This window comes from Petrimonas sp., assembly GCF_963921705.1.
Lineage (GTDB): Bacteria > Bacteroidota > Bacteroidia > Bacteroidales > Dysgonomonadaceae > Petrimonas > Petrimonas sulfuriphila.
Genome location: NZ_OY997410.1, coordinates 1,730,147 through 1,787,817 on the forward strand (window position 1 = coordinate 1,730,147; position 57,671 = coordinate 1,787,817).

General features: G+C 44.7%; 42 protein-coding genes, 1 tRNA gene and 1 other RNA gene (1 of these 44 cut by a window edge). 24 read left to right on the top strand and 20 right to left on the bottom strand.

All coding sequences use genetic code 11. From position 1 onward, the window contains the following. Positions 1-98: 98 nt before the first annotated feature. Positions 99-1,070: a hypothetical protein gene (locus tag AACM02_RS07160; protein ID WP_339116505.1), complete on the top strand. Its 972-nt coding sequence runs from the start codon at positions 99-101 to the stop codon at positions 1,068-1,070. On the opposite strand, the gene AACM02_RS07165 is transcribed toward AACM02_RS07160, so the two are convergent. Then, positions 1,035-2,273, bottom strand: a complete 1,239-nt coding sequence (locus tag AACM02_RS07165) for an AraC family transcriptional regulator (protein ID WP_339116506.1) — start codon at positions 2,271-2,273, stop codon at positions 1,035-1,037. The genes AACM02_RS07160 and AACM02_RS07165 overlap by 36 nt on opposite strands. Before the next feature lie 679 nt (positions 2,274-2,952). On the opposite strand from AACM02_RS07165, the gene AACM02_RS07170 reads away from it, so the two are divergent. From AACM02_RS07170 to AACM02_RS07205, 8 genes are all read left to right on the top strand, one after another. Then, positions 2,953-3,531, top strand: coding sequence for a DUF3575 domain-containing protein (locus tag AACM02_RS07170; RefSeq protein ID WP_339116507.1), 579 nt, complete (start codon positions 2,953-2,955; stop codon positions 3,529-3,531). Positions 3,532-3,547: 16 nt separating this feature from the next. Next, positions 3,548-5,014 (top strand): OmpA family protein, encoded by a 1,467-nt coding sequence (locus AACM02_RS07175; protein WP_339116508.1) that lies wholly within the window; start codon positions 3,548-3,550, stop codon positions 5,012-5,014. A 102-nt stretch (positions 5,015-5,116) separates the two neighbouring features. Beyond that, positions 5,117-6,268: a fimbrial protein gene (locus AACM02_RS07180; RefSeq protein WP_339116509.1), complete on the top strand. Its 1,152-nt coding sequence runs from the start codon at positions 5,117-5,119 to the stop codon at positions 6,266-6,268. A gap of 123 nt (positions 6,269-6,391) precedes the next feature. Beyond that, positions 6,392-7,318, top strand: coding sequence for a FimB/Mfa2 family fimbrial subunit (locus AACM02_RS07185; protein WP_339116510.1), 927 nt, complete (start codon positions 6,392-6,394; stop codon positions 7,316-7,318). A gap of 10 nt (positions 7,319-7,328) precedes the next feature. Further along, positions 7,329-8,711 (top strand): fimbrial protein, encoded by a 1,383-nt coding sequence (locus tag AACM02_RS07190; protein ID WP_339116511.1) that lies wholly within the window; start codon positions 7,329-7,331, stop codon positions 8,709-8,711. A 16-nt stretch (positions 8,712-8,727) separates the two neighbouring features. Beyond that, entirely contained in the window at positions 8,728-10,725 is a 1,998-nt protein-coding gene (locus tag AACM02_RS07195) for a fimbrial protein (protein ID WP_339116512.1), read from the top strand. A gap of 21 nt (positions 10,726-10,746) precedes the next feature. After that, positions 10,747-13,134, top strand: a complete 2,388-nt coding sequence (locus tag AACM02_RS07200) for a hypothetical protein (RefSeq protein ID WP_339116513.1) — start codon at positions 10,747-10,749, stop codon at positions 13,132-13,134. A gap of 293 nt (positions 13,135-13,427) precedes the next feature. Next, positions 13,428-13,928, top strand: a complete 501-nt coding sequence (locus AACM02_RS07205; protein ID WP_339116514.1) for an AraC family transcriptional regulator — start codon at positions 13,428-13,430, stop codon at positions 13,926-13,928. Positions 13,929-14,422: 494 nt separating this feature from the next. Here AACM02_RS07205 and AACM02_RS07210 read toward each other — a convergent pair whose 3' ends face one another. The 3 genes from AACM02_RS07210 to ffh form a co-directional block, all read right to left on the bottom strand. Continuing rightward, a complete protein-coding gene (locus tag AACM02_RS07210; RefSeq protein WP_339116515.1) occupies positions 14,423-17,284 on the bottom strand; it encodes a helix-turn-helix domain-containing protein in 2,862 nt (953 codons plus the stop codon). 200 nt (positions 17,285-17,484) lie between these two features. Next, a complete protein-coding gene (gene folD / locus AACM02_RS07215) occupies positions 17,485-18,363 on the bottom strand; it encodes a bifunctional methylenetetrahydrofolate dehydrogenase/methenyltetrahydrofolate cyclohydrolase FolD (RefSeq protein ID WP_339116516.1) in 879 nt (292 codons plus the stop codon). A 21-nt stretch (positions 18,364-18,384) separates the two neighbouring features. Further along, positions 18,385-19,710 (bottom strand): signal recognition particle protein, encoded by a 1,326-nt coding sequence (ffh, locus tag AACM02_RS07220; protein WP_339117443.1) that lies wholly within the window; start codon positions 19,708-19,710, stop codon positions 18,385-18,387. Positions 19,711-19,865: 155 nt separating this feature from the next. Here ffh and AACM02_RS07225 point away from each other — a divergent pair, with 155 nt between their 5' ends. From AACM02_RS07225 to AACM02_RS07240, 4 genes are all read left to right on the top strand, one after another. Next, positions 19,866-21,146, top strand: coding sequence for a fimbrillin family protein (locus tag AACM02_RS07225; RefSeq protein ID WP_339116517.1), 1,281 nt, complete (start codon positions 19,866-19,868; stop codon positions 21,144-21,146). 423 nt (positions 21,147-21,569) lie between these two features. Beyond that, positions 21,570-22,685: an efflux RND transporter periplasmic adaptor subunit gene (locus AACM02_RS07230; RefSeq protein ID WP_339116518.1), complete on the top strand. Its 1,116-nt coding sequence runs from the start codon at positions 21,570-21,572 to the stop codon at positions 22,683-22,685. A gap of 4 nt (positions 22,686-22,689) precedes the next feature. Next, on the top strand, positions 22,690-25,743 hold the full coding sequence (locus AACM02_RS07235; protein ID WP_339116519.1) for an efflux RND transporter permease subunit: 3,054 nt from the start codon (positions 22,690-22,692) through the stop codon (positions 25,741-25,743). Beyond that, positions 25,736-27,070, top strand: a complete 1,335-nt coding sequence (locus tag AACM02_RS07240; protein WP_339116520.1) for a TolC family protein — start codon at positions 25,736-25,738, stop codon at positions 27,068-27,070. The genes AACM02_RS07235 and AACM02_RS07240 overlap by 8 nt, the downstream gene beginning before the upstream one ends. Here the strand turns inward: AACM02_RS07240 and gltA are convergent. Next, on the bottom strand, positions 27,059-28,525 hold the full coding sequence (gene gltA / locus AACM02_RS07245) for an NADPH-dependent glutamate synthase (protein ID WP_214062080.1): 1,467 nt from the start codon (positions 28,523-28,525) through the stop codon (positions 27,059-27,061). The genes AACM02_RS07240 and gltA overlap by 12 nt on opposite strands. Positions 28,526-28,569: 44 nt before the next feature. Beyond that, positions 28,570-29,352, bottom strand: a complete 783-nt coding sequence (locus tag AACM02_RS07250; RefSeq protein ID WP_339116521.1) for a sulfide/dihydroorotate dehydrogenase-like FAD/NAD-binding protein — start codon at positions 29,350-29,352, stop codon at positions 28,570-28,572. A gap of 273 nt (positions 29,353-29,625) precedes the next feature. Here AACM02_RS07250 and ssrA point away from each other — a divergent pair. Then, positions 29,626-30,028, top strand: a transfer-messenger RNA (tmRNA) gene (ssrA, locus tag AACM02_RS07255). A gap of 27 nt (positions 30,029-30,055) precedes the next feature. Here the strand turns inward: ssrA and AACM02_RS07260 are convergent. The 8 genes from AACM02_RS07260 to AACM02_RS07295 all read right to left on the bottom strand — a co-directional run bounded on the left by AACM02_RS07260 (position 30,056) and on the right by AACM02_RS07295 (position 41,455). Continuing rightward, the gene (locus AACM02_RS07260; RefSeq protein WP_339116522.1) at positions 30,056-31,282 is read right to left on the bottom strand and encodes a TlpA disulfide reductase family protein; all 1,227 of its coding nucleotides are present in this window, start codon (positions 31,280-31,282) and stop codon (positions 30,056-30,058) included. Between the two features lie 11 nt (positions 31,283-31,293). After that, positions 31,294-32,898 carry a SusD/RagB family nutrient-binding outer membrane lipoprotein gene (locus AACM02_RS07265; protein ID WP_339116523.1) on the bottom strand — a complete coding sequence of 535 codons (1,605 nt, stop codon included), beginning with the start codon at positions 32,896-32,898 and terminating at the stop codon, positions 31,294-31,296. Between the two features lie 26 nt (positions 32,899-32,924). Next, positions 32,925-36,134 carry a SusC/RagA family TonB-linked outer membrane protein gene (locus AACM02_RS07270; RefSeq protein WP_339116524.1) on the bottom strand — a complete coding sequence of 1,070 codons (3,210 nt, stop codon included), beginning with the start codon at positions 36,132-36,134 and terminating at the stop codon, positions 32,925-32,927. Between the two features lie 595 nt (positions 36,135-36,729). Further along, positions 36,730-36,801, bottom strand: a tRNA-Arg gene (locus tag AACM02_RS07275). Positions 36,802-36,806: 5 nt separating this feature from the next. Continuing rightward, positions 36,807-37,421: a DUF3256 family protein gene (locus AACM02_RS07280; RefSeq protein ID WP_214063030.1), complete on the bottom strand. Its 615-nt coding sequence runs from the start codon at positions 37,419-37,421 to the stop codon at positions 36,807-36,809. A gap of 6 nt (positions 37,422-37,427) precedes the next feature. After that, positions 37,428-39,227, bottom strand: a complete 1,800-nt coding sequence (locus AACM02_RS07285; RefSeq protein ID WP_339116525.1) for an alpha-L-fucosidase — start codon at positions 39,225-39,227, stop codon at positions 37,428-37,430. 114 nt (positions 39,228-39,341) lie between these two features. Beyond that, positions 39,342-39,569 (bottom strand): hypothetical protein, encoded by a 228-nt coding sequence (locus AACM02_RS07290; RefSeq protein WP_339116526.1) that lies wholly within the window; start codon positions 39,567-39,569, stop codon positions 39,342-39,344. A gap of 239 nt (positions 39,570-39,808) precedes the next feature. Beyond that, positions 39,809-41,455 (bottom strand): AMP-binding protein, encoded by a 1,647-nt coding sequence (locus tag AACM02_RS07295; protein ID WP_339116527.1) that lies wholly within the window; start codon positions 41,453-41,455, stop codon positions 39,809-39,811. Positions 41,456-41,711: 256 nt separating this feature from the next. Here AACM02_RS07295 and AACM02_RS07300 point away from each other — a divergent pair, with 256 nt between their 5' ends. The 4 genes from AACM02_RS07300 to AACM02_RS07315 all read left to right on the top strand — a co-directional run bounded on the left by AACM02_RS07300 (position 41,712) and on the right by AACM02_RS07315 (position 46,619). Next, positions 41,712-43,154 (top strand): transposase, encoded by a 1,443-nt coding sequence (locus AACM02_RS07300; protein WP_339115938.1) that lies wholly within the window; start codon positions 41,712-41,714, stop codon positions 43,152-43,154. 197 nt (positions 43,155-43,351) lie between these two features. Next, on the top strand, positions 43,352-44,671 hold the full coding sequence (gene mtaB, locus AACM02_RS07305) for a tRNA (N(6)-L-threonylcarbamoyladenosine(37)-C(2))-methylthiotransferase MtaB (protein WP_332456771.1): 1,320 nt from the start codon (positions 43,352-43,354) through the stop codon (positions 44,669-44,671). 11 nt (positions 44,672-44,682) lie between these two features. Next, complete coding sequence (locus AACM02_RS07310) at positions 44,683-45,585, top strand: lysophospholipid acyltransferase family protein (protein WP_214062204.1); 903 nt, start codon at positions 44,683-44,685, stop codon at positions 45,583-45,585. Next, on the top strand, positions 45,582-46,619 hold the full coding sequence (locus tag AACM02_RS07315; RefSeq protein ID WP_332456770.1) for a glycosyltransferase family 2 protein: 1,038 nt from the start codon (positions 45,582-45,584) through the stop codon (positions 46,617-46,619). The genes AACM02_RS07310 and AACM02_RS07315 overlap by 4 nt, the downstream gene beginning before the upstream one ends. On the opposite strand, the gene AACM02_RS07320 is transcribed toward AACM02_RS07315, so the two are convergent. After that, the gene (locus tag AACM02_RS07320; RefSeq protein WP_339116528.1) at positions 46,606-47,310 is read right to left on the bottom strand and encodes a porin family protein; all 705 of its coding nucleotides are present in this window, start codon (positions 47,308-47,310) and stop codon (positions 46,606-46,608) included. The two genes, AACM02_RS07315 and AACM02_RS07320, sit on opposite strands and share 14 nt — an antisense overlap. Before the next feature lie 289 nt (positions 47,311-47,599). Between AACM02_RS07320 and AACM02_RS07325 the strand changes: the two genes are divergently transcribed. After that, the gene (locus AACM02_RS07325; RefSeq protein WP_214062206.1) at positions 47,600-47,767 is read left to right on the top strand and encodes a DUF362 domain-containing protein; all 168 of its coding nucleotides are present in this window, start codon (positions 47,600-47,602) and stop codon (positions 47,765-47,767) included. Between the two features lie 129 nt (positions 47,768-47,896). Here the strand turns inward: AACM02_RS07325 and gap are convergent, their stop codons facing one another. The 4 genes from gap to AACM02_RS07345 all read right to left on the bottom strand — a co-directional run bounded on the left by gap (position 47,897) and on the right by AACM02_RS07345 (position 50,849). After that, positions 47,897-48,901: a type I glyceraldehyde-3-phosphate dehydrogenase gene (gene gap / locus AACM02_RS07330; RefSeq protein WP_214062207.1), complete on the bottom strand. Its 1,005-nt coding sequence runs from the start codon at positions 48,899-48,901 to the stop codon at positions 47,897-47,899. Positions 48,902-49,097: 196 nt separating this feature from the next. Then, positions 49,098-49,574 (bottom strand): putative sulfate exporter family transporter, encoded by a 477-nt coding sequence (locus AACM02_RS07335; RefSeq protein WP_339116529.1) that lies wholly within the window; start codon positions 49,572-49,574, stop codon positions 49,098-49,100. Further along, on the bottom strand, positions 49,553-49,879 hold the full coding sequence (locus AACM02_RS07340; RefSeq protein WP_339116530.1) for a putative sulfate exporter family transporter: 327 nt from the start codon (positions 49,877-49,879) through the stop codon (positions 49,553-49,555). The genes AACM02_RS07335 and AACM02_RS07340 overlap by 22 nt, the downstream gene beginning before the upstream one ends. Before the next feature lie 73 nt (positions 49,880-49,952). Next, entirely contained in the window at positions 49,953-50,849 is an 897-nt protein-coding gene (locus AACM02_RS07345) for a LysR substrate-binding domain-containing protein (RefSeq protein WP_332456767.1), read from the bottom strand. Positions 50,850-51,086: 237 nt separating this feature from the next. Between AACM02_RS07345 and ettA the strand changes: the two genes are divergently transcribed. The 5 genes from ettA to AACM02_RS07370 all read left to right on the top strand — a co-directional run bounded on the left by ettA (position 51,087) and on the right by AACM02_RS07370 (position 57,309). Then, the gene (ettA, locus tag AACM02_RS07350) at positions 51,087-52,766 is read left to right on the top strand and encodes an energy-dependent translational throttle protein EttA (protein ID WP_339116531.1); all 1,680 of its coding nucleotides are present in this window, start codon (positions 51,087-51,089) and stop codon (positions 52,764-52,766) included. 14 nt (positions 52,767-52,780) lie between these two features. Beyond that, on the top strand, positions 52,781-54,376 hold the full coding sequence (locus tag AACM02_RS07355; protein WP_339116532.1) for a DUF5686 family protein: 1,596 nt from the start codon (positions 52,781-52,783) through the stop codon (positions 54,374-54,376). 28 nt (positions 54,377-54,404) lie between these two features. Next, positions 54,405-56,087, top strand: coding sequence for a tetratricopeptide repeat protein (locus AACM02_RS07360; RefSeq protein ID WP_339116533.1), 1,683 nt, complete (start codon positions 54,405-54,407; stop codon positions 56,085-56,087). Positions 56,088-56,263: 176 nt separating this feature from the next. Next, entirely contained in the window at positions 56,264-56,662 is a 399-nt protein-coding gene (locus tag AACM02_RS07365) for a DUF3244 domain-containing protein (RefSeq protein WP_332456763.1), read from the top strand. A 413-nt stretch (positions 56,663-57,075) separates the two neighbouring features. Beyond that, on the top strand, positions 57,076-57,309 hold the full coding sequence (locus AACM02_RS07370) for a hypothetical protein (protein ID WP_339116534.1): 234 nt from the start codon (positions 57,076-57,078) through the stop codon (positions 57,307-57,309). A 59-nt stretch (positions 57,310-57,368) separates the two neighbouring features. On the opposite strand, the gene AACM02_RS07375 is transcribed toward AACM02_RS07370, so the two are convergent. Continuing rightward, positions 57,369-57,671 carry the final stretch of a transposase gene (locus tag AACM02_RS07375; protein WP_339115938.1) on the bottom strand. It continues 1,140 nt past the right edge of the window, so only the last 303 of its 1,443 coding nucleotides appear in the window; its start codon lies off the right edge, out of view — the gene reads right to left on this strand; its stop codon occupies positions 57,369-57,371.

The window sequence follows — 57,671 nt, forward strand, 5'->3', positions numbered from 1 at the left end:
CCGTTTAGTTATAACCAAAAATGAGGAACCTGTTTATTTTTGACAACGGAAGAAATCTTTTTCTTTTTTAATGTTTAATCATTTTAAAATTATTATTTATGAGAAAAATTGTTTTGTTTTTCGCATTCATTGCCGCGTCGGCAATGGCCATCACTTACTCTTCCTGTTCCAATGACTTGAATCTTGCTGAGGAAGAAGGTATTGTTGCCGTTACTGCCGGTACCCGAGCAGTAGAAGTTCCCGCTTGCGTAGATCCCTGTCGTGATGTACAAGAAGTTCGCCTCATGGCTGGACAACATTACGAAGCCGGGAAAGTATATGTAGTTAACAACAAAGAAAAATTGTATGTTGCTTACGAAACTACCGGGGAATGGAAAATGAAAGCAATTCATCTTTTTGTGGGCGCTTGCGACAAGTTACCGGTGAACAAACAAGGCAATCTTGTTCCGGGACGATTCCCCTATAAAGTTGAATTTAACGGATTGCAAACCTTCTATTATGTTGAAATTCCGCTGGACACACTGCCCGAAGGCTGTATATGTGTTGCCGCTCATGCCGAAGTGGTTAAAGTGGTTGACGGCGAAATAGTTCAAAGTGAAACAGCCTTTGGAGAAGGCGGAAAAGTGGGTAAAAACTGGTTTATGAAATTTGAATATTGCATAGCCGTTTGTGAAGATGAACCGCCGGTAGAGGTGTGTTATCAGGACGAAACAGCTTGGGCTGCAGGTTCCCGTTACGTAGCACAAGGTAACTGGGCTACCTATACTCCTTATGTAGCCAATACTCCCGTTAATGTTTTTGCCGGTCAAAACTACTTGGTTGGAACCGTAACTTTTTCCGAAGTGGTGGATGGTAAAGTAACCATCACTCTTGCCGCGCTTAACGGAGCCCGGTTGCAGAGTGTTGCAGAGTCGGTAAAAATTCAGGGATATGAAACGGCTCCCAGCGGTAACCCGGCCCCCGGCCTGTTTACTACGTATAAAGGCAACGAGACAACCGTAATAGTTGATGCATATGCATATTACGGAATTCACTTAGACGTGCAGCGTGTTGTGGATTGTATGGAGTGATGAGGTATGTATTAAAACATTACATCTATGCTGTTTATAAATACCTGGAGAAATACCTTTTTTATTTTTAAACACCCGGTAGAAGGAACTTTCACTTGAAAATCCCGACATTTCCGCAATTTCCGCGATCGAAAGTGAACTAGCTTGTTCCGGCGAACAAAGCAATTCTTCGGCATAATTGACCCGGTAACTGTTCACCAAATCACAAAAGTTGGTATTGAGTTCTTCATTGACTACCTTTGAGACGTAAGTACGGTTGGTTTTTAACAACAAAGAAACGTCGGAAATCTTTAGTTCTGGATTTTTAAAAATCTCTATTTTCTCCAACAAATAGATCAAACGGTCCCGCAATGACTTCTGGTTGTCCATACCGGGAATATAATAATGAGCAACGGTTTTTTTACCCGTAAAGACCTTGCTTGATTCATACTCTTTTACATTTTGAGAAAAATGTTCAATGGTAAATCGTTGCATGTAGCTCACATAAGCGCTGAAAAAAATACAGACAGAATAAATAGCAAAAGATATATAAATAAGCCGGGGACGTGCAATAAAGTAGCTATTTCCAATACTGTTCGCCACCACCGAAACCAGTGATGCTAGGAGTAATGCAACAACAGCCCATTTTAGGGGAGTTAAATCTTTTCCTCCGAGGTTCGAGTAAAACGTCTTTACTTTTTTGTTGTACTTATTGATAAGCCTGAAACCAAAATAAACCGATAAAATGACCTGAACTGAAAACAGGACTTTAAAGAGGTATTCACGCAAAATCTGCAAACGAACTAACCGGGAGTAAGGCTCGTATCCACTTTTTTGATACATAATACCCTGTATAAATGATTCCATTTCTGCCGGTGTCATCAACAGGTAGATCACTGCGCTGTATATGGCCAGCAGAAAGGATGGTAAAGCAAGCCAGGACCACTTATACTGTATCGCCGGATCCGTCGTCAATATCCTTATGTAATAGTAGTACAGTGGAAAGATAAGCAATGAAGTAAACACCCATATGCTGTCTAGCACGGTATATAATTCATATTTATAATTGAAAAAAGCGGCATGAGCAATAAAGTTGACCAGTATAAAGATCAGTAGTAGGATAAAAAACTTTTTCGACCTGTTTTTTTGCTTATCAACGAGCAGTAAAAATATCCAAAACACACATACAGCTGCGGGCAGGATAGAAAAGATAGGGTATAACATGGCAACAAATTTAGGACAAAATTAAAAAAAGAATCTATCTGCTGCAAATTTCATCTCCTTTTATTCTTTTATTTTTTACCGTATGAGAATTTTTTTGACGATTTGGGAATATTTTATGAAATAGGAAAAAAAGATTGTCTTCAAAAAAAGCTGTCAATTATGAAGAAAAAACATCAAGAATCTAATATATAAGCAGTTATGTTTTAACGGTCATTTTCGCTGATTTTCTCGAATGTGTCCTTTTTATTAAATATTTTGACTTTTTTTCGTTATCGGATTTGTATAAAAAGTTCCTTTTTAACCTTGTCATTATCAGAAGTATGATTTTTTCATCATGCTCGTTTAGTCCAAATTTAACTTCCTGGAGTGTCTCAAAAGTGCAAAAAAAAGTCGTTTTAGTTATAACTTTTTCTTTTGGGCTATCCTAATTTTGCATCAACAAAAAAATGAATTCTCAATAAAAAACCCTATTAAAAATTATTTAGACCTTTCCCGCCTTTATTCATAAAGGTAAAAAAATAAGGTGACTAAAAGGGTTCATTTATGAGAAAAAAATGTGGAAAAGATACACTATTTTATAAAATAGGAGATTTATCAGTTATTTATGAGTCCGAAAAATACAACTTTGTGTCTGTTTTTTGCAGTTTCACACATTTACAAACCCAATATTACAAATAAAATGCTCAAGCATAATAAATTAATTCTGATTATAGTATTGATACTGGGAACGTATCAATTACATGCCCAGACAGTCGGAGTCAAAACCAATTTCGCTCATTGGGCGGCAGCAGGTACACCAAATGTTGGTTTAGAATTTGCCCTTAATCGTAAGTACACACTCGAAGTAGGAGGAGGATTCAACCCTTTTGTATTTAACGACAACAAAAAAGCAAAACACTGGATTGTTCAGCCTGAGCTGAGGTATTGGCTTTGCGAAAGTTTCAACGGCCATTTTTTTGGATTGCATGCATTGGCAGGCGAATACAACATCGGCGGAATAGATATTCCAGTAGGTCGTTTATCCAATTTAAACGAATTCCGCTACGAAGGTTTTGCTTACGGAGCTGGCATCAGTTACGGGCATCAGTGGTTAATCTCACCCAGGTGGAATTTTGAGCTCAGCATCGGCGCAGGCTATGCTTACCTGACGTACGACAAGTTTACCTGTGTGAAGTGCGGAAGCAAAATATCCAGCGATACCCAAAACTATTTGGGTGTAACTAAAGCGGCAATATCCCTTATTTATCTTATAAAATAAAAAAATGGAAGTACGTATGAAACGGAAAAGTATATACAGATTGCTTGTTACGATGACTGCCTTGTTCGTAAGCCATGAGGTAGTAACGGCTCAAGTCAACTACACGGATCAGATAGTTATTGAAAACCAGGCTATATCTAAGAAAGGGGGCGTAACAAGCGTGACCATGGATATGAACCTCGACAACTTGAGGCTCAACAAAAATGATATGCTGATTATCACACCTGTAATAGTCTCCAATCAAAATGAAGTAGAATTAGAATCTATAGCCGTGAAAGGGACACTACGGAATAAAGTGCTCCAAAGGCCGTTTGAGTGGAATGGGAAAACACACCTTTCCATGCCGGTGGAAAAACAATTGGTGCGCCGGAACGGTACGGCCCAGTCGATGCATTATACCGCCACTCTGCCATATTCGGACTGGCAACGAAATGCACGGTTGCTACTGAGAACGGAAGTAGTGGGTTGTGCCGATTGCTCGGACATGCAACCCGATAAATTGGTTTCGCAGAGGATACTGGCCGACAAGTTCATTCCCGACTTCCGCATGTCCTATATCGTACCCGAAGTGGAAGAAGTAAAAGTGCGAAGCGAAATATTCAGCGCACACCTCAACTACATCGTGGGACGTTACGATTTACTGCCGGACTTCCAGAACAATGCTGAGCAACTGGCCAGAGTAGACAGTGTAGTTCATGCACTGAAAGCCGATTCTGATCTCTCAATTACTAATTTCACTATCTCCGGCTATGCTTCCCCTGAAGACACGTACGAGCGCAATATGCTCCTCTCTCAACGCCGTGCTGAAACGTTTGCCCGTTATATGGAGAAGAAATACGGCTATGCACGGGACCGGTTTAACGTACAGTGGTTCGGCGAAGACTGGGAAGGATTACGGAAAGCTGTTGAAGGTTCCTCTTTGACCGATAAAGAAGCTGTCCTTAACATTATCGACAACGTAGGTATAAACGAGGGCCGCGAAAAACGACTCATGGAGTTGAACGGCGGTTTAACTTACAGGCTCATGCTCAGGGAGTATTTTCCACCGCTTCGCCGCAACGATTATGAGGTGACGTTCGTTTCACGTACGTTTAACGTTGAGGAAGCCAAAGAACTTATTAAAACAAAACCTAAAGTATTAAGTCTCAATGAGATGTATCTGGTGGCCAATACCTATCCAGCAGATAGCCCGCAATACAGGGAAGTATTTGATATTGCCTGTCGAACTTTTCCCGATGCCGAAGTTGCCTGCTTAAACGCTGCTGTAGGTGAGTTACGTGCAAACAGGCCCGACGCAGCCTTGGCCTATCTGGAGCAGTATAACGAGAGCCCTGCAGCAATGAATCTAATGGGGGTAGCATATGCCCAAAAAAGAGATACTGCCCGAGCCAAACAATACTTCAACAGAGCTATTCAGGCAGGCAATGCCGATGCAGAGTACAACGCAAAACAACTCCAACAATATATAGAAGATAACTTGTAGAGAGCTTGAAGATGAGAGTCTTAAGAATAAACATTAAAAGTAAACAAACGTATTAAACAGATTAAATTAAACTAAATTATTCACTTTTTAAATTATCAACTTATGAAAATTGGAAAATTATTTTTAGCGGGTGTAATCACCTTAGGATTAGGGCTTACAGCTTGCAACAATGACACTCCCGAAGTGCAGCAGGAAAAAGGTGGCATATTAACCGTGTCGGTTACACCCATCAGTGAACCGGGAGCAGGAACTCGTATAGCCGGCAATATTAACGATGCGGCTTTGGCAACGGCCGAAAGCGCAGTAAATGGGTATGAAGTATGGGTATTTAATACCAATGGAAACTTGGAAAAATATCACCAACAAGCGGATGCAAATTCTGCTCAAATTCTCGGCTTGACAGTTGGCGCTAAAGAAGTAGTGGTGGTGGCTAACGGAAACTTGGGAACTCAGCCCACTAAAGCTGCCCTGTTGGCAAAAACCAACACACTTTCTCAAAACATTGACGGCGGTATGCTAATGACTGCGGAACCGGCACAAATCACATTAACCGAGTGTAAGGCAGACCATAGCGATTGCAACACCTTGGCCGCTGAAGTAAAAAGAGTAAATGCCCGCGTAGCGGTTGTTGGTGTATCGACATCTTTTGCTGCGGAAGCTCCTTACAAAAGATTTGAGTTGGCTGAAGTAGCCATGTTCAACGTTCGCCAAACCTCCAATATTTTCGGTGCATCGCTGCTGAACGCTACTTCCAAATTTTTGTTCGGAAGCGCGTATCCAAGTCCCGAGAATTCTTACGTAGCAGCTCCCGAAGGAATTAAAGATGCTACTTTGCTTGAAATCTTGGATCCCGTGCTGAACGTTAAAGGCACTCCGCTTGATGCCGCCAATTCCAAGTACTTCTATGTACACGAAAACGACTCGACAGCCAAGAAAGAAACATTCGTTGTGCTGAAAGGTAAATTGTACGATGCTGCTGAAGGTGGTAATGTTTACCTACTCCCCGGTGTACATACCGATTCTGATGGGTTCACCTATTACAAAGTGTACGTTAATAAAACGATGGATGGGTACACTTATACCGGCGATGAAGTTGCTCACGACGGTACCGTTATCCGCAACACCCAGTACAACATCACGATTGACCTCACCAAAGCCGGTAACCCGACGATTGACGAACCTGCAGAAGCTTGTCTGAAAGTAACCGTTTCTGTTGTACCTTGGGTAGTGGTTAACCAAAACGTAAGTTGGTAAGAATCTAGCCTAAACCTCCATTTTCTCTTCACAAACAGAATGGGATGGGTCATGATTTAAAATTACCGCGGCGGGGAGTGATACCCTTCCGCGGAACAAGAAGAAACTATAAAACAACAAAAGATGAATAGCACGAACAAATACAGCTTTATACTTGTAGCAGTATTGCTGACAGTAATGCTGAGCAGTTGCCTGAAAGAAGACTTGTCGGTATGTCCACGCCCGTTCCAGATAACTGTTAAGGTAGTGGATGCCGACGGAAATGACATCACTGAATCGGGAGATGTTGAGCAAGTGATTATGTTTGTGTTCGATGAGGAGGAAAAGATATTCAAGAGCTTCTATCTCTCCGCCAGCGAGGTGAAACAGCGTAAGGCATTGCAGATTGTGATGGATTATCCCGGCCACTCTTTACTCAAGTTTGTCGCTTGGGGCAACCTGGATGAAAACGTCGACTATTCGAATATAAGCGACGTAAAAGAACTGAAAGACCTCTACGTGAGGCTGAGATCAGCGGATTCCGAACAAACAGATCAACGCATGGCGTATTCGCCCAGTGATCTTTTCTACGGAACCATCAGCGTACCGGTAGAGTATGGAGGAACAACATCCGGCACATCGCATGTGTTGGAAATCACCCGAAAAACCGCAGGAGTAACCATTACCTCCCTAAACTTGAAGCAATGGAACGGCAATGGGGAAGGCTCCTACTCCTATTCAGTGCGCGAATCGCTCGATACCTATGACATGAACGGCAACCTGACAGGAACTCGTTCTTTTTACTCGCCGCCGGCAACATTTAACAAAAACGGCAATTTCGTAGCACCCATTTTCTATATTTTTCCTGCGGCATTTGGAAAATCGATAGTGGTGGACATTCTTTATAACGGGGAGGTGATCTTCACGGCCGACAGGGACAGCATGGGAAAACCGTTCAATGCGGAGGTAGGCCGGACACTGAACATCCTTATCGATTTCAAGGCAACATTAAGCATCAATGTCAATGTCACTCCTTGGAATCAGGTCTTCCAGTACGTAGAATATCTATAAATTCGAGACAATGAAAAAAACAGCATATCCATTCAGCTTAAAGGCAATTGTCGCTATAACAGTACTTATGGCCTTATTGACATCATGCCTCTCCGACGACCTGACGGTAGACGAAGAACCGGGTATTATAGTCGTGTCACTTGATGGAGTGACAACTCGTGCAGCTGGCGATCCCCTCTTTACCGGCGATCAAGCTATCGATAAGGTGCGTGTCTTTGTATTCGCAGGTGAATACGTTGAGAAAAACAAGTTTTATGCATCCGGAAACAGTGATTTTGTTAATCCTTTCGTGTTGGAAGTAGCCACGGGCAACAAAGAGGTTTACGTGGTGGCCAATGAGAGTAGTGCACTGACTCCTCTGCTGGAATCCATCACCACTAAAACCGGACTGATGGAAATACTTGGCGATCAGATCAGCGCACCGCTGACACTTCCACTTTTGATGACTGGAAAATCTGTGGGTGTGTCGGTTGCCAACATAGAGGATCCCTTAAGAAACAATACTTCCGTCACCCTTACACGGGTAGCGGCAAAAATAAGCCTGACCTTGAAGAAAGATACGGATGCCGAAGTGAAAATTACCAGGGTGAGCCTGTTGAACAATACAGAAAAAACTGCCATCTGGGCAGGAGGTGCAAGCATCTCTGATCAGACCTACTGGAATTGGACGCATGCCTTGCCCACTGCCATCGATTTGAGTACTACTGCTACTGCCATCAGTGGATACGAGAACATTTACGTATACGAGAACCTTACAGGCGGTGTTAAGTCACTCGCCACGCAACTGGAAGTGGAAGCCTTGTACAATAACGTACCCACAAAATACCGGGTTTATCTCAACGAGAACGTTTCTTCCGTGATTAACGCGGGCGACCCCTCCTCGTCGGTCACCACCCCCGGTGACCACCTCTACTCCCTGAAAAGAAATCATGCGTACCAACTCGTCGGTACTGTTAAAAATATCGGCGAATTCGATGGGCTGACAATTCTCTCCCGTGTGCTTCCCTGGAATTATTTACCGTCAAGTTTATTGTTTGATAGGACGTTCACACTATTCCCCAAACCGACATCCAATAATTTCACGTATAGTGTAAACGAGAATGGGAAAATCAGCTTTACGTTTAAACTGACCAACCCGATCGACGCCACATGGGTAGCGAATCTCACCAATCCCACTGATTTTGAATTCGAAGGACTATACCAGGGAGGTAGAAACGACGAGGTGACCCTAACCGTCAAGGCAACAAACTTTCCGGGTGCAGAAGAACGCACGACAGAGTTCTATATTAATGTGCTGTACGGTGGAAACTCATCGGAGATACCGCTGCTCAGCGGTAGTCCTTTGGTAGGCCCCGGTAACAGGGTATTAATCAAACAATCCGCAAACCCGTAAAAATGGAGAATGAATTATGAAGAAAAGAATATACCCTTTTGTTTCACTGATTGCGGTTATGCTGATTATGGCGACCGCCTGCACATCTGAGGTGACAGAAAAATTTCCCGCCGAAGACGGCCACCTTACACTTAGTTTGTCGATGGGTGATATTTCTACCCGTGCCCTAACTACGGAAGAGAGCGATAACGACGGGAGTTATAACGAGAAGAAAATCGACAGACTCGACATCTTTTTTTATCAGGGAACTACCCTTAAATGGCGCGTGAACAACCTTTCGTATGACGCCGGAACACAGAAGACAACCATTCCGGTCGTAGCAACTAAACGGGCTTTGTTCGAGAACAACACCACAACTACCTACGACGTCTATGTAGTGGCGAACAATACTGCCGACCTAAGTTCTATCACTGAAGAAGAGAATAACTTGCAAACGTTGAAGGACCTGGTTTTCCAGACAGCAAGTTTCGTGTCCGATGGGGGAGCTGTTGCTCAATCCTCTTTCGTCATGGATGGAATGATTTCACAAATAGTGAACCTGAACACTCCCGACTTGGGGATGGTCCACCTGAAAAGGGCAGCTTCAAAGATACGGCTCCAGCTAATCGAAGTGAACGTTCCGGGATATGTTCAGGAAGGAACGGCACTGGCGAGACTGGTGCACTTCACCGACCGGTCGGTATTGATGGATGACGGCACAACATTTGTTCCGGGCAGTGCTGAGTGGAAAGATACCGGATACAAGGAATTAACAAAAACTCTTTCTGGCAACATCAACACCACAGCAGCTCCTTTCTACACCTATGCCAACGACTGGAGCTCCGATTTCACCAAGGAAACCTATCTCGAACTCCTTATTCCGTTAAAGGAAAATACAGGCAATGATATAGGCTATTACAAGTATCGTGTCCCCGTGACTCCGTATGGACTGACCGGTGATGATCAGCAATACATGAACAAGGTTCAGCGCAATTTCCTGTATGATATTGGTGTGACAGTAAAGATATTGGGAAGCAGGGATGAACCTCCGGTGGATATTCAGGGCAACTATACCATCAAGGATTGGAGCACCCAGGAAATACTGGTAACCATCACGGGTTCACACTACCTGGTAGTGTCAGAACGCAACGTGGTGATGCCAAATATGAGTTCATACACCCTCAACTTTAACTCATCTGTAGCCAACGTCATGCTCGTGCCCAATTCGTTAAAAGCAACTTACACCTATGTACCGGCCGGGGCATCGTCACCGGTCACAGAAAACGTTACTGGAGGCCAAGTGCCATCGGTACAGGTACAGTCAGGTGTGGCTTCCGGTACGATCATCATCACCAGCGACATTCCGGAAAATTACATTCCGAAAGATATCGAATTTCAAGTTACCAACGGACAGCTGACGGAAACGGTAAAAATACGACAGTTACCGGCAACCTATTTTTCAGTTACAAAAGGAGTCCGTTCCTATATGCCCGTTGAAGGTACCCGCTATTCATTACCGTCCGGCAATAATAATCCGTATATGTATGCCATTACAACATTGGCTCCTAAAGGCGATATCATATGGGGTTTTCCACCTGTTGACAGCCAAGGACAAACCATCAACAGTGAAGAGGTTTCAAAAATGGTCTCTCCTAAATTTGAAATGGCATCACAGTTTGGAGCGAGCGTTCGAAAATCTTATTCCGATGCGCAAACTCAATGTAGAGGGTATAGCGAAACTTCAGAAGATGGCACTACAAAAACAGGCTGGCGCCTTCCCACAGCAGCTGAGATTTATTATATCGATGTTCTTCAGCAAACAGCTCCTACCAAATATGTGATGAGAGGCCCCTATTACTGGAGCAACTGGAGCCAGTATCCGACAAAAAATGCCTATGGGCAATCGGGTTACTATGGTGCTTACCGGATGCGGGAAAACCTGCCTTTTGTTAGAACAGACGATACTTACAACTGGGATTCAGGGGCCACTTACAGCAGCGCTCATGTACGTTGTATCCGTGATATTAAAGATTAATTAAACTATAGACCAAAAGATATGAAAAAGATAATATACAGTCTATTCGGTTTGTTGATAGCTCTCTCAGGCTGCGTGGATGAGGGTGTATGGAAATCCGAACAGCAATTGAATGAAGGAATCGATGTTACAGTGTCTTTCTCGGCCTCTATCCCGGATTTTAAAACAGTAAATACCAGAGCAACCGGCGGTGTAAACGATATGTACCTGTTGGTCTTTGACGAGAACGGCAGTTTTATCGTGAGAAAGAAAGCCACTCTCACCAATCAATCGGAGACAGGCGGAACTTTTACGGCTTCCCTACCGTCGAGCAGCAAACGGCGCATTGTACATTTCATTTCAAACCTCGGAGAAGAAGCGTTCAACGATTCTCCTGGGGTGAACGAAGCTACAGTGGTCGCGCTACTGAGCACGACAAGCACTACATTCTGGTCACGGGTTGAGTTGAACAGCGGAATATCCGCTACAAGTTTCAACGGGATAACAGTACAGCTACTTCGCAACCAGGCCAAAATAAGTGTGATCAACGAAGCTTCCAATTTCACCTATAACGGCTTTGTTATTCACAACGCACCCCAACAGGGAACCATAGCTCCCTATAGCGCAGCTACGGGATTTCTTGAAGGAACAGTTAGCGAACCATCGGGGGTGACGTTACTTCCTGCCTTGTTATCCGGGATCTCAACAGGAGAAAAGTACTTGTTTGAACGTAAAAATGCATCGGCATCCAGTATCACCACGGTAATTGTACGGGGTACGTACGAAGGAGAATCCTACTACTATAAGATCGATTTGATTGATAACAATAAAAACCGTTATAACATCGAAAGAAACTACCATTATGTAGTAAAAATTCAATCGGTCACAAGGGCAGGATTCAGCAGTTTTAACGATGCTCTGGCAGGTGCCTCGCACAACAACACAGCCCTTGATCCGGTGATCGAGAAATATCCCATGATCTCCGACGGGAACAGCAAGCTGGAGGTGGAAAAAACGTTGGTAATCCTCACTCAACCCAACCAGACCTTTCAAGTATGGGCAAAGTATTTTCCCGATATCAGCAGCGATGAAGTGAATAATACGGGAGTAACGGTCTCCTTACAAACCGGAAACTCCGCGATTAATGCCGCTTCCCTTAACTTCAATCCAACAACAGGGATTATTTCCGGGGTAAGTCTTGGAGCATTTCCCCAAGAACCGGGAGTAGCCCTGATCAGGGTATCGAAAGGCGAATTGGCACGTACCATCCGCGTGGTGTTCAGGACTCCTTTCCAGTTTGATCCGATAACGATCAATAACGCGAATCCCGGAACAGTCGGGAATGCTCAAAGCAGCAATGTCGCCTTACGTTTTACCATTCCTGATGACTTTCCTGAAGACCTTTTTCCACTCCCGATACAAATTCATGCGAAAGGGCTCTATCCGGCGGCAAGCGGATTGGAAATGGTTGTGGAAGGTGACCGTCAGATCCATTACATCTACCGGGCAGAGCAGAAAGGAGAACAAACGATCCACTTCAAGACCAATCTATCGGGGAATGCAGAAGGTGTTATATTAAAAGCCGATTATTTTACTGATGGAATGGTAGGATATAATTCAATATACAGGACGGGGAACCTAACCTACGGCAGCTCTTCCAAACCTGTACCTTACGCGCTGCGAAACAACCTGTCCGCGACTTCCGGCACCCTCTACATGCCTGCGAATGAAGATGGCAAATATATTTGGGCGATTAGTTCAACATCGGCAGGCCAATCTCAAACGGTGAGTTTTGACATAACGGAAGGCTTCACACGTAGTAGGTACAGTAGCACATTCACTCCCAACAACTCAACCAATATCCATCTGAATAGTGTGACGATATTAGGGTTTCTAGGCTCAATCACCTATGGTGAAAATGGTTCTGTTCTCCCGGGAACACCCATGCATTCCGGTGTAGGAATAGTTGCGTCAACGGGAAGTATTCAGGTAAATTCAACGGGCTCATTCATTTATACACCGCCGGCTTCTTACAACAACAATACTTCCGTGACATTCACTTACGAAAAACAGGTAAACGGCAACTACAAAGAAAAATATAGCGTCACTACCACTATTGGTAATTTAAGAAATAACAGAACCATTCCGATGGTATTGACAGACTTAATATTTGAAGGAACGATAAAACACTATTGGAGTAGTAGTTGGCTCGATGTCCCTTCCGATGGCACTGTAAGCATCAGTTCAGGCCCCGGTAGTATTGAAATGACATCAACAGGGAATTACCGTTATACGGTAACCGCATCGACAAATAATTCACAATCAGTCACATTTAGATATAATCGAAAATCTTATTTTTCTTCCACCAATTATGAGCAAATAAAAACTATAGCTGAATTGAAAACGGTCAGTAGTTTACAATTACAATAAGCAAATTGTTCTTCTCTATCACTTATTGAAAGTGAACAAGGTGTAGTTTCCCGAAAATAAGATGTACTGAGAAACAACAACTACAAAAGTGAATTATGAAAGAGATAGTAATACATGTTGGACGCAACAAAAAAACAAGGAATCACTATGGGGCTCATATCTAAATAAATATTGTTCGATCAAGAGTCTTTAATAGGAAAATCTACTGCTCAAATCGTTTGTTTGGAATATTCGGGGAAAAAAAATTTTTTCTCCGAATATCCGACGATCAGAGGTACAAATTATACTAACGTATGAATAAATTAAATAATTACTTTTCACCAGACAGTAATAAAATAATTGATACTAAAGAGATTGCTGCCGATTATTATAACGGTGTCGCGCAATGTGTGCTTCATTTCAGCAACGGTAAGTACAAAGTTATCACAAACGAAAACCCGAATGATCTGCTTGCAGTGAACGTGGTAAGCTACAATAAGACCGAACAGGGATTTGTGGAGCTGGTATTGAAACACTACAAGGAGGCCACGTCACTTGACGACCTGGCAATCCGGTGTGATTACAAATCTACCAAAACATTCACGCGCCATTTCAAGCAAAAATTCAACACCACTCCCAAACAATGGCAGTTGTCAATCCGAAAGAATGAAGTCATCGATTACTTGGAGAATACCGATTACCCGTTAAAAAAAATTGCATCCCTTTTGGGTTTTTCCAATGTATCACACCTGCGCGATTTCTGTCTCAAAAAAATCGGCTTGCCGCCCGAGAAAATAAGAAAACTTGATAAATGAAAAGAGCGAACTGTCCCACACTACAGTTCGCTCTCTGTTTAAATTTCGGCTAAAAACTGTTTCCTCTAATTCAACTACGGGGAAATACTGTCTTTATAAATATCTCAAAATATTAGACCAAAAGTTAGTTAAAAATATAGTTTCGAGTCATGTAGCATAGTTGTAGATTCAATAAGTTCTTTGTTAAATTTATTTTTCAATTTTCTGTTGGGTTTAAACCAGACCAGTCAATAAATCGAACGAGTGGTCAAGAAACTGTATATAAAGTGTTTATATGGTTTTTTTTCTTTCCTGTGCTAGCTTAAAAGAGTTAAAGTATGCATTGAGGTTAAACAATAGCTTTGCAATATTCCTTGCCTCAGATCGCATTGATCTGGTGTAACTTTTAGCGTCTTCGAAGCGTTCCATTTAAGAATAGTTACGGTATTAGTATTTCAATCTTTTTCTTCAGAAAAATAGAAAACCGGTATTCTTTTAAGGATTATGAATGAAATTTAATTTGATAGGTGGGGCATCCGCTGATATTTGGAAGGGGTGATTCCAAATTCCTTTTTAAACGTTCTCGAGAAATAGGCAAAATCATTGAACCCACAGTCCATCGCAATTTCTCCGATAGGTTTCTGGGAAGTGGTCAGCAGTTTCTTGGCACGGTTCAGCCGTACCTTCAGGATGTAATTAGTGGCATTCAATCCCGATATGGATTTGATTTTCCGATTAAGCTGAGAAGGACTCACACACATTTCTGAGGCCAGTCCCTGTGGAAAATAATCGATATTTTTCATCTCCCGGTAAATAACATCGGTAACCTTTTGCAAAAATTCGAAATTGGAATCGTTTGTCAGTTCAGGTGAGGCGTTTTGACTGTCTAAAACAACCTGGCCGTATTTTTCCCTTAATTCTTTCCTGCTTTTTAAGAGTTGGTTGATTTTCGCTTTCAGCTCTTCCTCAATGAACGGTTTAGTCATATAGGCATCTGCTCCCGCTTTAGTTAATTGAATTCTGTCTTCATCAGAAGCTTTGGCTGTAAGCACGATTATAGGAATGTGGCTGGTCATAACAGAATTTTTGGTGTGGGAGCAGAGTTTATTGCCATCTACTAGGGGCATCATTAAATCGGAAATGATGAGGTCGGGAATTTTTTCTTCCGCGAAATCCATCGCTTGCTGGCCGTCGTGCGCCACTACTATATTGAATTCATCGCGAAGGACGGTAGTCAGGTAAAAGATCATGTCGCGATTATCTTCTGCAATCAGAATCAACGGCTTGCTGGAGTCCTCCTTCTCTTCTTCTAACTCCAAGGGGTCGTATTCGAAACGACGTGGCAGAGGTACCGTTTCTTCTGCTAACGGGTTCCCCGATGCACGGTGATGGTTGATAATAGGAATCTCTACCGTGAAAACGGTCTCTTTAAAGGGGACGCTGCGCACATGTATTTCCCCATCCAGGCTTTCCACAACCTGTTTCGTGAAGGCAAGCCCGATTCCTACCCCCATTTGCTCCCGCAGGTCGGATTCTCCCTGATAGAAAGTTTTAAATATGTGCGGAAGATCTTTGGCAGTTATTCCTTCACCGTTATCCGCCACTTCAATAATGCATTTTTTTTGCTTTTTGTCTTCCCTCACCATCAGGAGTATCTTGTTCCCCGCACTGCAATGTTTGATGGCGTTTGTCAGCAGGTTGTTGACAATCACCCTGATTTGTTCGCGGGAGTAATCCATGATAATTTCATCCGTGCTGCTGTGGAAGAGGTAGGTTATTTTTTTTGTTTCGGCAAAATCCACAAAACAGCTGTGTAAATACCTTAAATGACTCACGATGTTCCCATTCACCCAATGAATACTGTTCCGGGTTTGAATTTTAGAAACAGTAAGTATCTCGTTAACAAGAAACAAGAGATTCTCGGATTGCCTTCCAATTATATCCAGGTCTATCAGGTTGTGGGCCGATTTGCTTTCTCCTATCGTTTTCTTCAGTTTCTCGGCCAGCCCGATAATGATGCTTATGGGCGTTTTAAATTCATGGGTAATGTTCGTGTAAAAGTCGGACTTCAATTTTGTTATTTCCACCAACGATTTCTCTTTCTGTTTTTTCATCGTTGTGTAGCGGTTGTGAATCAAAAAAATGATAATCAACAGTATAATTATTACGATAAAGGCGACAATGAGAATTCTTTGCTGGTTCGTTTTGGCATCAAACACCGTTTTAAGGCCTGTGAGTTGTTTTTTGCTCTCCGCTTTTTCATAATCGGCAAAAGCATTGAACAGAATGGTTTGTGTTTCGTTTCGGTTAATCAGGTTGTCGAAACTGTGCGATACAACATGGTATTGTTGGGCAAGTGCCGGCCTGTTTTGTAAATAATAGAGTTCCGATAAATCGGAGTAAGCATTCTTCAGGTAAAAGGGCAGGTTTAACTGTTTGGCAATTTCCAGTCCTTCCACAAGGTACTTTTCAGCTTCGCCGTATTGGGAAAGCTTTTTATATGTATTTCCTAGAGTAAAACATACCTCCATCCAGTTTAATTTGTCACTTGTTTCTTTCAATGTGTTGTATGCATTGTTCAAAAAAATGAGCGCTTCCTGATAACTGCCCTGCTCTGCACTTAGGTTTCCAAAACAGAAAAATGTTAACCCAAGTCCTGTTCTGGAATTTATCTCGATAAATAAATCGGCCGACTTATTGAAATAAACCCTGGCCGAATCATACATCTTTTTATCCTTGTATGCAATGCCTATTCCCATTAAGTTGTCGGCCAGCAGTTCCGTGTGGTTTGCCCTTTCGGCAAATTGATACGATTGTCTGAAGGAGTTCAGGGCTTCGTCAGGATATTCCAGCATGGAATATATCCAGCTAATTCCGTTAAGTGACAGGGCCTTTTCCCTGAGGACTATGGAGTCCGAATTTTGCAGGTTGTCGGCCATTTTTCGCGCACGAAAAGAATACCGTATGGCATTATCCATCTGATAGGCTTTCCTGTAATCGATAGACAGTACATTCAGTGCCTTAAGTATTTGAAGTGAATCGGCAAGTTCTTCCGATAGTTTAAGGTACTCCCCGTGGTTTTTGATAGCGCTTGTAAAATGAAAATTTTTAAGGTGAAGATCTCCCAAGCTTCGATAGAGCACTAATTGATTAATCTTGTCGTTTGAGAACAGGCTCTGCTCCAATGTAGTCTGGAGGCTGTTGGAGTCGTTTCTTATTTTTTTGATGGACAGGTTGATTTTGCTAATGGAATCCTGAAGTGAAAGTCGATTGACATCGAAATTATTTTTCGAATCCGACCCCTGGGTGCAGGAGCATGCAATCGCCAAAAGGACGATAAGGCATAAGCTGAGGTATGAGGGACGAATAATTGACATAATATCACCTAGTTATAGAAACTGAGAGTATGTACAGTTAACCGAGAGACGCTGATTCTTAAACAACCCGATGACGATCAGACTGTGATTTTGCCGTTTCAATTCTTGTCGACCTGCAAATGTAGCTTAAATATTTAATAAATTGTCCTTTTTTTGTTATTTTTTTTGAATTTGATGAAAATAAATGAAATTTAAACGAATCAGGCTATCGTTTTCTTCCCGGCCAGGAGGGTGTTTTTTAACAGGGAAACAATGGTCATCGGTCCGACTCCTCCCGGAACCGGTGTGATGTAACTGCATTTGGGAGCCACCTCATCGAAAGCAACATCGCCGGTAAGTTTGAATCCCGATTTGGTTTTGTCACTCGGAACACGGGTTGTACCCACATCAATAACCACAGCACCTTCTTTTACCATATCGGCTTTTAAAAATTCGGGGACACCCAGCGCCGCGACAACAATGTCCGCCTGGAGACATATTTCTTTGATGTTTTTTGTGCGGCTATGGCATACGGTTACCGTACAGTCGCCGGGATATCCTTTTTGCATCATTAATAATGCGGCCGGTTTGCCCACGATATTGCTACGGCCTAAAATAACGCAATGCTTTCCGCGGGTCTCAATCTCGTACCGCTTAAGGAGCTCTACGATTCCCGAAGGGGTAGCCGAGAGAAAACAGGGAAGTCCGATGGCCATTCGCCCTACGTTTACCGGATGAAATCCATCCACATCCTTGCGGTAATCGATAGCTTCCGTGATCCTGCCTTCCGAAATGTGGCCGGGTAACGGCAGTTGAACAATGAATCCATCCACATCGGCATCGTTGTTGAGCCTATCTACGCAAGCGAGCAGCTCTTCTTCGGTGACGTCATCCTCGTAACGGATCAGGGTCGACCGAAACCCCACCTCTTCGCATGCCCTGACTTTGTTGGCCACATAGGTTTCGCTGCCTCCGTCGTGTCCGACAAGCACCGCTGCCAAATGGGGTGTTTTGCCGCCTTCAGCCTTGATTCGCACCACCTCTTCGGCAATCTCCTTTTTAATTTGTGCCGCTACGGCTTTTCCGTCAATTAATTGCATATCTTCTGTGTCCCGTGACTTTTATCTTCTTCTCATGTTCCTCATCATCGCCTTTCCGCCGCCTGACGTCATGGCACGCATCATCTTCCGGGTCTGGTCGAACTGCTTGATCAGGTTGTTCACTTCCTGAACGTTGGTCCCGCTTCCCTTGGCAATGCGCGCCCTGCGGCTTCCGTTCAGAATCTCGGGGTTGGTCCTTTCTTTGGGAGTCATGGAGCGGATGATGGCTTCGATGTTTTTAAAAGCGTCATCATCGATATCCAGGTCCTTAATCTGTTTTCCCACACCCGGGATCATCGAAGCCAGGTCTTTCAGGTTGCCCATCTTTTTGATCTGTTGGATCTGGGCGATAAAGTCGTTGAAGTCAAACTGATTTTTGGCGATCTTCTTTTGCAATCGGCGGGCTTCTTCTTCGTCGTACTGCTCCTGGGCTTTTTCTACCAGCGAAACAATATCGCCCATGCCGAGAATCCGGTCGGCCATACGTTCCGGATGGAAAACATCAATAGCATCCAGTTTTTCTCCCGTTCCTACAAATTTGACGGGTTTGTTTACCACCGAACGGATGGATAAGGCTGCACCTCCGCGAGTGTCTCCGTCGAGCTTGGTAAGGACAACCCCGTTGAAATTCAACCGGTCGTTGAATTCTTTCGCCGTGTTCACGGCATCCTGACCGGTCATGGCATCCACTACGAACAGGATCTCCTGCGGATTTACCGCATTTTTGATGGCGGTAATTTCCGTCATCATTGCCTCATCAATAGCCAACCGGCCGGCGGTATCTATGATCACCAGGTCTTTTCCGTGTTGCTTGGCGTACTGAACGGCATTCTGAGCAATCTTAACCGGATTTTTATTCTCTTCTTCGGAATAAACCGGCACACCGATTTGTTCTCCCAGTATCTTCAACTGTTCAATAGCGGCCGGACGATACACGTCGCCGGCAACCAGCAACGGGTTTTTTCCCCGTTTCGATTTCAACAGGTTGGCCAGTTTCCCCGAGAAAGTGGTCTTTCCGGAACCTTGCAGGCCCGACATCAAAATGATAGCCGGACTGCCCTTGATGTTGATGTCCGTCGCGGTTTCACCCATTAAAAGGGTCAATTCGTCGTGGACGATCTTCACCATTAATTGATGCGGCTTTACAGCGGTAAGCACGTCCTGGCCAAGGGCCTTTTGGCGGACGTTTTCGGTAAATTCCTTGGCGGTCTTGTAGTTTACGTCGGCATCGAGCAGGGCACGGCGAACATCTTTCAACGTTTCGGCAACGTTAATTTCGGTGATTTTCCCTTCACCTTTCAGTATCTTAAACGACCTTTCCAGTCTGTCACTTAAATTTTCGAACATAGCCATTTATCCTGTTTTTTTTATTGGGATACAAAGATAAGCAAAAAAAGTAAAATTTTTTTCTGTTCCCTGAATCAAAAGAAATTGCGGTCATTTTTTGGAAATAACACTTTCTCTTATTATCTTGTCGCTTTAACACTTAAGTATTTAGAATTATGAAAACAAATCATCTGCTCTTATTTCTTATGCTTCCGTTTTTACTTGCCTGTGAAGGCGAAAGAATCGATTTTTCAATCATAAACAGAAGCATCAGGGTGAATGCCTGCATTGACGGCGTGAGGACACGGGTTTCTAACGATACCTGGACTGAAGGGGATGCTATCGGGATTTATATGGTTACGGCCGGAAATGGGCTTACCGAAGGATCCGTTCGAGCAAAAAATGCGAAATACGTAACGGAGGGCGACGGAACTTTCAACCCTATTGCCGTTTCACACGATGTGAAGTTTCCAATTGACGGGACAAACGTGGATTTTATTGCCTATTACCCCCACGGAACTGTTAGCGCGGCTTTTGAATATGCAGTCGATGTGACTGATCAGACTGACCCGTCTGCGATTGACTTGTTGTATGCAGACAATGCCACAGATTTAAATAAGAACTCTCCATCCGTCGATCTCTCTTTCACTCATCAGTTATCGAAGCTGGTCGTTTATCTTAAAACCATCGACGGATCGGCTTTGATGAACACTGCAGTAACGATAAAAGGAACCAATACCCAGGGAGTGTTCTCCCTGGCGGACAAGTCTCAAACAGCTTCAGCAAAAGGAGATATTGCGATGAAAATGAGTGACGGTGGAGCGTTTGCCGAAGCCATTGTTTTACCTGCTGAAAGCCTCGCGGATGCAACCCTTGAAATCATAAACGGAGAATACGGTTACCTGTACGACCTGAACAGTTCGTCCACCATCACCTCGTTCGATCCGGGGTATAAATATACCTATACGATCGAGTTAGATACACGTTCTCCGCTTAGTGTGAAAGCTGTCATCGCTGATTGGATGGATGTGCCCGGGATAACGGTAACGGTACCAAAAGATTTTAAGGTCTATCAGCCCGTAGGGGAGGGAACCCCCGAAAATCCGTACACCGTTGAAGATGCCCGGAATGTATCTCCGGCAAGCGGGGTTTGGGTAAAAGGATTTATCGTAGGATATTATGCAGGCACTGCGGTCGGTTCTTTTACCAACGACCTGACCGATAGCACCAAGATCAAAATAACCTCCCTCGCTTTAGCCGAATCACCCGGTGAAACGATCGGTGCAAAGACATTTCCTGTATCCCTTCCTTTGGGAGAAATCAGAGATAACTTGAATCTGAAAACAAATCCGGGAAATCTGGGCAAAGAGGTAAAAATAAAAGGAAAAATTGGTACTTATTACGGTGCGATGGGTATACCCGATGCTACTGCTTATGTGTTTATTGTTGATCATTAGTATACAGCTAAATATGAGAACTGTACATGTTTTGTGGAACGCCTATGCTATGAAACAGGCATGATCGGATATGCTGTCCGATGAAACTTAAATTGTTTCGGTTTTCAAAACAAAAACAGGTTTTGGGCTGTTTTATCGGGTAAAAAAATATCTGTATGGGCAAGACTGCTTGCAAAGAAAAAGATTTTGAAGAAGCCAAAGAGCCGAAATACGTTTGTAAGAAATGTGGAGCAAAGGTTAAGAAGGAAAAACAAGCCTGTAAACCCAGGAAAATTTAGCGGGCTCTCGAGTTTGATTTATTGATTTTCGTCGATGGATTTGTCCGGTCTGTCGATTTTGAATTTTAAAAAAGACTAAAAAGAACGGTTGTATTCCTTTGTTGTGGCTTTTAATCGCTAAATTTGGCCAAATTTGGACTAAATAATGAATAAAAACACCAAAATCACACTGTTTACAGTTATTGGTTTGCTGATCTTGGGAATGGCTTTTTTCCCGAAAATTAAATCGATGTTTTCCTCCGGTAATCCACAAAAAGAAAGTCAGAGACCACCCAGAGGTGGCGGAGGAGGAGCAGGAAGACAGCAGTTGAGCGTGACTGCTGCGATTTTGCGACCGCAGCTTCTGCGCAGCGACCTTTATATTGCCCGGGGTGTTTTATTACCCGAGGAAGAGGTTGATCTCACTTTTGAAACCTCCGGCAAAATTACCCATATCTATTTTCGGGAAGGATCTTTTGTTGCTCAGGGAGCGCTGCTCGCCAAGGTCAACGACGCACCTTTACAAGCTGAATTAAGAAAACTTCAGACACAGCTTCCTTTGGCGCAGGATCGGGTTTTCAGACAGGGAACCCTGTTGGAAAAAGATGCGATCAGCCAGGAGACCTACCAGACGGTCACCACCGAACTGGAAAAACTAAAAGCCGATATCGACCTGATAGAATCAAGGATTGCACAGACCGAACTGCGAGCGCCGTTCAGCGGAGTCATCGGTTTGCGCCAGGTTAGCGTGGGAGCATATGCGTCACCCGCAGTGATCGTTTCGAAACTGACGAAAATTTCACCGTTGAAGTTGGAATTTTCCATGAACGAAAATCAGGTCAGTCAGATACCTCCCGGGGCGAAAATAACCTTTACGGTAGCCAACGACTTAACCACATACGAGGCAGAGGTGTATGCCGTGGAGTCACAGTTGGATCCCAAGACGCTCACGCTGAAAGCCCGTGCACGGTACGACAATCCGGGCGGAAAACTGAAGCCGGGCATTTCCGCCTCCATTCAGACACTAATCAGTGAAATCCCCGATGCCATCGTTATACCCAGCATCTCGAGCATTACCGAAATGGGAAGGGATATAGCCTACGTTTACAGGAATGGAGTGGCACAAGAGGTGGAGATAACCAAAGGGTACCGGACAGCATCTTCTGTACAGGTCCTTTCCGGACTTTCCGCAGGAGATACGTTGCTGGTGACCGGTGTGATGCAGTTGAGAAACGGGTTGCCGGTGAAAATTTCAGAAATAATTTCCAACCCAACAGAGTAACAGCATGACCTTATCCGAACTCAGTATAAATCGTCCGGTATTGGCCACGGTGATGGTGCTGATCATCATCATTTTCGGGATAATCGGATATACCAGCCTGGCCGTACGCGAGTATCCCAACGTGGATAATCCCATCATCACGGTTTCTGTGAGTTACCCCGGCGCGAATGCCGAAGTGATTGAGAACCAGATTACAGAGCCGCTTGAACAAAACATCAACGGTATTCCCGGCATTCGCTCGCTGATGAGTCAGAGTAGCCAGGGAAGCTCGAGGATAACGGTTGAATTTGAATTGACCGTTGATATGGAAACGGCTGCCAACGATGTGCGCGACAAGGTTTCCAGGGCTATGCGATATTTGCCTCGTGATGCGGATCCTCCAACGGTTGCCAAAGCCGATGCCGATGCCGACCCGATTATGCAGGTTACGGTCGAAAGCCCCACACGCTCGCTGTTGCAATTGTCCGAAATAGCCGAGCTTACCGTGAAGGAGCGTTTGCAGACCATCTCCAACGTGAGTGCGGTGGAGATTTGGGGAGAAAACCGGTATTCGATGCGCTTGTGGCTCGATCCGGTAAGAATGGCATCCTATAACATTACCCCCATGGATGTGAAAAATGCCCTGGACAGGGAAAATATTGAACTGCCGGCCGGAAGCATCGAGGGAGACCATATTGAGCAATCTATCCGCACCATGGGGCTGATGCAGACCCCTGAAGAGTTTAACAACATGGTGATTATCGAGGACGATTACCGGATCGTAAGGTTTGGCGATATCGGAACGGCAGAACTGGATACGGAAAACCGGAAAAATATCCTCAGGCGTAACGGTATACCTATGGTCAGCTGTGTGATCATTCCGCAACCCGGGGCCAATCAGATTGTGATTGCCAACGAGGCTGCATTGAGAATAGATCAGATGCGCAAGGACTTGCCTGAAGATATTAAGCTCGATGTCGCTTTCGATAATACACGGTTTATCCGTGCGTCCATCTCCGAAGTGCAAACGACGGTTTTGGTTGCTTTTGTGCTGGTGGTGCTGGTAATCTTCCTCTTCCTGAGAAATACCCGTGTAACGCTTATTCCCACACTGGTTATCCCCATCTCGCTTATCGGGACATTCTTTATCATGTATTTGGCGGGATTTTCCATCAACGTGCTTTCCATGCTTGCGGTGGTGCTTTCCGTGGGACTGGTGGTGGACGATGCCATCGTGGTAGTAGAAAACATTTATGCGAAAGTGGAACAGGGAATGTCTCCTAGGGATGCGGCTGTGGAAGGTTCGAAAGAGATATTTTTTGCCGTTATATCCACGACCATTACGCTGGTCGCCATATTCTTTCCGATAATCTTCCTGGAAGGAATGACGGGACGCTTGTTCAGGGAGTTCAGTATCGTTATTTCGGGAGCGGTAATAATTTCGTCTTTTGTTGCACTGTCCTTTGTTCCGATGCTCTCGTCGAAACTGCTGAAAAAGAAAGAAAAACACGATAGGATCTATGAAAAGACCGAGAAGTTCTTCCAGGGAATGAATGCTTTTTACAATAGGTCGCTGAAGGCGTTTCTTCACCGTAGGTGGTTGATTTATCCGGTTATTGGGGTGGCATTGGTACTTATTGTGGTTTTGTGGAATACCATTCCGGCCGAGATGGCTCCCCTGGAAGACCGATCACAAATTATGATCCGGACTTCTACCCCAGAAGGGGCGACTTTTGAGTTTACAAGAGATTATACCGAAGGTATTTCACGAATTGCAGATTCCGTGGCCTGGGAAAGAGAATCAAACATTACCATGATCAGGGGTACTTTCGGAATGGTCCGGCTTGTTTTGCCGGACATTAAGGAGCGCGAAAGAAGCCAGATGGAAGTGGCCGATGCGTTGTCTGCTGCGGTTAGAAACCAGACGGCAGCCCGTGCGTTTGTGCAGCAGCAGTCCACTTTTGGCGGCCGTCGTGGCGGGATGCCTATCCAGTATATCTTGCAAGCGCCCAACATCGAAAAACTTCAGGAGTTTATCCCTCCATTTATGGAAAAGGTGAATCAAAGCCCTTATTTTCAGATGGCCGACGTCAACCTGAAGTTCACCAAGCCCGAAACCCGAATCGTGATCGATAGGGATAAGGCAGCTCTGCTGGGCGTAAGCACCCGCGATATCGGGCAAACCTTGCAATATGCATTAAGCGGCCAGCGCATGGGTTACTTTTACATGAACGGGAAACAATATCAGGTGCTGGGAGAAATAAACCGCCAGCAACGGAACACACCGCTTGATCTGAAAACCATCTACCTGAAAAATTCCTCGGGACAGATGATCCAAATGGACAACCTGGTCAAACTCGAAGAAACCGTTGCTCCCCCGCAGTTGTACCGATACAACCGGTTTAACTCAGCAACCGTTTCAGCCGGCTTGGCACAAGGGTATTCGCTGGGCGAAGGGTTGGAAGAGATGGACAGGATCGCGGCAGAAGTGCTGGACGAAACCTTTCGGACGGCGCTGGAAGGCGAATCGAGAAACTTTCGTGAAAGCTCTTCCAGTTTGCTTTTCGCTTTCGGGCTGGCCATTATACTTATTTTCTTGGTATTGGCCGCACAATTCGAGAGTTTCAAAGACCCGTTCGTAATTATGCTTACCGTTCCGTTAGCTGTTTTTGGCGCCTTGCTCTTTATGTGGTTGTTTGGGGTTACCATGAATATTTACAGCCAGATCGGGATCATTATGTTGATCGGTTTGGTCGCCAAGAACGGAATCCTTATCGTTGAGTTTTCCAACCAGCGTCAGGCAGCGGGAATGAACAAGTACGACGCGGTGATGGGCGCCTCCATCCAGCGTTTACGCCCGATATTAATGACAAGTATATCCACGATACTGGGGTTGTTGCCGCTGGCAATGGCCACCGGAGAAGGAGCCAACGGACGTATTGCAATGGGTATTGCCGTAGTTGGCGGCATGCTTATTTCCACACTGTTAACGTTGTTTGTCGTTCCGGCCATGTACATGTATGTATCCACCAGTAGAAAATCGAAAACAAAAGAAAACATCGAAGTTCAACATGTTTAAATTAAAGAGATTCGCTCTTCCGGCTATTGTGCTTCTGCTCCCTTTTTTATCGGCTGCACAGGCAGTTATAGATTTAAATGAAGTGATACGTATCGGGTTGGAGAACAACTATGACCTGAAAATAACCAGGAACGAACAACGAATATCCGACAATAACCAAACGTTGGGCAACGCCGGGTTCCTCCCCTCCTTGGGACTGAGCTCAGGTTATAGTGTTCGGGAAAGTAACACCGATCAGTATCCGGCCGACGGGAACGAGGCCGTTGCGACGAGGAATTCAGCTACACAAACGCTTGATGCAGGTTTAAACCTGAACTGGACCCTCTTTGAGGGATTTAAGGTTCAAACAAACCATAAACGTCTGCAGGAACTGAAATCGGTGGGTGAACTGAATACTCGGTTGGAGGTGGAAAACTTTATTGCCGGTATTTCGGCTGAATACTATAACTACGTTCAGCAAACGTTACGCATGCGGAATTTACGCCAGGCGCTAAACCTCTCACGTGAACGGCTGCGCATAGTAGAGGCACGTTACCAGATAGGGTCTCTCTCCCGGCTCGACCTGCAGCAGGCACGTGTGGATTTTAATGCCGATAGCTCACAATTGATTCAGCAATACGAGGTTTTGCACAGTTCGCGCATTCTGTTGAATGAGATGATGGGTACAGGTAATGTTGAACAGCAGTTTATGGCTGCCGATACAACCATTTCGTTTGACCCGATGCTGTCGAAACCCGCGCTTTACGACAACATGATGAAAGTAAATACCGCACTGCTCCTGACCGAAAAAAACAAGGTGCTGAGCGAACTCGATTTGAAAACGCTGCAAAGCCAGAATTATCCTTACCTGAGGCTGAACGGCGGATACGGATTCACACACTACGACTACACCAAAGGGAATTTCGACAAGCAGCGGACCTGGGGCCCTACGGTAGGGGTTACGCTTGGTTTTACCATTTTCGACGGGTTTAATAGGAGTCGTGAACAGAAAAATGCACGGATCCGGATAGACAACCGAGAACTTCAAGTGGAAAGGCAGAAGCTTATGCTGCAAAGCGATTTTGCCAATATGTGGCTTGCCTATCAAAACAATATACAACTCACTAACCTCGAAAAGGAAAGCCTGGAAAATGCGCAGATCAACTACGAGATTGCGATGGACAGGTACAAGCTGGGCGACCTTTCGGGGATTCTGTTGCGTGAAGCACAGGTAAGCCTTCTTCAGGCCGAGCAGCGATTACTCACCGCACAGTACCGCACCAAACTTTACGAAATTTCATTGTTACAGATCAGCGGAAGGATAGGGGAGTACCTGTCAACTCATTGATGCGTGCATCGCCTTGGCTGCTTTTCTGCCGTCACCCATGGCAAGGATCACTGTTGCTCCGCCCCGGACAATATCGCCGCCGGCAAAAATGGTCTCATCGGCAGTTTGCATGGTGTCTGAATTTACCACAACGGTTCCCCACGAAGTGATCTCCAGGCCCGAAAAAGAGGATGGGATCAGTGGGTTGGGCGATACTCCCACACTCACGATAACTTCGTCTACGTCCACCCAGACCGTATCCCCTTCGATCACCACCGGCTTTCTCCTGCCGGAAGAATCGGGGTCACCCAACTTCATCCGTTGCAGCAGCATCCGCTGTACATGTCCTCGCTCGTCCCCTTCGTAACGAATAGGATTGTGTAATGTCAGGAAATCTATTCCTTCTTCTTTGGCATGCTTCACTTCTTCCAGACGTGCAGGCATCTCTTCTTCCGAACGGCGGTAAACAATCATTGCTTTTTCCGCACCCAGCCGGCGAGCTGTTCGTACGGCATCCATCGCGGTATTGCCTCCTCCGATAACGGCGACTTTTTTCCCCATTTGTACGGGGGTATCGCTTTCGGGGTCTGCTGCTTGCATCAGGTTTACCCGCGTGAGGTATTCGTTACACGACATCACTCCGATCAGATTTTCGCCCGGAATATTCATGAAATTCGGCAATCCCGCACCGCTTCCGATGAAGATACCCCGATAGCCGTCGGCTTTCAACTCTTCCTGTGAAATGGTTTTCCCGATGATGCAGTTGGTGATGAACTTAACACCCATTTTTTTCAAAACATCAATCTCTATATCCACGATATCGTTGGGCAGGCGAAACTCGGGGATCCCGTAGCGGAGAACGCCCCCCAGTTCATGCAATGCTTCAAAAACCGTAACGTCGTAACCCAGTTTAATCATGTCGCCGGCAAAAGCCAGCCCGGCAGGGCCGGATCCCACGACGGCAATCTTTATACCGTTTGCCGGAGCAATCTCGGGAATGGAAATGTTGCCGCTTTTGCGTTCAAAGTCAGCGGCAAACCGTTCCAGATGACCAATAGCTACAGGCTCCTTGCCCAGTTTCAGGGTGTAAAAACATTGGCTTTCACACTGCCTTTCCTGTGGACAAACCCTACCGCAAACCGCAGGTAAGGCGCTGGTCTCTTTTAGCGCTTTAGCCGCTTCCAGCACCTCTCCACGTTCGATGTTCTTGATGAACTTGGGGATGTTTATTTCAACCGGACAACCGGTAATACAGGTGGGATTAACGCAGTCGAGGCACCGTTGAGATTCGGCTTGCGCTTGTTCCGGAGTCAGTCCCAGATTGACCTCATCGTATGTGCGGCTTCTGATTGTCGCATCCACTTCCGGCATTTTTACGCGAACGAGGTTGGTTCTCTCCTTGTTTTTTAGCGTTTTGCGCAACTCTTCGCGCCACAACTGTGCTCTTTCTGCTTGCAGATATTCTTGTGTAGGCATTTATTCTCTGTTCTTTGCTCTTTGTTACTTGTTCTTTGTTCTGATCAATTATACGCTTTCAGCCGCATCAGCATCTCATCGAAATCTACTTGATGGGCGTCAAACTCCGGCCCGTCCACGCAGACGAACTTGGTGACCCCACCCACCGTCACCCGGCAGGCGCCGCACATCCCGGTGCCGTCAACCATAATCGTGTTGAGTGAGGCAACGGTGGGCACACTGTATTTTTTCGTCAGCTCCGATACGAACTTCATCATGATTGCCGGGCCGATAGTAACGCACAGGTCAACCGGTTCGCGCAGAATTACCTGCTCCACTCCGGCAGTGATCAATCCCTTTTGTCCGTATGAGCCGTCGTCGGTCATAACGATCACTTCGTCTGAAAATTTTCGTACCTGATCTTCCAGGATGATCAGGTCTTTGTTTCTGGCGGCAAGGACGGTAATTACCCGGTTGCCCGCATTTTTCATGGCTTCAATTATCGGAAGCATGGGGGCAACACCCACACCTCCTCCGGCACAAAGGACCGTACCGAAATTTTCAATGTGCGTGGCCTTTCCCAACGGGCCGACCAAATCCGTAATATAGCCTCCCGGCTCCAGTTGGCAAACTTTTTCTGAAGATTTTCCAACCCGCTGAATCACCAGGGTTATGGTACCTTTCACGGGGTCTGACGAGGCGATGGTGTAAGGCACCCTTTCCCCTTTCTTGCCCACCCTGACCATCACAAAGTGACCGGCTTTACGGCTTCTGGCAATCAACGGGGCTTCAATCTCAAACTTGACAACTTTGTCGGAAAAATTCTCCTTCGCTATAATTTTGTTCATTCGATCTGGTAATTTTTTACAAAAATATAGATTTTAATTCAAAAAACGAGGAGATTACCCTTCAAATTGTGGTCGAAAATGTGGCAACTCCTCTTTCCCTTGCATGCTTGAACTTATACAGGTGTTATAAAAATCGCTAAACCGTTCACTGAAGTTGGATGTTTGCTGTTGATAAGTACATGCGTATTTGCGGGGCATTATACACTGAAAAGAAAAATTTGTTCGTTTTAAACCAATTCATTAACTTTGTGTCGAATTACACGATTCAATTATGGGCTTGACCGGTTTTGACAGCGGGCAGAAGTGGTTTGTAAGCATGCAGTGCGTTGTTGGTTTGCACTTTAATATCAATCTTCAAAGCTATAACTGGCAATAATAACAATTACGCTCTTGCTGCGTAACCGAAGTACAGTAGGTTAATCGCTTAATCCCGGCCAAGGTGCCGGGACAGGACATCACCCGGAAGCTGTGGCTTCGAAGCGTGCCGATCAGGTGGTGCAGGCAAATCGGAGATAGGAGGGGAGAAGCTTTGGCTCCTTTCCGAAATTAAAAAGCTAAGGATGGAGTTTGGTGGTTTCAGTCGCGCTCTTTCCCTACAATTAAAATGAGACTAAGCATGTAGAAAGCAAATTAATTCCTCGTTTGGACGAGGGTTCGAATCCCTCCAGGTCCACTGAGAAATTGAGTAAAAACAACTCAGCTATTATTCCAAAAGTAAACTATCGATTAGCGAATTGAAATCTTTCTTGAATTCTTCGTAAAATAAACCGGTGGCCGGCCCGGTAAATCCGGTATGTATTTTACGGACTTTTCCTTTTTTGTCGATAAAAAAAGTCGTGGGATAACTGGAGAGTTTATCAATCTCGGGAAGAACTTTTTGAACCGTGGCATCCCCCAATTGTCCGGCGAAGAGAATTTCATAATCAACATTGTATTTATTTATCAATCGGGAGAGCGTGCTTTTCGCGTAATTCAAATCATCTTTACGCTCAAATGCAAGTCCGATGATTTCCACTCCACGGTTTTTATTTTCCTTGTACCAGGGAGACAAGTATTCCATTTCATCAAGACAGTTTGGACACCAGCTACCTAAAATAGAAACAATAACCACTTTGTCTTTATAGCGGTTATCATCTACAGAAACCAGTTCTCCATCGAGATTTGGAAGTGAAAAATGTAATGATTCATAGCCAGGCTTCATGTTAGTAAGCGTATAGGGGTCTGCTAAAGACGCTTGGTCATTTCTTACTCCAATCAATTTCGTAATACCGCGTGTTGTATAAAACTGGCCATCAAAATTATCGTTATCACGAAAAGAAATTTCAATCAAATAAGGACTTAAACCGCTAAACGCCGAAAGTTGGACGCCAGTATCGGTATAATTCCCTTCCAGAAAACGCAAGTCTCCTGCGTTTGTCAGAACTGAACCGGTTACTGTGTTATTATCGGTCTTGAATACACCAACATTGCGTGTGGTATCGCTTTTCTCGTCAACAAAATGGATATCCCATTTACCATCAATTCTAATTTCAGACGGATTGGAGACAACCGGGAATCTGTCTGTCTGATTAAACTCTGCTCTAAAAGGGACACCCTGATCATTTTCAATGTAATTTTTCAGGAATCTCCCTTCGAGATTCTTTCCATTTAGTTTTGCCCTGATAAAAGCGTCGTATGCCTCAATCGGAATGGTTACTGAATCGTTGGAGAAAGTAACATTAGAAAGTTCAACTCTTTCATCCCCATTCCTAAGAACTACCGCGACAGAGTCATTCCCCATCGTTTTTACTTCGAAAATAAACGGCGTCCATTTATCCTGTACAGCCAATTCACCTCTCCAGACTCCCTCCTTTAATTTTGGAGTGTCTTGTAATGTGCACGATGCAATCAACGTGCTGATTACAATTGTTATTACTATTAATCTTCGCATAATCTTCAGTTTTACTTAAATATCCACAATTTGGTTTCAATCACATCTCCGCCTTGTGAAGCAATGGCGTCCTGATAACTTTCTTTATTTACAGTTTGTTCCTTTACCGGGTAATACAATCGCGAAGGCACACCCCCATCTCCAAACAACGGATTAAAAGTGTAAGAAACATTTTCACCTTCGACGATTCCGTTGAATACTACGTCATTTCTTTTAACCAGAAAATTCGGATACCCCGTACGGCGATATTCGCTCCAACTTTCCAAAAATTGAGTAAACAGTGCTATATACTTCTGGTTTAATACGTTTTGCTGATTTGCCGCAGGTAATGCATTTACATAATTTTGGATATCTGCTGACGGTATTCCCCATTTTTCCAACGATGCCTGAACCGCTTTTTCATAGTCGGATTGACTCCATTCATTAAATTCTGAAATCAGAAAAGCAACTTCGCTGTATTCCTGCAAAACTTCCCCGTAGTTTGCTGCGTTGTACAACGCGCCCGGCAAACTTATGTTTTGAGCCGAGAATTTACCTGCCTGGGCTTCAGTCATTCCGTAAGGTAGCCCTACAAAATTACCGGCACTGTTTTTTAGTGCATAAACGCTTAATCGCGGATCAGCTACTGGCAGTTGGGAATTTTCCCCTTTCAACAAATTAACAAAAATGTGAGAAATAGCAAAATCTTTCCGATTTGCGGTAACGGTTGCTCTATATAACGGAGCTTCGTTCGGAGCGACAGTGGAGTATTTATAAACGGCGTTATCGTCATTCGAGGTGAACACCCCCTTGTTCAACGCATCGGAAAAATGCGACTGATACAGATCCGGATTTTTAGCCTTTAGCCGGGTAGAGAAACGAAGACGAAGCGAATTCGCAAATTTTGCCCACTTACCATTATTTCCGGCATATATTATATCTGATTTACCAAAAGTTACTTCATTTGAATACTTGAGTAATGTGTCGGCGGCTTGTTTTAATTCGTTCAAGATATCCGGATAAATTTTTTCCTGAGAAGCATATTTGGGCGTAATATTATCGGGATCTTGTTGCAACGCCTGAAAGTCGGGGTCGTTATTTCCATAAGAATTGTACGGAATATTTCCAAAAACATCGGTTAGGGCATAATACGCATACGATTTCAGGATGCGGCTAATAGCAATTTGATTGGCGTTTCGTCCGGCTCCGCTGGCAGTTACAATATCTTTCGTGGATGGATCGGTGTTCAAATCTATAATCTCCTGTAAATTATTCAGTACTTTATACAATCCACTCCAATATTCGGCCGAATAACCAAAAGGAATATCGTATCTCGATTGGCTTGTATAGGTGTTTTGACTTAATTGCTGAACAAACAGTGCCGAGCCACGCAACGAAACACTTTCGTTACGAAGATTATCCACTAATTTTTTTTCTGCAGTTACAATCAACGACGTAGTAGGCACAAAAGTAGGCCGATTGGGATCGATGTTTAAATCTTCGTTGATACACGACGTTAAAACAATCAAGATCAACCCGGTTATTGTCAAATATATTTTTGTTGCTTTCAAAGGTATCGCATGGAACTCGCTTTTAATCGTGTTCTTGGGTGTAAATAATTTTGATGCTCGTTTCATATCAATAGTTATTTTTTCGTTAGAAATCAGAATCTAAAATTTAAGTTCAAACCGTAAGTGATAGGGGTTGGCAGGTTTCCACCTTCAATGCCTTGTACGTTTCCACCGCTGTTGGTCAACTCGGGATCAATGATCTTGCTTGTTCTGTATATATAAAACAAGTTGCGTGCGTAAAGCGATGCATTGATGTTTTGTATAAAACTTTCTTGTGGTAATTTAAAGTCGTAACCCAACGTTAACTCCCTGAATTTAATAAATGTAGCGTCGAAAATATCGAACGTGGTCGGGCCGTTATAATGATTTCGTGCCCAAGCTTGTGCCGATACTTTTGTGGTGTTTTCTGCCATGTTCGAAACCGTATACGTGCCGTCGGCATGGAATGCCACATCAGCTTTGACTCCGTCTATTATCACACCGGTTTCGCGAATGCCGTTTGCAGCAGTTTCAGGCAATATGCCGGAATACATGGCAACTTTATAGGTTTGAGAAAAGAATTTTCCGCCCACGCGCGAATCGATGAGAAAACCCAGATTGAAATTCTTGAATCTGAACTGATTTTGAAAACCCCAGAGATAATTCGGCAAAACACTTCCGAGGGGTTGTAATTGTTGGGTACGCATGTAAAGGCCATCCGAGCCTACAACTTTTCTTCCATCAGGAGCAAACACGAAGTCGTAACCGAATAATTGTCCGTAACTTTCACCTTCTTGAGCAGACAGACTAACCAGGGTGGTACTTAAATCCAGCTTTGAAACAGCATCGGAAAGCTTGACAATTTTGTTTTTATTTTTTGAGAAGTTAATGATCGAGCTCCAGCCGAAATTCTTTGTTTGTACAGGATTTGCTGTAAGTGTCACTTCGAAGCCCCGGTTATTTATCTCACCGGCATTGATCAGTTTCGTTGTGTAGCCAAACGCGTCGGAAGTCGGAAGTGAAATAATCTGGTTACGGCTTGTGTTGTTATAATACGTAATGTCCAGTCCGATCAGATTCCTGAGAAACTGCAGCTGTAATCCTGTTTCAACAGACGACGTAATTTCGGGTTTCAGGTTCAGGTTATTCAACTGGCTCGGTAACGTATAAGCTATATTTCCGTTTATGGCAGGAAGTGATTCGTAAACTTTATACAGTTGATAAGGATCAGTATCGTTACCTACCTGTGCCCAACCCAGTCGAAGTTTTGCAAACGAAAGCCAATTGCTGTTTTTCAATCCCGATAGCTCACTCAAAATAACGGAAGAGGTCAGGGAAGGATATAAATAGGAGTTGTTTTCCTTAGGCAAGGTGGATGACCAATCGTTTCGCAATGTTCCTTCTACATAAACTGTGCTTCGCCACCCATACGAAACGCTGCCGTAAACAGAAGCGAGTGCTTTGTCGTAAAAACCGGTTATAGGATTAATGATGGTTGAAGTAGCGTTGGTTAAGCTGTAGAAATTCGGCACGATCAATCCACCCGAAGTCACCATGTCGCTTATTCTTCTCTTTCTCTGCAAGTAATTTGTTCCGATATTGGAAACAAGCGAATGGTCACTCCAGTTTTTTGTTATTGTAGCCAATAATTCATAATTAAACTCGTTGTAATTTTGACTGTACTCGGAATAGGATGATTGCGAACGAGAATAAACGGCGATACGGTCTTGTGAGTTGTATTGATATACGTCGCCATTAATTCGTCCGGTAACAGATAACCAGTCCAAAGGCGTAATTTCTATCCCTACATTACCGTACAACCTGTCACGATCTTCTTCCAGATAACTTTCATATGCCGACCAGTATGGATTATCGATATATTTTGTCCGTTCATCTTCAACGGTGTTTCTGTATCCGGTTCGGTTCCATGCACGAGGTGTGCCATCGGGACGCTTATATTCCTGTAACTTTTTATAATCAATTTGTACCATTCCCCACTGGTATGCTTCAAGTATGATGTTTCGGTTGGAAGCTCCTGTCCACGGACGCCCCAGTGACTTGTTTTTTAAATAATTAAAAGTACCAAAGAACGACACATACTTTCCATTGGTTGAACCCGAAATATTTACCGAGTTTCTGTCTAAAGATGAATTGGGAACCGTTCCGGTTACATTCCTGTTTGTCAACGACAAACGAATGGAGTGCTTGTCGGAAGACTGTGACAGTGAAATGTTGTTGGTATTGGAAACGCCGGTTTTAAAGAAATACGTCACATCGTGCTTTGGATAAACCCAAGGTTCAGGTTTTAAATAATCGCTTGGATATTCCGGATCAAGATTATACCAATGCAATACAGGCGTACCGTCTAATTTTGGCCCCCAGCTTTCGTCTGAAGCATAATCCACAATTTTGTATTCCCGCCCATCAATCGTTGCTGTAGAAAAAGTTGTATTGTAACCTCCTCCGTAAAGCTTCTGGCGCTCGGGCAAACGTGCGATATTCTCGAATTCTATTCCGGTGTTCAGTTCAACATTTATCTTCCCTTGTTCGGTTGTTCCTCTTTTGGTAGTAATGAGTATTACTCCGTTAGCAGCTCTGGAACCGTACAAGGCCGCAGCGGAAGGCCCTTTCAGTACGCTTACTTCGGCAACATCATCGGGATTGATATCCTGAATGGTACTTCCCACATCTTTTCCCGCGCTTCCGTTAATGGTTAACGAGGTGTTCAAATCGGTATTGTCGAGCGGTACGCCATCAATAACATAAAGAGGCTGGTTGTTACCCGTAATTGAGTTGATTCCTCGCAATGTAACGCGCGACGATCCACCCATATTGCCTCCGCTTGAAATTACCTGAAGACCGGATACAACACCTGCCAGCGCGCTCAACGTATTGGTAGGGCGTGTTTTGAACACATCGCTTGATACACCCTGGACTGCATATCCCAAAGCTTTTTTATCTCTTTTGATCCCCAGCGCAGTAACCACCAGTTCGTCCAATAATTCACTGTCTTCTGCCATGACAACATCAATAACTGTACGGCCGTTGACTTGAACCGATCGTGTTCTCATTCCAACATAACTAAACTCTAACGTTCCGTTTGTAGGAGCATTGTTCAATACGTAATTTCCATCAACACCGGTTACCGTGCCTGAACCTGTCGCGCTTTCCACGCGGACAGTAGCCCCGATAACGGGATCTCCGGATGTTGCGTACGTTACGGTACCCCTTACCGTGATATTCTGAGCAGAAATAGATAAGACAAAAATACCCAACAACAACGTAAGGGTATTCTTGATTGTAAGAATTTGATTGCTTTTCATTTTTTTTGTTTTAAGTGATTTTAAAATGTTGAATTTGATACAAAGTTTTCTTTTAGTTTACATTTCAATTATTATGATTTTATCATCCATATATCTTTAATTTTAATTTATTTATGTTTAGTAACTTAAATGATAAATACTTCTCTAATGGATATTTACCAATAAGTTATGCCTGATTAGGGCACGACAAAGTTTGAGAATAAAATAAGGGGTGGGGTAGAATTGTCAGAGACACATTCGGAAGAATACAGATAACCTACAACAACAGCACGAAGTTTCGTGCAACTTGAACGTTTTTTTATTGTTGACTTGATGGATATTCACGATCATCTGTTTTTTTGACAGTACAAAGGTAAAACATTTTTTTTATTTACAAAATATCATTGATACAATGTTTTTGGTGTCAATTGTGTATTTTTTCTTTAGGGAAATTTTTTTAACTTATGAGTCTAAAAAAAATATTGTTGTTGTTGAAGTATTTCACACGAAGAAAACGATTGTGTAGCTGTGCAAATAAATTCGTGGTATCAATCGTGGATATGTTTAAAGGGTTAGTGGCAATAGGTTGTATATCAGTGATGTGTTTTTTTGAGAGTACACCCGGCGAGATTCGAACTCGCATCGTCGGAACCGGAATCCGATATTCTATCCATTGAACTACGGGTGCAGAAATTACCTGAAAGAAATATTGTTCCAGTTCAGCGTGATTGTTTCACTTTTTATAAACGGCTTAACCTCTGCTAGTTGCTCATCAGAAAGGTATCCCTCCAGATCGAGTTTCAGTGTTAACGCGTTTGAGCCGTTTTCAAATTCAGCCGAAACGGGATAAATATCCGGCAAAGATAGTGCAAATTTATAATTTTCGGAATCTTTTTTTGATGAATCGAAAAAAGATGCTGCAGAAATATGCGATAAAAGCGTTTTTGCTTCCAATTCTTTCCAATCGGTAGAGTAAAACCGGATGTTGCTGTCGCATGCTTTTCCACAAACGGTTCTAATGACGCAAATAATCTGGGTGTCGTTGATCAGCGGTAATAGTTTCAGTTGCGTTGAGCCAATCCCGGAAGTTTTTATTTTTAAAAAATCCGGTGCATAAGCCAGTTTCTCTATTTCCCCAAGGGAGTAGGGGATGACCGTTTTTCCGGTATCCACCAGAAGCATGGTCCTGTTGCCGTCCGATAATCCCGGTAAGATGGAGTTGGGCATTGTTTTAAAAACATCGTCTATTTTCTGCGGAAATGCAGAGGTGGCGATAAAAATAAATAATACGGTAACTATTTTTTTCATTGGATGTTATTGAGTGAGAATACCTATTTGATCAATGGATACACCTGGTTTTCCACCTTCTGTCCCGATAATGGTTTCGAACCGGAAAAACCTTGCCTTCAGGTCATTATCGAACCTTACAAATTGTGGAATAGGATTGTTTTTGATGTTGCTGAACTCACCTTTTTTCAATCCGGTCCATGTCTTTCCATCGTCGCTCATGCTGAAAGCATAGTTGAAGACCGCTTCTTTTTCACTGATGGGTTTGTAGGTGAAGCCTTTAACGGAAACAACCTCGCCCATATCCACAATCAACGGGCTGTGGCTTTTGACGGTCCATTTTTCTTTGGACACGTCGCTCAGCTTCAATTCGCCGGATGTTTCTGAAATCTGAGGGGCGCGATAAGCACCTACGGCAAGGATATGAGCTTTTTCGCGGGTCTCGGTGACGGTTACCCGGATCCTGGAAGGAGCGCAATCATCAAATTTAAGCAATCGCTTGTATCCGATGGTAGTCCCTTCTGCCAGTTTTTTCCATTCATTGTGAATAAATCCTTCCACTTTAAACACCTCCACGCGTTGACCTTTTTTAATGTCTTCCTGCAACATCACGGTGTTGACGGTGTCGCCGGTTACGGTAAATTCCCTGAATTCTCCGTTGTTGGCGGTCCAGGCAGTGTTTCCGGTATTTATCCTGTTGTTTTCAAAAGTACTCCTGATGTATGCGCCAAATTCTTTCAGCCTAGCCACATCCGCTTCGTGCAGTAAGCCGCGTTTGTCGGGAGGAATATTCAGCAGGAGGACCGAATTCATCCCAACCGATTGATAATAGATATCGACCAGCTGCTGCAGCGTCTTCACCTGGTGGTCCTGCTCAGGATGATAAAACCATCCCGGACGAATGGAAACATCCACTTCCGAAGGGTACCAATAGAGTTTTTTAGCTTCGCCAATAAGGTTTCGGCTACCTAAATCCTTGGACATGGGGTTGATGTCCAGCCGGTTGTTTTCTGCGACAACGGCCTCGTTAATGTCCGGGTTCAGAGGGGTTACGCTCCACTCCGTTTCGCGTCCCAGCCCCGATTCATTTCCAACCCAACGGACATCGTTGCCCATAATGGCTTTCACTGCTTTGGGCTGAAGACTGTCTATCACCTGGTAAAAACGCGTCCAATCGTAAACCTGGCGTTTTCCGTTCGGGCCTTCGCCGTTAGCACCGTCGAACCAGACTTCGTGAACTTCACCATAATTGTTCAGTAATTCTTTCAACTGTTCCACAAACATCGCATTGTATCGTGGGGAATCACCGTAACTTTCGGCGTTTCTGTCCCACGGTGAGAGATAAACCCCGAACTTCATTCCGTACTTGTCACAGGCATTCTTTACTTCGCGGACAACATCGCCGTTCCCGTCTCTCCACAGCGATGACCGTACGGAATGCCTGGTGGTTGCCGTGGGCCAGAGACAGAACCCGTCGTGATGTTTGGCCGTGAGAATAATCATCTTGAATCCGGCTTCCTGAAGGGAAACAACCCACTGTTCCGCGTTAAAATCTGTCGGGTTAAAAAGAGCAGGATCTTCTTTTCCTTCACCCCATTCACGGCCAGTAAAAGTGTTCATCCCGAAGTGAATGAATGCTGTCAGTTCCAGCTGTTGCCACTCGTATTGCTGGTCGGTTGGAGTGAGGTGGGCCGCCAGTTTTATTTTCTGTTCGGGTGTAATATTTTCGGGGAAAGCCAGTTCTTTTACGAAGTACTTTTTGTCTTTAGAAACGCACGAGGAAAACACGGCGAAAATAAGTAAAGCGACAAAAACTGTTTTTTTCATATCTGTATAATCCGTTTTTTGAAATATCCACAAAGTTAAGCTGTTTTGAGAGAACTGCAAATAAAAAAGCCATCCCGCTCAGGATGGCTTCAGGTGATTTTTTCGAACTCCTTCTTACTTAATGGCAGCAGCGGCAGCTTCAACCAAAGTGTCGGCAGCAGCAGCGGCAGCGGCAGCAGCGATGCTGTCAGCTTTAGCCTGTTCTACAGCGGCGATGCTATCTAATCTAGCCACTTCAGCAAGGCTGTCTAATCTGGCTTTTTCAGCTTCAGCTTGTTTGTTTGTGCAAGAGGCAAATCCAAGGGTAGCTACCAAAGCTACAAATAATAATACTTTTTTCATTTTTTCAATAATTTTAAACGATCAATAATACTTTGTTTTTAAAAAACTGCGCAAAGTTATATTGTTTTTATGTTATATAACATGTTTAGCGAAAAAAGTATAGTTAAATAATATTAAAAATCGTCGGTCGGTTTTGTTCAATGGTTATGAGGCTCCAGTCCTTTTTCCTGTGTGGCGTGAACAGTCCTTTCCAGATGCGGTTTTCACGTAACAGCAGGCTTTTTGGAAGCAACAGTTTCTCAGTTATATAAAAACCGTTTAATGCTTTTTTTCGGAGTTTTCTCAAACTCTTTTTCAACTATTATCAGAGAGCTGATCCTCTCGTAATTGGCCACCTGTTTGTTTAAAACACCTTTGTTATCATCCATGATCTGCGGCAGTTGACCGGCAGTAAAGCCGCTCGCTTCCAAGGCGGCAAAGTCGGGATAAACCAACGCCACCAGTTTGTTTTCTCTTTCAACGACGAGGCTTTCTGCTACATACGGGAGGTTGTTTAACTTCGCCTCAATCTCTTCCGGATAGATGTTCTGTCCGCTTGGCCCGAGGATCATGGTTTTGATGCGCCCTTTAATAAAGAGCCTTCTGCCTCTCATAATGCCGGAATCGCCCGTTTTCAGCCATCCGTCTTTGGTGAATGCGGCTTTTGTGGCTTCCGGGTTTTTGTAGTAACCCTTCATCACATTTTCTCCACGAACCTGAATCTCTCCCGGTACATTTTCCGGATCGGGAGAATCAATTCTCGCTTCCATGATGCCCGCCAGAACAGAACCGCAGGAGGTGGGAACAAATTCATAGTGGTGGTCGTAAGAGATCAGTGGGGCACATTCTGTCATTCCGTAACCTACGGTAAAGGGAAATTTTATTTTGTAGAAAAACGCTTCAATATCCTTTCCCAAAGCTGCTCCGCCAATGATTACCTCCCTGAAATTTCCACCCAGGGAATCGATGAGCGATTTTCTTATTTTGCTGTAGATCATGTTGTTTATTCCCGGGATTTGGAGCAGTGTTTTCATGATGGGCTTGTCGACAATCGGAAGAATCCTCTTTTTGTATATTTTTTCGAAAATAAGTGGAACAGTAATAATGATGTTCGGCTTGATTTCCTGAAACGCCTTAATAAGATTTTGCGGCGAAGGAATAATATCAAGGAGCGTAACGTGAACACCTGTAGAAAGGGCATATAGAAAATCGAATGCGCACCCGTAAGCATGAGCCATTGGCAGGAACGCCAAATCCCTTTCACCTGGGAAAAGCAGCTCAAGGGTATGTGCATAGGTGATGTTCCCGGCAAAATTATTCGCAGTGAGCATGACCCCTTTGCTAAACCCGGTGGTTCCCGATGTGTAGTTCAGACAGATAACATCATCGTTGTCCACGTCAGCATAAACAACATCTTCCGGGTGAAACCCGGCGGGGTATTTTTTTGCAAAAAGAGCATCTATTTTGCCGGTAAGATTTCTTGTTTTTTTATTTTCGCTTTGAAGCAAGTTAAATGATGGAAGCGAAAAAACAGGAAGCTTAATATTGCCTTTGTCCAGGTTCTCCCAAATATTTTCGTTAATAAAGATACATTTCGATTCACTGTGAGCAATGATATGCTCCATGCTCTCGGGATTGAATTCGTGCAAAATAGGTACGATGACAGCTCCATAAGTGAAAGTAGCCAGAAAGATAACCGACCAGCTGGTGTGGTTCTTCCCGATCAACGCCACTTTATCCCCTTCTTCTATTCCAAGCTCTGTAAACAGGATATGTATCCGTGCAATTTTTTCAGCCAATTGGCCGTAGGATAAAGTCTCCTGGTCTTTGTAGTTGGACAGCGCAGGTAATTCCCAGTTCGTCTTAAAACTTTCTTCGTAAATCTTTATGAAGTTCTGTTGTATCATTATTTTTGCACAAATATTTAAGTTGTGTGCAAAAATAATACGAATTTATAGATTGACAAAGAAATACTACCGCTAAATTGAGGCAAATTTTGTATTTTTGCGGTTTGGAAACGAGGCTTTTTATATAAATATCTGATGTTTCGCAGTTAAAAATGAAGTTGATAATCAGAGGATAAGAGATAAAAAAAGCAGCATATTTTAGCTAATATATCATTGAAAATGATTATCTTAGCGATGGAAACCAAACCATTAAAATATGCTGCAGGACAAAGATATTAAAAAGATTCAAGAGTTGAAAGCGGACTTTACCCCCGGCAGGGTTTCCGCTGAAGATATTTTTAGCCGCTTCAAGGCGTTGAAGCTAAGCGAAGGTCTTTCTGAGTTCAAATGGTTCAAGACCCGGGGATATGATTTTAAAATGGTCCTGGCCCTGCTGGTCTCCATGGTGGTCAGTTCAGACAAGACGGTCAACTCCTATCTGAACAGCCCCACAGGTGAAGGTTCCACCATGGGCAAGGATGTGTTCTATCGCTTGAAGAACAGTTCCATCATATGCTGGCGGATGCTTATGTGGCATCTTGTGCATCGTTTTCTGACGGTGACGTCCAAAGATAGTGATGTAGATGATACCTCATCCCGTTACCTGATCTTCGATGACACCACCCTGTCTAAAACCGGGAAGCGTATAGAGAAGATCGGGAAGGTATGGGATCATGTAACCAACAGCTACGTGCTTGGATTCAAGCTGTTGGTGATGATGTACTGGGACGGTAAGTCCTCCATACCACTGGATTTCAGTCTTCACCGGGAAAAAGGGAAAAAGCAGGAACGCCCGTTTGGGATGACCAAAAAGCAGATCCGCAAGCAATACAGTTGCAAGCGTATCAAGGACTCGTACACCGCTAAACGTGTGGAAGAACTGGACACGAACAAGATTCAGATGGTCCTGCGGATGTTTTTCACGGCCATCTATCGCGGGCTTCGTGTTGATTACGTCCTGGTGGACAGCTGGTTTACTTGCGATGCGTTGATACAGGCTATCCGGAGTGTGAAGGACAAGGAAGTTCACCTGATCGGGATGTACAAGTTTGCAAAGACTAAGTTTGAGTATCAGGGTAAGAGCCTGACTCACGCCCAGATCAATAACATGCTGGGCAAACCCAGGCGCTGCCGTTCCCTGGGTTACCAGTACAAACAGGCCAGGGTGCTGTACCAAGGTGTTGAGATCTGCCTTTTCTTTAGTCGTCGGGGCAAAAATGACAAATGGAAGGTTTTGTTGACGACGGACACGAAACTGACGTTCAAGGGATTGATCGGGCATTACCAGGTAAGATGGGTTGTGGAGGTGTTCAATCGAGAATCGAAGCAATTGTTGAACCTGGGAAGATGTCAATCCAGTAACTTTGACGCCCAGGTAGCAGAAACGACCATCAGCATGATAGCCTATCTGTTATTGACACTGCGTTTCCGGTACGATAACTACGAGTCGAAAGGGGCACTTTATCGGTCAATGAACGCCGATGTGCTCAGGGAAACACTCGACAGACGGCTATGGGGGCTGTTCATCGAGTTAGTCTGCTCAGTATGCGAGGTATTGGAGATGGATGCCGATGATTTACTTGAAAAAATGTTGGCCAATCCAAAAGCAGAATCCATGATCATTGCACTGTGTTGTTCGGTGATGGTTAAGGACGATTGAGAAATTGTAAAATATAAAATGTTATAGTACAGAGATATAGATAATAATGCATTTCCCTTCTATTTCTTTGTCAATGGTTTGAGGGAAGTGCGAAACATGAGTAAATATTCAATATTCGCGTGTGTTACGATAACAGATAAATCGTTTAAAGCTGTACATTGGCAATAAACACGAGCGAAACTTAAACATTTCTATTCATGATCGATCAAACTGTTTTTGAAAATAAAACGGCTGCATATTATACATTGGGTTGCAAACTGAATTTTGCGGAAACGTCTGCTATCGGCAAGCAATTGCTTCATGCCGGAGTATTGCGTGCCCGGAAAGGGCAGAAGGCTGATATTTGTGTCATAAATACCTGTTCCGTTACGGAACTGGCCGACAAGAAAGGGCGTCAGGCCATTCGGAGAATGATTCAAAGCCATCCCGGCGCATTTGTAGTGGTTACCGGTTGTTACGCCCAGCTCAAACCCGATGAAGTTGCCTCCATCGACGGTGTGGATTTGGTGTTGGGGTCGGAACAGAAGCTGGATGTTATCCGTTATCTGGATGATTTGAAGAAAAAAGACAAGGGAGAAGTTGTTACGTCTAAAACGCATAGAATCAGGACTTTTGTTCCCTCTTGCTCTGCCGACGACCGCACGCGGTATTTCTTGAAGGTACAGGACGGATGTGATTACTTCTGTTCATTTTGCACCATCCCTTACGCTAGGGGAAGGAGCCGCAACGGCTCCATTGCCGATCTGGTTAAACAGGCACAGGATGTGGTGGTACAGGGAGGAAAGGAGATCGTGCTTACCGGTGTTAATATCGGGGACTTCGGGCATACTACCGGCGAAACATTTTTCGATTTGATAAAGGCGCTGGATGAAGTGGAAGGCATCGAACGGTTTCGCATCTCATCCATCGAGCCCAACCTGCTGACGGATGAGATTATTGATTTTGTGGCGGGCTCAAAACGGTTCGCACCCCATTTCCACACTCCGCTGCAAGCTGGCAGCGATGCCGTTTTGAAACTGATGAAGAGAAAATACGACACGGCATTGTTCCGTCGCAAGGTGGAAAGAATAAAATCTGCCATGCCGCACGCGTTCATCGGTGTGGATGTGATTGTGGGGCTTCGCGGTGAAACGGACGCGTATTTCGAGGAAGGCCGGGATTTTATTGAGTCGATCGACTTCTCACAGCTGCACGTCTTTACTTATTCCGAACGTTCCGGAACGCAGGCCCTGGAAATTGGGCACGTCGTAGACCCGCGCACCAAACACAACCGGAGCAAGGAACTGCACGACATCTCCGACCGTAAGTTGCGTAGTTTCTACGAATCACAAAAGGACGGTTTCAGAAAAGTGCTTTTCGAACACACGCGACACGGAAATAGGATGCACGGATTCACTGAGAATTACGTGAGGTTGTATGCGGATTATAACCCGTTGCTCGTAAATAAGATAACCGGTGTGAAAATAGGAGAGTATAACGAAGACGAAATGGCTATGGAGGCTGTTTTTGGAGAATAATTCGCAAAAGGATGACCGGGAAAAACAGAAAAGGAATCGGGTTTTACCCACTCTACGGCGCAACGTACCTTATGGCAATGCTTCCGTTCCGGGTATTGTATATCCTTTCCGATGTTCTCTATATAGTGGTGTATTATCTGGTCGGTTACCGGAGAAAGATTGTCCGAAAAAACCTTCTGCGTTCCTTTCCTCGAAAGAAAGAGGAAGAGATACTGCAGATCGAGAAGAAATTTTACCGACACCTGTGTGATTACTTTGTGGAAACTGTAAAAACCTTGCGTATCTCCGAAAAAGAAATTCGCAAGCGCATGGTTTTTAAGAACCCTGAGATTGTCAACCGGCTCACCAAAGACGGGAATACCTGCCTGTTAAGCTTGGGGCATTACGGAAATTGGGAGTGGGTGCCCTCAATAGCGTTGTATCTGTTGCCCGGAGTAGAGCCGGGACAGGTGTACAAGACCCTGAAGTCAAAAGCTTTTGATGAGCTTTTTCTGAAGATCCGCTCCCGGTTCAATCCTCTATCCATTGAGATGAAGACGGCCTACCGAACCATCATTCGCAAGAGAAATGAGGGTCAGGCTATGGTTATCGGATTTTTAACGGATCAACGGCCGCGAAAACACAACAACGAATACTGGGCTACATTTTTAAATCAGGATACGTTGTTGCAGACCGGTATGGAACGAATTGCCCGCCAACTAGGGTTAGCAGTGGTCTACCTCGACATAAAAAAGGTGGAGCGAGGGCATTATGTGGGGAATTTTTCGGTAATCACGGCAGATGCAAGCGCCGAGGAAGAATTTACTGTAACGGAGAAATATACCCGGAAACTGGAAGAAACGATATTGAACGATCCGGCATATTATTTATGGTCGCATAATAAATGGTCCCGGTCGAAAAAGCAAGAAGCATGAAGACATCGGTAGTGATATTGAACTGGAACGGACGCAAATTACTGGAGCGGTTCCTGCCGGTGGTGTTGCAACACACGTTGGATCACCAAACCGAAGTGGTGGTTGCCGACAATGGCTCTTCCGACGATTCGGTTGATTTTCTAAACACCCGTTTCCCGCAGGTGCCACTCATTGTCCTCGATAAGAATTACGGCTTTGCGGAAGGGTATAACAAGGCATTGCGGCAGGTTGACGCGGAATACGTGGTATTGCTGAATTCCGACGTAGAAACTACCGAAAACTGGCTTTCAACCATGATCAGCTACCTGGATGAGCACCCCGGTGTCTCTGCCCTCCAACCCAAGATCCTGGCACAAAGAAACAAGACCGGGTTTGAATATGCCGGCGCTTGCGGCGGTTTTCTGGACAGGTTCGGTTATCCCTTTTGCCGGGGAAGGATCCTCGACAACGTGGAGCAGGATAGGGGCCAGTACGATACGGTAATCCCGGTGTTTTGGGCCACCGGAGCCTGCCTGTGTATCCGCCGGAAAGATTATTTCGAAGCAGGTGGCCTCGATGCGCGGTTTTTCGCGCACATGGAAGAGATCGATCTTTGCTGGCGGCTGAATGCGCGTGGAAAAAGAATCGAATGCCTGCCGCAATCGGTGGTTTATCATGTGGGTGCTGCATCGCTGGAGAAAGAGAACCCGAGAAAAACCTACCTTAATTTCCGGAACAACTTGTTGATGTTGTACAAGAATGCCCGCATAAGGAGCCTGCTTGTTGTTTTTACCGTCCGGTTGATTTTAGATGCGTTGGCTTTTTTGCATTTATTATCTATGGGAAAGTTCGACAATGCTAAATCGGTTATTGAAGCACACAGGGACTTCTTCAGGATGATGCCCGGTTTCCGGCACGATCGCCGCGAAAATTTAAAACAAAGATTGGTTACCGATATTCCTACAAAGTTCAAAGGCAGTATCTTGTGGAATTATTACGTGAAGAGAAAAAAAACGTATAGCGACTTACCACTCACTCCTGTCACTCAAAATTAAAACTCAGTACGATCATCCGTTGCGTGGCTCTGGCCAGTGAAAGCGGATATTTTATCAATTCCTTGTCGGTCAGGTCGGATCGGTCCTTTTCGAGCATGTCGTTCAGTCCGAAACAGAATTTGAGCTCGGGGCAAAGGTTGAAGTAAGGCAAATAAAAATCGCAACCTATACCGATTTCAACTCCGTAATCGTAGGGTTTCAGTAAGATTGGTTGATTTTTTCGCGAGGCCAGCTCGATACTGCCGTAGGTTCCCGCTACCAGGTAAGGTCGGTAATTGTTAATGCGGGTGGACACCAGTTTCACCTGCAGGGGCAGGGTAACATAATTGTTCCTTAAGCCTGTTTTAAACGTTTCGCCCGAAGCCTGTTCCTTAAATACAAGATTCTTGCTTCCCAGATGCAATGTGGGGATTGCCCGCAGGTTCATAAAACGGTTCAGGTACAAATCGGTAATGATTCCCACGCTAAATCCCGGTGAATAGGACGGGATTTCTGAAAACCATACCTCGCCGTTTTCATCCGTGTGTCCCGATTGTGTCAGCATCAGGTCTTGCGTATGCACCCCTATCGTAAATCCCAGGTGAAAGATCTTATGGTCGGCGTATGGCCTGTTCTGCAGTTTCTGTTGTTGCCCGTATGTTGGGTCAGACAAGGCCGAAAGCACAATAACCAGAAGGAATATCTTTCTCATTACAATTTAAACGATTTTAAAGCAAGGTTATTATAAACGGAATGAAAAAAATCTCCCCGGGATTGTATCTTATTTAGAAATCGTAAAAATAGCACCTCGTTAGTAACGATAAAGATATAGATAATCAGCTAGATAGCTTGTTTTTTTGATTTGAACCATAAAAAGAACAAATATTTGTCCCAAACTAAGTGCAAAACAAAGTTTCTTGTTTTTAAAAAACTATGTATCTTTGTGCAGAATTTTATGGAAATAAAATAATCACACAACATTAACTAACAAATTATTTATTATGGCTTACGTAATTAATGAAGATTGTATTGCTTGTGGAACCTGTATAGATGAATGCCCGGTTGAGGCAATCTCTGAAGGTGATATCTACGTGATTGATCCCGATGTTTGTACCGATTGCGGTACTTGTGCAGAAGTTTGCCCTACAGAAGCAATTCATCCGGCTTAACATATACCGGAAAAGAGGTAAAAAGGCTGATCGGAATACTCCGGCCGGCCTTTCTTTTTTTTGTGAAACGGCAACAAAAAAAGCACCACCTTTGCGGGTAGCGCTTTTTGCGTATGTGTTAATAAACGATTATCCGTTTACTTTTGCCATATGGGCAACCAGGTCGAGTACTTTGTTTGAGTAACCCCACTCGTTGTCATACCAGCTGATCACTTTAACGAAAGTCGGGCTTAGTTGGATACCTGCTTTTTCGTCAAAGATTGACGTGCGTGCATCACCGATAAAATCGGAAGAAACCACGTCGTCACTAGTGTAACCGAGGATGCCTTTTAATTCACCTTCTGAAGCTTCTTTCATAGCAGCGCAGATTTCTGCGTAAGATGTTTCTTTTGCCAGACGTACAGTCAGGTCAACTACAGAAACGTTCAGGGTAGGAACGCGCATGCTCATACCGGTCAGTTTTCCGTTCAGTTCGGGAATAACTTTTCCTACTGCTTTGGCTGCTCCTGTGGAAGATGGGATGATATTGCCCGATGCTGCGCGGCCGCCTCTCCAGTCTTTAGCGGATGGGCCGTCAACAGTCTTTTGAGTGGCTGTTGTAGAGTGAACGGTAGTCATCAAACCTTCGAGAACGCCGAATTTGTCGTTCAGTACTTTAGTGATAGGAGCCAGACAGTTGGTCGTACATGAAGCGTTTGACACAAACTGCTCACCTTTGGTGTAGGTGTTTTCGTTAACGCCACATACATACATGCGTGTGTCGTCTTTAGAAGGAGCCGACATAACCACATATTTTGCACCTGCATCAATATGGCCCTGAGCTTTGTCTTTAGAAAGGAATAAACCGGTAGATTCAACAACGTAATCCGCACCAACTTCTCCCCATTTCAAATCAGCCGGGTTTTTTTCAGCTGTTACGCGGATGGTTTTTCCGTTTACCACCAAATGGCCGTCTTTCACATCAATCGTTCCGGTGAACTGGCCGTGAATAGTATCGTATTTCAACATATATGCGATGTAATTTACATCAAGCAAATCGTTGATTCCTACCACCTGAATGTCATCTCTTGTTTGAGCTGCCCGGAAAACCAAACGTCCGATACGTCCGAATCCGTTGATACCTACTTTAATCATAATTTTTTGAATTTTTATTTGTTAAGAATGTTCCTAAATACTATCTTTCTAATCAAGTTGCAAAAATACGAAATGTTTTTATTTTAACGAAATTATTTGCATCAAAAAACTGTAATTTTTTGATTTTGAGACCGTCGAAATAAACTGATGAGTTACCTCTGGCAGAGCAGCCGTTGCTTGTAGTCAAGAGGCCTGATTACCGCGTTAACAGGAAAAGTGAGAAGGCTGCCGTTACCACCCATAATGTAACGCCCAACAGAAAACACCGGGTTCCCGACTGTTTGATCTGATGGAGGGTAATATTGGATCCGATGAGAAACAGTGCGACAACCATTGCCCTTCTTCCCAGCCAGCTGAAATGGGCATAACTGGACTCAAAAGCAGGAAAAATATTGGCAAACAATATGGCTGCCACAAAGAGCAGGATAAACCAGGGGAATTTGATTGAACGCTTGTCGCCGTTTTTGCTGAAAAAAGCCAGCACGATGGAGAGCGGGATAATCCATAAGGCACGTATCAGCTTCACCGTAGTGGCCACCTGCAGTGCCTTCTCTCCGTAGATGGCTCCTGCTCCCACTACCGAGCTGGTATCGTGTATGGCGATGGCTGCCCAGTTGCCAAAAACTTCCTGGCTCAACCCGAGCCGGTGAACTATAAAAGGGAAGAGCAGCACGTCGTGTTTTTTTCTACCCTCAAGAGCTTGCCAAGAAAAATCCCGCCGGTCATCACCAGGGATACAGAGATGAGCGTCTGTACGAAGCCACTTTTTGACGCAGTGATCACTTCTTCCAGTCCCATCCCGAAGCCCAGGAGAACAATCGATACCTGTAGAACCCTTGAGGTGTACCGGTGAATGGAATCGTGCCTGATTCCCAAAAAAGAAAAAACAATGCCTATGCAGAGTGCAACCGCCGGTGAAACAAAAGGTAGAAAACAAAAACAGATAACCACCCAATAAAGCCAACTTTTATTATTCATTCCGATACTTTAAGGCGACAAAAGTAGTATCGTTGTATAATATAAGCAAATGCTTTATTCTTATAATGTATAACTATATGTTATAATTAAGGAGGAAATTTTCAAACAGTTCAACCTGGCGGCTTTTATGTCCCAGCTTGTAGGCTATGCGGAATTGGCGAGGAATGGAAAATCCGGAAACCTTTAATTTTACAAGGGTTTTCAGTTGCAGTTCGCCGGAGACCGCTTTTTCCGATACAATAGCCACGCCATCGAAATCGAGCAGGAAATTTTTTATGGATTCCGTGCTGCCCAGGTGGATGGGTGTATGGAAGTGTTCACTATCTATCCCGTGCCGGGAAAAGGCCTCTTTTATGACTTCCAGTGTGCCGGAACCCTGTTCCCTTAACACCATCGGGAGTCGCGACAGCTCGTCTTGGGTGATGGTTTCCCGTTTAGCATAAACACTTCCGGAGCCGGTGACCACGATCAGTTCATCGTCGAGAAACTTCTTATACCGGATATCCGATTGGGATGAGGTGTTTTCTACAAGCGCTATGTCCACGCTGTTCTCCATCAACTGTTTCTCCATTTCAAACGAATTTCCGTTCATTAAATGGATTTTAATCGTTGGATACCGCTTATGAAACGATGCGATCACTTTGGGTATCACATATTGTGCGATGGTCGAGCTCGCACCTATTCTGAACTCGCCGGCAACGGTGTTTTGCAGTTCCCCTACCTCAAAATCGAGCTCACGGTACTGCCGGTCGATCAGCTTAAACGTGTGGTATACTTTCTCTCCTGCCCGCGTCAGGTAAATCTTGTTGCCTTTACGTTCGAAAAGGTTGGTGTGATACCTCTCTTCCAACTCTTTGATGTGCCTTGTTACCGCAGGCTGACTGATGTTCAGTTCATCGGCTGCTTTCGAGAAACTGAGGTTTTCTACCACTGAAATAAAAACGGTGTCCCTGTAATCCATTCGTTCCATTCGGTTATTCCAACGCTTCCTGCAATCAGAATTTTAAACCGTGTAAAATTACAATTTTAAACGAACATACGGAAACAGCCTCTTCATTCATGCTTGTCTTCTGGTTTTGCCCTTTTTCCGTCATTTTTACTATCTTTGTGCTCCGTTACTAAAGGTCGGGTTGAAAAATGTTGATTCATATCGACTTAGAGGGACGGGACATTGATAAAATATTGAATAAACTGACTAAAAACAGATATGGCTGACGATAAAAAGATTATTTTTTCCATGGTGGGGGTAAGTAAAACGTTCCCTCCCCACAAACAGGTGTTGAAGGATATCTACCTCTCCTTCTTCTACGGTGCCAAGATTGGCATCATCGGGCTGAACGGTTCCGGTAAATCTACCCTGCTGAAGATTATTGCTGGGATTGAAAAGGAGTACCAAGGCGAAGTAGTCTCCGATAAAAGTTTCTCGGTGGGATACCTGGAGCAGGACCCGAAACTGGATGAAGACAAATCGGTGATCGAAATCGTTCGTGAAGGAGTGCAGCCGGTGATGGACCTGCAGGCGGAATATGAAGAGATCAACCTGAAGTTCGGATTGCCCGAATATTACGAGGATGAGGAAAAGATGAACAAGCTGTTCGACCGCCAGGCAGAATTGCAGGACAAGCTGGATGCCGTCGACGCGTGGAACATCGATAATCGCCTGGAGCGTGCGATGGATGCCCTTCGCTGTCCGCCTGAAGAACAGCCGGTCCGTGAACTTTCAGGAGGTGAACGCCGCCGGGTGGCACTGTGCCGCCTGCTACTGCAGGAACCCGACGTGTTGCTTCTCGACGAGCCGACCAACCACCTCGATGCCGAGTCGATCGACTGGCTGGAGCAGCATTTGCAGCAGTACAAGGGAACGGTGATCTGTATCACGCACGACCGTTACTTCCTCGACCATGTGGCGGGCTGGATTCTCGAACTCGACCGCGGTGAGGGAATCCCCTGGAAAGGGAACTACACCTCGTGGCTGGAGCAGAAAACCAAACGGATGGAACAGGAAGAGAAGCAGGTGAGCAAGCGTCGCAAAACGCTGGAACGGGAGCTGGAATGGATCAACCTGGCGCCCAAGGCGCGCCAGGCCAAAGGAAAAGCACGTCTGAACTCGTACGAGCAACTCCTGAACCAGGATCAGAAAGAGCGTGAGGAGAAACTGGAGATTTTTATTCCCAATGGCCCCCGGTTAGGAAACAAGGTGATTGAAGCTAGAAACGTGAAGAAAGCCTTTGGTGACAAGCTGCTGTTCGACAACCTTAACTTCATGCTTCCACCCAACGGGATCGTTGGCGTTATCGGCCCCAACGGTGCTGGAAAAACCACCCTTTTCCGATTGATACAGGGAATGGAGACCCCGGACAATGGCTCGTTCGAGGTGGGAGAGACCGTTGTTACGGCTTATGTGGATCAGGCTCACGAAGCCATCGATCCCGGTAAAACCGTCTATCAGGTGGTGTCCGGTGGATTGGAGTTTGTACGCGTGGGGGGCAAAGAGGTGAACTCCCGGGCATACCTGTCGCGATTCAATTTCTCGGGAGCGGACCAGGAAAAACTGTGCGGTGTTCTTTCCGGCGGTGAACGAAACCGTCTACACCTGGCATTGACACTCAAAGCTGGGGCAAACGTACTGTTGCTCGACGAGCCGACCAACGATATCGACGTGAATACCCTCCGTGCACTGGAAGAAGGGTTGGAAAACTTTGCCGGATGTGCCGTGGTGATCTCGCACGACCGGTGGTTCCTGGACCGTATCTGTACCCATATCCTTGCGTTTGAAGGAAATTCAGAAGTATTTTATTTCGAGGGTTCCTATAGCGAGTATGAGGAGAACAAGAAAATGCGCCTAGGCAACGTAGAGCCGAAAAGGGTACGCTACCGGAAGCTGTAAACAGAAAATTAAGAATGAGGAAGTTTCTGATTCTGTTTTTCTTGCCGGTATTAAGCCTGCCAGTACTTGCTCAATACAAAGAGGTCAGTGGGGTAGTTATCGATGCGCAGTACAACACGCCGGTCCCCTACGCCGCGATCTTTGTGGAGCATACCAAGATCGGAGTAGTGGCCAGTAATGTGGGTGAATTCTCACTTCAGGTACCCGATTCATTGAAGAATAACCGCCTGGTGAGTGTGGGAGAAGGGTATAGCCTGACTTACCTCTTGCCGGAGGACTATGGGTATGCTCCGCTTCGCATCGCGCTGGTGCCCCAGGACCGTGAGACGGCACTGTTATCGCCGCCGGGCGACGCTGCCGTGAAACCCGGAAAGGTCGTATCGTTGCTGAGCAAGGCGGCCCGGTTTGTGATGGACGACTGGATCCCGCTGGGAAACCCGGAGACCAACACGTTCGATTTTGGCAGGATCCAGACTCTTCCCACTTACAATCCCGTCGAAGGCGTCCGCCTGCGGGCGGGAGCAGCATCCAATTCGCGCCTGAGTCCCCATTTTTTTATGAAGGGATACTTGGCTTATGGTTTTAAAGACCAGCAGTTCAAGTACCGCGGAGAAGCCGTCTGGTCGTTCGATAAAAAAGCCTATCATGAGGACGAATTCCCCAAAAATAATATGCGCCTGGTGTATGAAAACGATCTGTTCTCCCCCGGCGAGATGCACCCGCGTTCTCTAAACGACCTGTTGCTGATTACCTACCGGAGGTCGGTTAATGAAGCGACGTACCGCAACTTTGCCGAGATAAACTACGAGAGGGAGTACAAAAACGGTCTTGCGCACACCTTCTGGTGGCGAAAATCGAGGTTGATCCCGCAGGGAGAACTGGAGTTCCGGAGGAGTTCCGACGCCGGGCTTACCGCATACGATGGGCTGGACACTTCCGAGGGTGGGGTGCTGCTGCGCTACTCTTTCGAAGAGGCCTATTTACAGCAAAAACGCAAACGAAAACCTGTCGATGTGACAAGTCCCGTCTTTTTTCTTTCACACTCCATCGGCTTCGTACATTTACCCGAAGGTGGTGCTGCATACCACAGAACGGAGTTCTCGGCACAAAAACGTTTCTACTTGGGTTACGCCGGACGACTGGATGCCGTGGGGGAATTTTCAAAAGTGTGGGACGCAGTGCCCTTTCCGCTACTAGTCTATCCCAACCAACGATATAAACATCATATCGAGAACAACGCGTTCTTCCTGAACCGGGCCCTGGAGTTTGTTGCCGATGAGCAGTATACGATTCGGACGACTTTTGTAGGCGATGATTTCCTGTTGGCAAAGATCCCACTGCTGGACGATCTGGGAGCAAAAGAGTTGATCTCGTTGCGCGCCTCTTACGGTAGGCTGAGCAGCAAAAACGACCCGTTGCTTTCCCCCTCTTCTCTCATCTACGATTTTCCGCCGGTATCCTACCGGTACGGCTCAGCCCCCTATGTGGAGGGAATCGTTGGAATCACGAATCTCCTGGGACTTTTGCGTGTGGAATACGTTCATCGGTTCACGTATCGTGATCATCCCGGCGCTTTACTGGGCAGGGTGCGGGTTGACGTGACATTGTAAGAATTTTTTTATATCTTTGAGATTGCATATGGTACGTATTATCATACATATCGTAGTAATCACAATCGGCGTTTTTTTCCTGGGAGGCTGTAAACCCCAGCCCGAAGCGCCGCAGTTGCTGGCAGATGCCCAGCGCTTTATGGAAAATAACCCCGACAGCGCCATGCTGCTGATCGATTCCCTTTTCTATCCTGAAAAAAGCCTCCGCCACGAGGATTATATGCGTTATTTGGTGTTGCACGTGCAGGCACGTTACAAAACAAACCGCCCTGTTGCTGATGATACGTTGGTTTTCCGGGCGCGTGACCATTATTCCGACCGACTTGATAAAGAACCCCGCATGGCCGCCCTGGCCTGGTTCTATAGCGGCTGCGTATATCGTGAGCGGGGAGATTACGAAAAGGCTATGCTGCATTATAAAAAGGCGGAAACATATGCCACGGGAACAGCCGATACTGCTTTGCAAGGGTTGATACAATATAATCTGGGAGATTTATTTGCGGTGCAGGATTTATTTTCCAAAGCACAGGAAAACTATAAAGCGGCAGCGCGATTTTACGGTGAACATCCCGAAAAAGAGGCTTATAGTTTAAGTGCCGTGGGGAGGATGTTCCTGCTGGATAAAAATCCTGACAGCGCATTTTTTTATTTTCAAAAGGGCCTGGAGGCTGCAAAACCCACTAACGATAAGGTATTGCAAAGTTTATTGGCACAAAATACCGGCGTGGCGTATCAGCAAATCGGACAATATGCTGAGGCAGAAAGGTATTTCCGTCAATCCTACCGATATAACCGGGACAAAGAGGATCAAGCCCGGTACTATTTGAATCTCGCAAAATTATTTGCGCAAACGGAACAGTTGGATTCGGCCGCTTTCTATGCCGGAAAATTAAAGAACAGTGTTGAGTCATCCGATGACAATTACCTCAAGGCGAGCGCTTACAAATTTTTGGCTGACTGGGAAAAAGCAAGGGGGCGTGACAATGAAGCTTTCGCCTATCAGAACAAACGGATACATAGCCTTAACCGGATCATGGACGATCGGAAAGATCAGTCGGTTTACGAAATAGAACAAAAATACAACTACGGGCAAAAGCAGAACTTCTATAATCAGCGGTTTATCCGTTTTCAGCAATGGCTGATGGGATTGATGGGGGTATTGCTGGTTGTGGTAGTCTCCCTTTTATTTCTCTTCTGGCGGATGCTGAAGGAAAGAGCGGCCAAGCTGAGAATGCAAGAGAATGTTAATACGTTGCATGCAACCACGATAGATCTGTTGTCCGTAGAGGAAGAAAGCCGCTTGAAAGAAAAGGTATTGAAAGAAACATTGCAGTGGAAACTGGATGTGTTGAAGAATACAATGCACCTGAGATACATGATGAGCGAAAGGGAACAAAAAACTTATCAACCTTTATTTGATAGCCTGGATAAGATTCTATTCGATCAAAACACAAAGACGCCTTGGATGGATATACGACAAACCGTGGAACACCTTAATCCCTCACTAAGACTTTTTATAAGGCAGCAATATCCTACACTTTCTGAAACCGAATATAATGTGTGTCTGTTGTCGTATGCCAGCCTGAGCGTACAGGAAGTCGCTTTTGTCCTCAATCAGAGCGAACATACCGTTTACAAGGCCCGGACCAGGCTCAATAAAAAGATAGGCTCCGATTTCTACTCGGTGCTGCGGAGAGCGCTTAGCCTTTAACCTTATTTGTTAAAATTCTGTATTGCTTAGTATCCTTGATTTGATGTATCCTGTTTATCAGTAGATTAACTGGATGGTGTAGTTAATTTTTTGTACCTGTTTGTATTCTGTTGCACATGAAAAATAGATTCTCTAAATTTAAAAAAACAAATATTTCTTAATGCAGATAAGGGACAATGAAAAAAATTGTATTGTGTGCAGTGTGTGCCGGATGGTTGTTCTTTCCGGTTACGGTAAACAGCAAGATAGCTGCTTATCCTGACAGCAAAGAGGTTTTCGAAACGGAACCGATCGACTTGAAAGGGGAATTGGATCCGGGGCCTGGCCTTCGTTCCGGCGGGGATGTTGTTTCGGCCGAGGTGCGGGGCAATGTAGTGATGGTCCTGTTCCACAAGGACGCGGGTAATCTGCTGATTACGCTCACTAATGGCATGGGCGATACGGTATATGATGCGACGGTAAATACCTCTGTGCAGCAACAGGTGTTTGTCCCGCTTTCAGGGCTGTTGTCGGGCATATACACCATCACCTTCAGCAACGGGAGCGGTGCCTTGTGGGGCGATTTTGAAATTTGATCCGGAATATGCCGGACATCCAAAAGCCTTCCCTCGTCGGGAAAGCGAAACACCCCGACATGTAAGCAAGTTAGCCGGAAGTGTCATTAAATAAACAAAGAAAGACGCTGTAAAATAATGAAACACACGGTAATTTCAAGCACCCACGGGGCGGAAATAATGGATTTTACCGGAAGTCCCCCGAAAGATACCTAATGTAACGAGTAGGTTGGTTCAGCAATCAAAAGGAAGATTTACACGGTCGTTCTTTGAGGGATAAATCGTAAGGAAAAAAGCAAGTGAACTGGATCAAAAAATAAGTTTTCAGATGGTGGGCACATATTCAAATGGATATGTTTAGATAAGTTAGGTGGAGAAGTTTAATTATTCACTATAATTTACACTATTATACAAATATTTAATAATGTTTTTTTATGAAAACAAAAACTTTTTTTCAAACTATTTGCATTGTTGCCATATCAATGCTTTTTGTTATTTCTTGTAATAGGGATGATCATATATCATTGACTAAAGAAGAAATTCAAGAAATTGAAACCTATAATCCTCAATTATTGATTGAAAATTTTGCAGCTGCCTTAGCTAAAGTCTTTAGTGAAAATAAAGAACTCATGTTTCGCACTTCCCTCAAACCATTGACAAAGAAATAGAAGGGAAATGCATTATTATCTATATCTCTGTACTATAACATTTTATATTTTACAATTTCTCAATCGTCCTTAACCATCACCGAACAACACAGTGCAATGATCATGGATTCTGCTTTTGGATTGGCCAACATTTTTTCAAGTAAATCATCGGCATCCATCTCCAATACCTCGCATACTGAGCAGACTAACTCGATGAACAGCCCCCATAGCCGTCTGTCGAGTGTTTCCCTGAGCACATCGGCGTTCATTGACCGATAAAGTGCCCCTTTCGACTCGTAGTTATCGTACCGGAAACGCAGTGTCAATAACAGATAGGCTATCATGCTGATGGTCGTTTCTGCTACCTGGGCGTCAAAGTTACT

Excerpts from the sequence above, each read along its gene's own strand:
- AACM02_RS07190 (WP_339116511.1), top strand. The coding sequence starts at position 7,329 with ATGAAAAAAACAGCATATCCATTCAGCTTAAAGGCAATTGTCGCTATA.
- AACM02_RS07170 (WP_339116507.1), top strand. The coding sequence starts at position 2,953 with ATGCTCAAGCATAATAAATTAATTCTGATTATAGTATTGATACTGGGA.
- AACM02_RS07365 (WP_332456763.1), top strand. The coding sequence starts at position 56,264 with ATGAAAAAAATTGTATTGTGTGCAGTGTGTGCCGGATGGTTGTTCTTT.
- gltA (WP_214062080.1), bottom strand. The coding sequence starts at position 28,525 with ATGCCTACACAAGAATATCTGCAAGCAGAAAGAGCACAGTTGTGGCGC.
- AACM02_RS07260 (WP_339116522.1), bottom strand. The coding sequence starts at position 31,282 with ATGCGAAGATTAATAGTAATAACAATTGTAATCAGCACGTTGATTGCA.
- AACM02_RS07230 (WP_339116518.1), top strand. The coding sequence starts at position 21,570 with ATGAATAAAAACACCAAAATCACACTGTTTACAGTTATTGGTTTGCTG.
- AACM02_RS07195 (WP_339116512.1), top strand. The coding sequence starts at position 8,728 with ATGAAGAAAAGAATATACCCTTTTGTTTCACTGATTGCGGTTATGCTG.
- AACM02_RS07265 (WP_339116523.1), bottom strand. The coding sequence starts at position 32,898 with ATGAAACGAGCATCAAAATTATTTACACCCAAGAACACGATTAAAAGC.
- AACM02_RS07200 (WP_339116513.1), top strand. The coding sequence starts at position 10,747 with ATGAAAAAGATAATATACAGTCTATTCGGTTTGTTGATAGCTCTCTCA.
- AACM02_RS07185 (WP_339116510.1), top strand. The coding sequence starts at position 6,392 with ATGAATAGCACGAACAAATACAGCTTTATACTTGTAGCAGTATTGCTG.
- AACM02_RS07210 (WP_339116515.1), bottom strand. The coding sequence starts at position 17,284 with ATGTCAATTATTCGTCCCTCATACCTCAGCTTATGCCTTATCGTCCTT.
- AACM02_RS07325 (WP_214062206.1), top strand. The coding sequence starts at position 47,600 with ATGGCTTACGTAATTAATGAAGATTGTATTGCTTGTGGAACCTGTATA.
- AACM02_RS07285 (WP_339116525.1), bottom strand. The coding sequence starts at position 39,227 with ATGAAAAAAACAGTTTTTGTCGCTTTACTTATTTTCGCCGTGTTTTCC.
- AACM02_RS07290 (WP_339116526.1), bottom strand. The coding sequence starts at position 39,569 with ATGAAAAAAGTATTATTATTTGTAGCTTTGGTAGCTACCCTTGGATTT.
- AACM02_RS07345 (WP_332456767.1), bottom strand. The coding sequence starts at position 50,849 with ATGGAACGAATGGATTACAGGGACACCGTTTTTATTTCAGTGGTAGAA.
- AACM02_RS07320 (WP_339116528.1), bottom strand. The coding sequence starts at position 47,310 with ATGAGAAAGATATTCCTTCTGGTTATTGTGCTTTCGGCCTTGTCTGAC.
- AACM02_RS07310 (WP_214062204.1), top strand. The coding sequence starts at position 44,683 with ATGACCGGGAAAAACAGAAAAGGAATCGGGTTTTACCCACTCTACGGC.
- AACM02_RS07160 (WP_339116505.1), top strand. The coding sequence starts at position 99 with ATGAGAAAAATTGTTTTGTTTTTCGCATTCATTGCCGCGTCGGCAATG.
- AACM02_RS07300 (WP_339115938.1), top strand. The coding sequence starts at position 41,712 with ATGCTGCAGGACAAAGATATTAAAAAGATTCAAGAGTTGAAAGCGGAC.
- gap (WP_214062207.1), bottom strand. The coding sequence starts at position 48,901 with ATGATTAAAGTAGGTATCAACGGATTCGGACGTATCGGACGTTTGGTT.
- AACM02_RS07355 (WP_339116532.1), top strand. The coding sequence starts at position 52,781 with ATGAGGAAGTTTCTGATTCTGTTTTTCTTGCCGGTATTAAGCCTGCCA.
- AACM02_RS07370 (WP_339116534.1), top strand. The coding sequence starts at position 57,076 with ATGAAAACAAAAACTTTTTTTCAAACTATTTGCATTGTTGCCATATCA.
- AACM02_RS07175 (WP_339116508.1), top strand. The coding sequence starts at position 3,548 with ATGAAACGGAAAAGTATATACAGATTGCTTGTTACGATGACTGCCTTG.
- AACM02_RS07165 (WP_339116506.1), bottom strand. The coding sequence starts at position 2,273 with ATGTTATACCCTATCTTTTCTATCCTGCCCGCAGCTGTATGTGTGTTT.
- ffh (WP_339117443.1), bottom strand. The coding sequence starts at position 19,710 with ATGTTCGAAAATTTAAGTGACAGACTGGAAAGGTCGTTTAAGATACTG.
- AACM02_RS07180 (WP_339116509.1), top strand. The coding sequence starts at position 5,117 with ATGAAAATTGGAAAATTATTTTTAGCGGGTGTAATCACCTTAGGATTA.
- ettA (WP_339116531.1), top strand. The coding sequence starts at position 51,087 with ATGGCTGACGATAAAAAGATTATTTTTTCCATGGTGGGGGTAAGTAAA.
- AACM02_RS07360 (WP_339116533.1), top strand. The coding sequence starts at position 54,405 with ATGGTACGTATTATCATACATATCGTAGTAATCACAATCGGCGTTTTT.
- AACM02_RS07280 (WP_214063030.1), bottom strand. The coding sequence starts at position 37,421 with ATGAAAAAAATAGTTACCGTATTATTTATTTTTATCGCCACCTCTGCA.
- mtaB (WP_332456771.1), top strand. The coding sequence starts at position 43,352 with ATGATCGATCAAACTGTTTTTGAAAATAAAACGGCTGCATATTATACA.
- AACM02_RS07315 (WP_332456770.1), top strand. The coding sequence starts at position 45,582 with ATGAAGACATCGGTAGTGATATTGAACTGGAACGGACGCAAATTACTG.
- AACM02_RS07340 (WP_339116530.1), bottom strand. The coding sequence starts at position 49,879 with ATGAATAATAAAAGTTGGCTTTATTGGGTGGTTATCTGTTTTTGTTTT.
- AACM02_RS07225 (WP_339116517.1), top strand. The coding sequence starts at position 19,866 with ATGAAAACAAATCATCTGCTCTTATTTCTTATGCTTCCGTTTTTACTT.
- AACM02_RS07205 (WP_339116514.1), top strand. The coding sequence starts at position 13,428 with ATGAATAAATTAAATAATTACTTTTCACCAGACAGTAATAAAATAATT.
- AACM02_RS07250 (WP_339116521.1), bottom strand. The coding sequence starts at position 29,352 with ATGAACAAAATTATAGCGAAGGAGAATTTTTCCGACAAAGTTGTCAAG.
- AACM02_RS07270 (WP_339116524.1), bottom strand. The coding sequence starts at position 36,134 with ATGAAAAGCAATCAAATTCTTACAATCAAGAATACCCTTACGTTGTTG.
- AACM02_RS07240 (WP_339116520.1), top strand. The coding sequence starts at position 25,736 with ATGTTTAAATTAAAGAGATTCGCTCTTCCGGCTATTGTGCTTCTGCTC.
- AACM02_RS07235 (WP_339116519.1), top strand. The coding sequence starts at position 22,690 with ATGACCTTATCCGAACTCAGTATAAATCGTCCGGTATTGGCCACGGTG.
- folD (WP_339116516.1), bottom strand. The coding sequence starts at position 18,363 with ATGCAATTAATTGACGGAAAAGCCGTAGCGGCACAAATTAAAAAGGAG.
- AACM02_RS07295 (WP_339116527.1), bottom strand. The coding sequence starts at position 41,455 with ATGATACAACAGAACTTCATAAAGATTTACGAAGAAAGTTTTAAGACG.